A 57,513-nucleotide genomic window follows, 5' to 3' on the forward strand; every position below is an offset into this window, starting at 1 on the left:
TCGGCGGCGACGATCTCGGCTTCGATCGCGGCGACAGGATAGGAGAAGGCGATCGCGCCGAAACGCTGCTTGGTCGATTCCTTCAGGTCCTTGAGCACGCTCTGGTAGCCCGGGTTGTAGGAGATAACGAGGTGGAAATCGGGATGCGCCTTCAGCACCTCGTTCTTCTTTTCCAGCGGCAGGATGCGCCGATCGTCGGTCAGCGAATGGATGACGACGGTGGTGTCCTGGCGCGCCTCGACGATTTCATCGAGATAGCAGATGGCGCCGGAGCGGACGGCGAGCGTCAACGGTCCGTCATGCCAGACAGTGCCGACCGCATCGAGCAGATAGCGGCCGACCAGATCCGACGCAGTCATGTCCTCGTGGCAGGAGACGGTGATCAACGGCCTGCCGAGTTTCCAGGCCATGTGTTCGACGAAGCGCGTCTTGCCGCAGCCGGTCGGCCCTTTCAACATCACCGGCATGCGTGAGCGGTGAGCGGCTTCGAACAGCGCGACCTCATGGGCAACGGGGCGGTAATACGGTTCGCCGGCGATACGGAAGGGGTCGAGCGCGAGATCTTGTTGCGCTCTTGAATCGAGCGCGGCTCCGCTTCTGTCGTGCATTTCGTCTGACCTCATACGTCGTGATCTGTGACGACGTGGCCGCGGGGTCCGGAGAGCCGGCGCCGCGCCAGAGCGGACCCCGTGGCCACTCGACCCGGGGGTCAGCGGTGCGCCGTGACCTTGTTGGGAATGCCCTCGATCGGGCTTTCCGGCGTGCCGACGGTCTGTCGTGTCATTGCTTCCACAACCTCGCGGGTCCCTTCCGGATCGGTGATCCAGTTCTTGTAGAAATTGTACGGGCAGACCGCATGGCCGCGCGCGTCGTCGCCCGAGTTGATCAGGCCGGTGTAGCCACGATGCACCAGCTTGAAGAGGTGGTTCTGCGACTGCATGTTGCGGCGGGCGTCGCGGATCAGCGATGTCGACAGCTGCGCATACTGGATGCCGTTTTCCTCGGTTCCGCATTCGCCCAGCGTCCGGCCATCGAAGCCGATGATCGAGGAATGGCCGAAGTAGGAATAGACGCCGTCGAAGCCGGCCGCGTTGGCCACCGCGACATAGACGTTGTTGGCCCAGGCCATCGACTTCGAGATCAGGATCTGCTGCTCCTTGGCCGGATACATGTAGCCCTGGCAGCGGATGATCAGTTCGGCGCCGCGCATGGCGCAATCGCGCCAGATTTCAGGATAGTTGCCGTCATCGCAGATGATCAGGCTGATCTTGAGCCCTTTCGGTCCCTCCGAGACATAGGTGCAGTCGCCGGGATACCAGCCCTCGATCGGTACCCACGGCATGATCTTCCGGTATTTCTGGACGATCTCGCCCTGGTCATTGATCAGGATCAGCGTGTTGTAGGGCGCTTTGTTGGGATGCTCCTCGTGGCGCTCACCGGTCAGCGAGAAAACGCCCCATACCCGCGCCCTGCGGCAAACGTCGGAGAAGATCTTGGTCTCTTCGCCGGGGATGGCCGAAGCCGTCTCATACATTTCGCGCTGGTCGTACATGATGCCATGCGTCGAATATTCCGGGAAGATCACCAGATCCATGCCGGGCAGGCCCGTCTTCATGCCTTCGACCATCTTGGCGATGTTGTGGGCGTTGGCCAGCACCTCTTCGCGGCTGTGAAGCCTCGGCATCTTGTAGTTGACGACCGCGACTCCGACGGTGTCGTTGCTGCTCGAAATATCGCCGTGGTACATTTCTAGTCCTCCTGTTGAATACTGCTCGCCTCAGACGACGAGGTGCTGGTGGATGAGATCGTCACTGAGCTTGTCGATTGGTCCCCCAACGGCGACGCTGCCGCGATTGAGGATCGCGAAATGCTGTGAGGCACGCCTGGCAAAGCGGAGATTCTGCTCGACCAGGATGATCGTCAGGCCACGCTTGCGGTTGAGATCGATCAGCACATCCTCGATCTGTTCGACGATGTTGGGCTGGATGCCTTCGGTCGGCTCATCGAGCAGCATGATCTTCGGCTCCGACAGCAGCGCGCGGGCGATGGCCAGCTGTTGCTGCTGGCCGCCGGAAAGGTTGCCACCACGACGGTGCATGAACTCCTTGAGGATCGGGAACAGGTCGAGCACCCATTCGGCGATGCGCCCATCGCTGGCCTTGCTGGCGAACGTGCCGATCATCAGATTCTCGCGGACGGTGAAGTTCGGCAGGATGCCACGGCCCTGCGGCACATAGCCGACGCCGGCGCGCGACCGCTCATGCGTCGGCTTGGCGATCAGTTCCTCGCCATCAAGGCGGATGCTGCCGGTCGTCCTGGTCATCAGGCCGAGTATGGTGCGCAGCAGCGTCGTCTTGCCGACGCCGTTGCGGCCGAGCACGCTGAAGAAATCGCCATTGCCGACCCGCATCGTCAGCGACTGCAGGGCGCGGCTGCGACCGTAAAAACCATCGACGTCAGCGAGTTCAAGCATGGCCGATTCCTCCCGATCCGAGATAGGCGTCGCGCACCTCCTTGTTGCGTTCGACCTCCGAGATGGGCCCCTCTGCAAGCAGCCGGCCCTGATGCATGACGGAGATGGTTTCGGCGATGTCGCGCACGAAGCCCATGTCGTGCTCGACCACCACCAGCGTGTGACGGCCGCGAAGCCGGTTGAATAGCTGCGCGGTCTTCATGGTTTCCTGCGCCGTCATGCCCGCTGTCGGCTCGTCCATCAGGATCAGCGTCGGGTCCTGGGCAAGCAGCAGCGCTATCTCCAGCCATTGCGTCTGGCCATGCGAGAGATGCGCGGCCTCTATTTCGAGCTCGTTCTCCAGGCCGACCATTTCGGCGAGCCGATCGATGCCGGATGCGTCGGCGCTGCGCCCGAACGTCAACAGGTTGCGGAAGACGCCGGGCCTGCGCGAATGGCCGATGTGGAGATTGTCGCGGACAGTCAGTTCCCGGAACACGCTCGGGACCTGGAATTTGCGGCCGATGCCGACGCGCGCGATCTGGTGTTCGGGAAGCTTCTGGATCGCCCGCCCCTCGAAGCGGATCTCGCCAGACGTCAACCGCGTCTTGCCGCAGATCAGGTCGAGCGTCGTCGTCTTGCCGGCCCCGTTGGGACCAATGAGGCAACGCAACTCGCCCTTTCTCACCGTCAGATCAAGCTCCGACACGGCACGGAAGCCGCTGAAGCTCACGGTTGCCTTGTCCATCACCAGCAGGTCTTCCTGGCCCGCGCTCATGACAGGCTCTCCGCACGGCGGGCATCGTCGGCTTCGGCCCTTGCGGGCTTCGGAGCGGCGACAGCCGGGACCGCGCGATGGCCGCCGAAACGGTTCGCCAACAATTCCATGCCGCCGGCGATGCCTTTCGGCATGAACAGCACGACGATGACGAACAGCAACCCCATCACCAGGGTCCAGCTGTCGAGGAAGGTTTCCGATTCCGAAAGGGCACCCTGCACGCCGGTGACGATGATCGCGCCCAGCATGGCGCCAAGCAGGCTCTGGCGGCCGCCGACCGCCACCCAGATCACCACCGAAAGACTGAGCGGCACGCCGAGGAATGTCGGCGAAGCGAACTCCATGACGATGGTGTAGAGCATGCCGGCCAGACCGGCGATGCCGGCCGAAACGGAGAAGATGAAGATCTTGTAGAGCGCAACGTCGTAGCCGAAAAAGCGCACCCGGTCCTCCTCGTCACGGATCGCCTGCAGGATCAGGCCGGTCTTGCTCTTGGTGATAGCCAGCGCCAGGAACAGCGCCGCCGTCAGGCAGATGGCGACGAGGTAATAGGTGGCCGAGTCATAGGCATCGAAGGCGAAGCCGGCCACGTCGAACTGGGCGAGGTCGGTGATGCCGTTGAAGCCGCCGGTGAACTGCTGCTGGTCAATGATCAGCAGTTGCACGACCACCATCGCGGCCAGCGTGATGATCGCCGCGTAGACACCCGTGACCCTGCCGCGGAACATGAACCAGCCGAGCAGCGCCGCGCAGCCGGCCGGGATCAGCACGCCGGCCAGCAAGGCAAAGACCAGCGAGTAGAATGGCGTCCAGAACCAAGGCAGTTCCGTGACGTTGTTCCACACCATGAAGTCCGGCAATCCGTCGCTGCCGGTGTGGACGGGGATGGTTTTCAGCTTCAGCACCGCCATGCAATAGGAGCCGATGCCGAACGTCATCGCCTGACCGAGGTTGAGAATGCCGGCTTGCCCCCATGACAGGCACAGCGACACCGCCAGCATGCCGAACACCAGGTAGCGGGCATACTTGTTCAGCAGGAACGCGTCTTGCAGGACTAATGGGATGAGGAAGATGACGAGGCAGACCGCCGCGTACACAGCCACTTGAATGATCGTCTTTCCAGGCAATGTCTTCTTTCCTTGGTTGTCCGGGCGCCCAGCGTCACGATCTGGTGCGAGCGGTGAACAGTCCCTGCGGCCGGAAGCGGATGAGCACGACGATGCAGAGCAGGACGATCGCCTTGGCGATCGTGTCGTTGCTGTAGAAAGCGAGGTAGCCGGTCAGCTCGCCGAGAATGCCTGAGCTCGCCAGCGTTCCTATCAGGCTCTGCGCGCCACCCAGCACGACCACCATGAAGGCATCCACGACATAGGACGTGCCCATTTCGGGCGACACGCTCTTAAGCGGTGAAATCAGAGCCCCGGCAAGACCGGCGACGCCCGCGCCATAGGCGAAGGTCGCGCGATAGATGCGGCCGGAATTGATGCCGAAACTGCTGGCGATGGCCCTGTTCTGGGTGATCGCGCGAAGCTTCAGCCCGAAATGCGTGTAGCGGTAGATGAACCAGGTGACGGCGAACAGGGCGAGCGCCAGGAACAGGATGAAGATCCGATAAGCGGATTCGCTGACCCCGAAAATGCTGATGCTGCCACCGAGTGCCGCCGGCATTTCGACATAGCGAAGCTCGCCGCCGGCGATCAGCCGCACCGCCTGCTGCGCCATGACGCTGATGCCCCACGTCGCCAGGATGGTGTCGAGCGGCCGGTCATAGAGATGGCGGATGACCAGCATCTCGATCAGCCAGCCGAACAGCGCCAGAAGGATGAAGATCGGCACGAGGCTCGCCAGCAGGCCGAGCCCGAAATAGCTCTGCAGTACCCAGGCGCCGTAAGCGCCGAGCATAACGAATTCGCCATGCGCCAGGTTGATGACGCCAGTGACGCCGTAAATGATGGCCAGCCCAAGCGCCACCAGCATCAGGATCGATGCGATGCTGAGACCGGTCACAAGCTGGGAAATGACGACGTCCATCAGGAATGCCTTCAGGTTCGGAAAGAGATGGCGGCGCATTGGCTCGCCGCCATCAGTTGGCTCGGGAGTTCCGCTCAGACCTCTTTCAGGCCTGTCGCGGTGCAGAGCTGGTGCGGGTAGGCCTTGTAGGGTGACGGTTCGAGCGAGTTCGCCGATTGCTTCAAAATCTCGAACTGTCCATCCGCCTTGCACTGGCCGATCTTCGGCCACAGCCAGGTGTGCAGGTTCTCAGGCTCGATCTTGACCTTGCCTTGCGGCGCCAGGATCTCCTGGCCCTTGACCGCTTCGCGGATGGTGTTCGGATCGATGTCGCTGCCGGCAAGTTTTTCGATCGCCTGCTTGAACAGGTAGACCTGGAAATAGGACGGTTCGGAAACGAAGTGGGTGACCTTGTCGGCGCCCCAGCGCTGCCGGTAGGCGTCGACGAATTTATGGTTCTCGGGCGAGTCCCAGACCATGAAGTATGGCGCCGAGGTGAAGTGTCCGGCCGCCGCCGCGCTGCCCATAGCGGCGACCTCGTTTTCCGAGGTCGTCAGACTTGCCATCGGCATCGTTTGCGGATCGAGCCCGGCGGCGTGATATTGCCGGTGCAGCGCCACGACTGAATCGCCGACGACGGTGGAGAAGATGACGTTCGGCTTCTCGGATTTCAGCTTGTTGATGACCGAAGAGAATTCCGAGTGGCCAAGCGGCACATATTCTTCCGCCACCACCTCGGCGCCGAGTTCGGCCAGCAGCTTCTTGCAGTAGTTGTTCTCTTCCTTCGGATAGATGTAGTTCGAACCGATCAGGTACCAGCGCTTGCCGAACTTCTCGACCAGCCACGGTATGAAGTCGTCCTGCTGCTGATTGGGAACGGCACCCGTGTAGATGACGTTCTTGGAGCATTCCCGGCCTTCATAAAGTGTGGGGTACCAATAGAGGTTGTTCTGCTTTTCGAACACCGGCAGCACCGCCTTGCGGCTTGCCGATGTGTAGGAGCCGAACACCGATACGCATTTGTCGCTGAGCACCAGCTTGCGAGCCTTCTCGGCGAAAGTGGCCGGATCGGATGCCGGATCCTCGACCACCGGCACGAGCTTCATGCCGTTGGCGCCGCCGGCGGCGTTGATCTCCTCGATGGCCAGCAGTGTCGCCTTGTTGAGCGATTCCTCGATGATGGCCGTTGTGCCGGTCAGCGAGAACAAGACGCCGACTTTGATCTCGCCACCGGCTGCCCGAGCGAGTGAACTGTTCTTGCTCCAGATGTGTGGAAATCCGGCCAGAGTGGCCGCGCCGAATGCGGCGGTGCCCTTCAAGAAACTACGACGATTATTGATCACCTTCCGTCCTCCCTGAACAAAACAAAAAAGGCCCCGAAGCGAGCTGCGTTCAGCAGTTCGTTTCGAGGCCCTGTCGCCATTATTTTTCGTGGCTTCGCCGCCGCGAGAATTCAGTCAATTCGGCAATAAAAAACCCCACGTCCCGCCAGAGCGAAAATCGTGAGGTTCCATTACCCGGATGTTTGGACGGCATCGTCGCCGCCAACAGAATTCGACGATTAGCTGAGAAGCTCGTGCGAGTCAATTATCGCATTTGCCACCGCGCCGATCGTCACGCGCCGCTCCATCGCCTGGCGCCTGAGATAGTTATAAGCCTCCTCCTCGCTGACATGTTTGACCCTGATCAGCAACGACTTGGCGCGCTCGACGCTGCGCATCGTGCGCAGGCTTTCGTCGAGCTTGTCGATGCGTCCCCGCAAACGCTTTTCGTAGAGATAGTGTCCGCGCGCCAGCGCAAGGCTCGCCTGCACCGAGCGAGCGGTGGTCGGGTAGTGCAGCACGCCATGCGCCGCGCAATTGTGCATCAGCCGCAGATCAAGCGCGCCGCCGCCGCGTTCCACCACGACGAGGGCCGCCGCCGGCTCGCCGGGTATCCAGGGCAACCGCTGCGGCAGGTCGTCGGTCAGCGCGCAGTAGATCGCGTCGAACTGCGCCGGGATCTGCGGCGGCATCGGCCAGATGTGATGTACGCTGCAGCGAAGCCTCTGCAGCTCGCGCACCAATCTCTCCCCGTCATCGTCGCGCTCGACGATGACCGCCACGTTGAGATCGAAATATACCTTCGGCGATGCCTGCCCCGAGGACTGGCCATGCGGCCCCTTCTCTTGCCACTGGCCGGCGCCGCGACTGTCCTGCTCACGACCAGATCTCATCATTTGAGCGTCTCGCTTGTCATTCTTTCGCAAAGCATGCCGGTCACCATACCTGTCTCAACTGAATTCGAGATTGCGGCCATAGCCGATCAGATAAGGGTCGGCCCGTATGCAGGCCGTCGATTCATAGACCAGGTCGAACTGGCCTTGCCGGTTGGCACGGCCGACCCGTGTCCACAGGTCGGCATGACCCCAGATCGGATTGATGGAGACATCGCCCTGCGGCGCTTCGAACTCGGAGCCCATCACCGAGGCGCGCAGTATTTCGGTGTCCATGGAGTTGGTCTGTTCAAACGTCTTGGCGAACACGTTGACCTGGAAATAGGATGCTTCCAGACACATGTTGGTCGGCTCGTCATCGCCATAGCGTTTCTTGTAGCGCCGAACGAACGAGGAATTCCGTTCGTTGCCGATACCCTGGAAATAGGGCGCGGCGGTGATGTGGCCCTCGCCGACATCGTGGCCCATCGCCCTGATCTCCGCTTCCGTCGTGGTCAGGCTGGCGATCGGCATCACCTTGGGATTGAGGCCTAGATCGCTGTAGGCCTGATAGAGAAAAGTCGTGGCATCGCCCACCACGGTCGAGAAGATCACGTCGGGCTGCGCCTTCTTGACGTCGCGCATGACCGGCAGGAATTCGTTGCGAGCGGCGCCCAGCCGCACATAGCTTTCGCCAACGACGCTGCCGCCGCTGTTGCGGATCAGCTCGCGCATGATGCGGTTCGATTCGCGCGGATAGATATAGTCCGAGCCGATGAAGAAGAACCGTGTGCCGTAAAGTTCCATCAGGATGCGGCACAGCTCGACGCTGTTCTGGTTCGGCGTCGCGCCGGTGTAGATGACGTTCGGCGAGAATTCGAACCCTTCATACAGCGTCGGATACCAGAGCAGCCCGTTCAGCCGCTCCACCACCGGCAGCACCGCCTTGCGGCTGCTGGACGTGTAGCAGCCGAAGATCGTGCTGACGCCATCCTCGACCATCAGCTTCTTGGCGTAGCGTCCGAACGCCGGCGCCTCGGATCCCGGATTGTAGACGATCGGTTCGATCGGGCGGCCATTGACCCCACCGGCGTTGTTGATCTCATCGATCGCCGTCAACGTTCCGCGCAGCTGGGTCTCTTCGATAACCGCCATAAACCCGCTGCGCGAAAACAGCACGCCGACGCGCCAAGGTTCGGAGGTAGTATTTGATCTCGTCAATATACGCTCCCATCTGTTGTCCCGGGGTTCCCCAACCCCATGTCCCGGACCGGTCTTCCTTTGGGAAGCGTGGCCCGCGCCTTGCGGAGCGGGCCGGCTTCCGGTAGTCAGCTTGCCAGCAACTCCTTCAGCTTGCCATCGAGGAATTTCACATCGTCCTTGCTGGTGCCCGGGCCACCGGCGAAATGCCCCCATACGGATTCGAACGGAACGAGCCTGGCGTTCGGCATGCTGGCCACCTCGAACTCGCTGTCCTCCGGCGGGAAATAGAGGTCGGTGCGCCCTGGCATGACATAGGCCTTGGCCTTGATGGCCTTCAGGGCTTTCTTGAGGTCGCCCTTGTAGAGATCGTTGTCGCTGATGTTCCCGTTCTGCCAGGTCCACAGCATCGTCAAGAGGTTGTTGGCGTCCTTGGGCAGGAAGAAGCCTTCCCAGAACGACACCAGGAAATCCTCAAGTGAGGAATAACCAAGCGTCTTCAGGTCAAGCTCCTGCCGATAGAAGGCCTGTGAGAAGCCCCAGCCGGCATAGACCCGCGCCATGGCCCGCAAGCCCCTTTCCGGCTTCTTCTCGTACCAGCCATTGTTCCATGCGGCATCGGCGGTAAGTGCCGCCTTGACGCCTTCGAGGAAGACGAAATTGTGCCGCGAGCATTTTGACGATCCGCAAAACGGTGCGATGCGCTCCACCATGTCGGGGTACATCGCGCCCCAGTGGAAGGTCTGCAGAGCACCCATCGACCAGCCGGTCACCAGCCTGATCTGTTCGACACCGAATTTCTCGGTCATCAGCCGGTGCTGGGCCCTGACATTGTCGTAAGCCGTCACCTGCGGAAAGCGGGAGGCGTTGTAAGGCTCCGGCGTGTTGCTCGGCGATGACGAGAGACCGTTGCCGAACATGTTGGGAATGACGATGAAATATCTGGCGGGGTCGAGCGCCATGCCCTTGCCCACTAGCCATTCATTGTCGATGTGCTGCCCGGAATACCATGTCGGATAGACGATGACATTGTCGCGCTTGGCGTTCAGCTTCCCGAACGTCTTGTACGCAACCCCGGCGTCGCGCAGCGTCGCTCCTCGCTGCAGGACAAAGTCACCCAGTGCGAATATTTCATGATCAGCCATTGCTGATGTCCCTTCCCCATTTTCAATCATAGATGGGGAAGGGCCGGGAGTCCCGACCCTTCCCCGGTTTTCTCAGGCAGCCGCCCGTGCCGGCGACGGCAGCAGGCAAAGCAGGGCATAGGCCGCGCCGCCGGCGACCGCCGCGCTGATCGCCGTCGACAGGTGCGGGGCGTAAAACTCCACCACCAGGGCGACCAACGACCCGAAGGTCCAGGCTACGAAAGCCGACGGCCGCCAGTCGCGGTCGATCTCGGCATTCTTGCGGAACACATACTGGTCGACCAGGATGATCGCGCCGATCGGCGGAACAAGAATGCCCAGCAACGAAAGCCACTCGATGAAGAAGGCCCAGACATTGCCGGCGGCCACCACGATGCCGATTGCGCCGAGCAAGACCGCGAACAGCCGCATCCGGCTGCCGAAGATGCGCGACCAGCCCGTTGCCGAATTGTAGAGGCAGTGCGCGCAGACGGAACCGAGATTGCAATAGAGGAAGACGAAGGCCAGAAAGCTGAGGAACGCCATCTGCTTGCCGTTCATGTAGCCGAACATGTTGTCGGCGCCGAACGGGTTGGCGTTGGGCACGGCGAGCGCCGCGGTGGTGATTCCGCCGATCAGCATGGCCAGCAGGTTTGCTAACGGAAAGGCGCTAAAGGTGGCGATCACCGAACTTCTGGTATCTTTTGCCCAGCGATTGAAATCGGCCGACACGGTTCCGGCGTCAATGAACAGGGCAAGGACCACGGTAAGTCCGACCCCCATCGTCATCGTCGCCTGACCATTGTTGCCCGGATAGGCGATGATCGCATCCCATGTCGTCTTCGAAGCCGCGTCGAGCATGACCCAGCCGCCGAGCACGACGAACAGCGGAACCGAAATCAGCCCGATCAGGTGCAGGCCGCGGACGCCGACGAAGGTGATGCCGATGTAGAGCAGCCCGGCGATGATCGTCATCGCCACATAGTTGAGATTGTAGGCCGAACTGATCAGCGCACCGGTGATGCCTGTCTGCACCGCATACCAGCCGAGCAGCAAGGTCGACAGCAGGCCAGAGGCGAACACATAGCCCTTCTTGCCGAAGACGATACTGGCGAGCAGCGCGAAATTGGTGCCGCGGCGGGTACCAAGAACACCAAGCGCGCCGACATAGGCGAACATGATGACGTTGCCGATGATCATTGCCGTCAGCGCGTTTCGGAAGCCCATGCCGAGCACCAGGATCGAGCCTGTCATGGCTCCTGTGATGATCATCGGAAATCCTATCCAGACGGTCGTCACCGAAAAGGTCGTTCGCCTTGCCGACATCGGCACCGGCTCATGTTCGTATTCTTCGCCCAGGGCGTGATCAACACCTCCGAGCGTCTCGACCTCCCTTGATACCTTTGTCATTCCCCTACTCCTTTGAGACAGCTGTCGTGAAAACCGCTGGCCCGTCTGCGCAATTGGCCGGGGATGCATTTTGACCCTGGCGGAGGCTGCAATCTTGCCGTTCGGGCAAGCTCAGCCACACCAGTGCTTCGAGTAACGCAGCACCGTTACCACCGACGTCTTCGTCGGGATTGCACAAACGAAAAAAGCCTCCCTTTGGCTCTGTTGTCAGAGACATAGGGAGGCTTTTTTGCCTTGATTTGCTCAGATGGCTTCGTCGCCACCCAGCCTTGCAAGGAGGCTGCGCGCAAAAGCTAGCCCTGAGTCCGTAGTTAGTCAATATATGACCGAGAGCGATAGACTTGCGGGTTCGTCGCCCCCGATCCTCGGCGATGATCGCAGCGGAGGCGTGTCGGCTTCGGAGAACGCATACTCAGCGTCCATTTCTGGCACGAAGCGGTTGGAACGTGACACGCGTCAAAGTCAACCAGATGAGATCTGGTGCCGACTGACCGCAGAGAACCATGGCATCGTTTGGGGCTTGGGCACGGCTTTTTGAGAAGCGGCGACGGGGGTGTTCGGGCTTTCCAGGCTCGGCGCCTCTTGGGACTTGGCCGGCAATGTCTACCTTTGGGGCGGATCGCTTGCCATCCTGGCTTCAGTCGGCGGGGTTTGGTCTTGGAACGTTGCGGCGCGCAATCTGCCCATTGCTCTTGCAGCACAGCTTATCGTGTCTGAGACCGTCTTTGGTGTGATCTTTGGCTTGGCGGCGCACGGACGTTGGCCTTCGTCGGCGGAAACGTGCGGTATCGTCTCCCTGATTGCCGGCGTCGTTTCGGCAATCCATGTTTCACAAGCCGCCGACCACATAGCGCTGCGCGATACGGAGACTCAGGGTGAATTCAAACAGGGAAATCTTGCTACCGCGCTTAGAGCAGTTCCAGGAAAACTGTGAAACGGTTTTCCGTCCGGAATTGCGTAAAAACAAAGAGATAGAGCGGTTCGGCGATTCTGTGAAATGCTGAACCGCTCTAGCGTAGGATTCCGCCCCCTCCTGCAAACGACCCCCATTCGCCTCGGAGAACTCTCACCGGTTCTGGTGAAGGATGGTTTCGGCGGCAATAAAACCCCAGGTCATGTTTGGGCCGAGGGTCGTGCCGGCGCCCACGGCGCGGGTGCCGATCGGGTTGGCCATGGCAAGCCCGGCGGCATAAAGCCCAGGGATGATCGAACCGTCCGGCCTCAGGACCTGCGCCCGCTCATTGGTACGGGCGCCGCCCTTGGTGCCGAGGATCGAGCGATTGATCGTCATGCCGATATAGGGTGGCTTGTCGATCGGCTTCAGGCGGTTCCGCGGACCGTGCGCCTTGTATTCCTCCCAGCCATTCTCGCCGCGGCGGAAATCCTCATCGCGTCCCTTCGCGCAAAAGCCGTTCCAGCGGGCGATCGTTTCTTCGAGCGCCGCCGCCGGCAGTCCGAGTTTTGCCGCAAGGCCGCCGATCGTGTCGGCCTTCTTGATCCAGTGGCGTTCGTAGGACGCGTACCAGCGGAAGGGCAGCGACGTCTTCACGAAGCGATGATCGCCGACCAGATAGCAGGGCAGATTGACGGGTGCGCCATCCGGTCCGCGCGCATCGATCGCCTCGCCGATATTGAAATCATTCTCGCTGACGAAGCGCCTGGCATCGCGGTTGACCACGATCGAATGCGGTTCGGCCTGGAAGGTCATGGGCAGGCCGTGCGGCTTGCCCTGGTAGCGCGTCGGCAGGCAGGGATAGACGTTCGCCTGATCCATGCGGTCCAGCTCCGCGCCGACGGAAGCCGCAAGCTTCTGGCCATCGCCCTCATTGGTGGGAGGGCTGCCGATACTATCCAGGGCACCGGGGAAATGGCGCGCCCGCATCTCGGCATCCCATTCAAAGCCGCCGGTCGCGATGACCACGCCGCGCCGGGCAAGAAGCTTCGTCCGCCGGCCCTCGCGCTCCACCTCGGCGCCGATCACGCGTGAGTCCGAATCCTGAAGCAGGCTCACGGCGCGGGTTTCCAGCCAGTAGGTGACGCCAGCATCGAGGCACCCCCTGATGAGCCCGGTCATCAGCGCCGTGCCCTGCCCGCCGGAATTCGTCAGCCGCCGCCAAAGCAGCTTCGGCCAGAGCCTGAGGCCGGCGCGGATGGGGTGATGATAGAGGTCGCTGTCGACGATTTCCTGGTAGCTGAAGCTGTGCGGCAAGGTGGAACGGCGCAGGCGCGCCGCGAACTTGCCCAGGATGCGGCGGCTGAGCGGCCTCGGCGAAACCATACGGCCGTAAAGCTTGCCGCCGGGCGCTTCGGCGAAGGGGTCCGGCTCGTTGACAAGGCGGAAGTCGAGAGGCGTGCTGCCGGAGAGGAAACGCAACATGTCGGGGGCGGCCCTGACGAAGGCGCTCCAGAGCGCATCTTCCTTGCGCGCCCAGCCTTCAGGCGCCACGGCGCGCAGATAGGTCAGCGCGTCGTCCCGGCTGTCGGCAACGCCGGCGTCCGCCGCCACATGGTTGGCGGGTATCCAGACCCCCGCGCCCGACATGGCGGAGGTGCCGCCCAACCACCCGCTCTTTTCGATCACCAGCACCTTGAGGCCGCCCTTGGCGGCCCGCAACGCCGCCGAGCAGGCCGCCGAGCCGGAACCGATAACCAGAACGTCGAATTCGCCCATTGGCGTTCCCCCTGCTGTCATCGCCACGACACTATAGGGGCGCGAAATAAAATCTGTCTACTATTGTGTCGACACTTTTTGCGTTATACTCTCCATGAGGTGAGCGGCATGCTCCCGCCCGATCATTTGCAGCCCTTTCGAGGCAGAGCCATGGACCACACCCATCTTCCACCTGCTCCATCCGGCATTCATGTCTCCGGGTCCGAAACGCGTGAAAGCTATTGGCAGCCGGTACCGGCGAACGGCCATATCGACGTGGCGCTGGCGCCGCATATCGTCGGCATGGAGCACCCGTTCGCGCTTGGCACGCAGTCGGTCGCGCCGGGGGGCTATGTGCGCGAGCACACGCATGAGCGCAACGAAGAGGCGATCTATGTGATCGAAGGCCATGGCCGCGCCGTCGTCGACGGCAAGGAATATCCGATACGGTCCGACAGCGTGGTGTTCCTGCCGAAGAATGTCCGGCACATGTTCATCAATGACGGCGAGACGCGGCTTCGCTGGGTCTGGCTGATCGTGCCCAACGGGCTCGAGGACTTCTTTCGTCTCATCGGCAAGCCGCGCAGGTCGGGCGACCGCGTGCCGTCCAACTTCCCGCGCCCGGAAAACGTGCTGGAGATCGAGCGCCAGACGGTCTTCGGCGCCGACCTAGCCGACAAGTTCGACCCCGTGAGCCGTAACTCCTGAAGACGCCGGATGACGACGCTTGGTGTCATCGGCTACGGCGCGATCGCGCGCGAGATCGTCTCGGCTTTTTCAGCGGACGCGATCGATTGGGTGATGCTCCTGCGCGAAGGCGCCAACCCCGAATTGCCGGCCGGGATCAGCGCGGTCACGCGGATTGAGCAATTGATCGACGCGCGGCCGGGAGCGGTGGTCGAGGCGGCAGGCCAGGAGGCGGTGGCCGCTTATGTGCCGGCGCTGCTCGAAGCCGGCATCCCCACTATCATCGCGTCAGTCGGCGCGTTGGCTGATGCGCCGCTTCATGCCCGTATCACCGCCGCCGGCCGCAATGGCGGCGCGCGCGTCGTCCTGCCGGCAGGCGCCCTGGGCGGCCTCGATTATCTCCGTGCCATTGCTGCCCTTCCCGACGCGCGGGTGCGCTACACCTCACGCAAGCCGCCGGTGGCCTGGAAGGCGGAGCTCGCCGCGCTTGGCCTGTCGGCCGAAGACGATGCCGTGACGCTGTTCGAGGGCACGCCCGCGGAAGCGACAACGGCCTACCCGAAAAACCTCAATGCCGCCTTCGCCGTGGCGCTGGCCGTGGGCGCCGACAAGGTCACCGTGCGCGTGATCGCCGATCCAAAGGCGGGCGGCAACAGCCATGAAATCGAGGCCGAGAGCGCCGCCGGCACCGCCTCGTTCAGTTTGGTCAACGCGCCCTCTGCCGGCAATCCGAAGACCTCCGCGCTGACGGCGCTGAGCCTCGTTGCCGCGCTTCGCGATCTGCTCGACATGGACCTGCTCGGCATGGGAGGCCGCCGCTGATGGCCTTCTTCGTCGCCGCCGATGGCTGCCGCATCCATTACGAAACGTTTGGCGCGAGCGGTCCGCGCCTGGTACTCATCCCGGGGCTCGGCGGCGACGGACGATTCTGGGCCGGCGTGGTGCGCCTGCTCGAGGCCGACCATAGCCTGATCGTCACCGATCATCGTGGCGCGGGCACCAGCGACCGCCCGGCAGGCCCCTACTCCATATCCCTGATCGCCAGCGACGTCGCCGGCCTGCTGGCGCAGACGGGCGGGCCCGTGCATGTCGTCGGGCATTCCACCGGCGGCGCCATCGCGCAGGTGCTAGCGCTCGACCATGCCGATCTTGGCCTGAGCTATACGATCAGCAGTTCCTGGGCGCGGGCAGACGCCCGCTTCCGCACGCTCTTCACAGCCCGTGCCGAACTGCTCGAAGCCGGCATGGCCGAGACCTACCAGCGGCTCACCCATGCGCTCTGCCACGAGCCTCCCTACCTCGCCGCGCATTCCGCGCAGCTCGAGGCGGCCGTCGCCGCCGCCTCCCGGACCCTCGCCCCGCTTGGCGTCGCCGCCGCGCGGGTGCGGATGCTGCTAGACCACGATCGTCTCGACGACCTGCCGGGCATCGCCGCTCCGGTCCAGGTGATCGCCGCCATGGGCGACGTGCTGACGCCGCCGTCCCTGTCGCAAGCCATCGCCGCCGCGATACCGGCCGCGCGATACGCATCCGTCGACGGCGCGCATTTCCATCCCCTCGCGAAGCCCGAGGGCATCGCCGCCATCATTCGCCGTTTCATCGCCGAAACCGAGCAGCAGATATCATGACCGCCGACATCGCCCCCGTCCTCATCGATCCGCGTCTCCAGCCGGGTGCAGACCTGCTTGCCGAGGGGCGAACAATGGCGCGCGACTGGCGGCTCGGGAGTTGCCGCTTCCTCACCGAAACCGGAATGCCGTCCGAAGCCGCGTGGAAACGCAAGGCAGCGGCCGAAAAGCGCGTCATGCAACATGCGCATATCGGCTTCCGAAGCGTCGACCGCACCATCGCGGCGATCGGCGAGGTGCATGAGCAATGCCGGAAGGCCGGCGTGACGGTCGATCGCTTCGGCATCACGCTGGACTGGTCGATGGGGTATCCGCAAGCCATGCGCGCCAAGGCCGCGCGCGGCACTGGCATCGTGCTCAACGGTCCGGAAGACTTCGCACGCATCACCAATGCCGCGCCGGCCGCCGCCCATTTCGGCGACTTCATGCTCGGCTTGCCTGGCGCCGTCGAAAACACCCGCGCCGCGATCGCCGCCGGGGCGACGGCCATCGGCAATCTCGGACAGTATTTCACCTTCCGGCTGCCCTATTGGGACGATGACGTGGCGACAACCGAAGCGACCGTCACCGCGCTCGGCCTGATCGCCGCGCAGGATGCGGAAATCCTTGTCCATTCGAATCTCGACGACGGATTCGCGGGGCTTTTCATCGACATGGCCTGCGCGCTCGGCATGGTGCTGGTGGAGAAACACATCGTCGAGACGCTGATCGGCGCGCGGCTTGGCCATTGCTATGGCCATCACTTCAGCGATCCGCTGTCGCGCACCGCCTTTCACGCAGCGCTCGTCCGGGTCACGGACACGCCGGGCACCATGATCTTCGGCAACACCGTCTCCTATCAGTCGACTCCCGCCGGCAATTACGCAAGCCTGGCGAGCTATCTCCTGGCAGACATACTCGCGATGGGGCGCTGGCCGTCGGGCCATGCGATCAATCCGGTGCCGGTGACCGAGAACCAGCGCATTCCCGATGTCGACGAGATCATCGATGCGCAGACCTTTGCCCATCGGCTGACGCTGAATGCGCCCTTCTACGATCCGGTCTTCGACTGGGCAAAGGTGGAGGCGATGGCCGATGTGCTGGTCGAAGGCGGGCGACGCTTTGCCGACGCAACTCTCGCTGGCCTCGCCGAACGCGGGGTCGAAGTGAACGACCCCGCCGCGCTGATGCTGGCCATCCGCCGCATCGGGCCGCGGCGCCTGGAAGCGTTTTTCGGCCCGGGCGCGGTGGGCCAGCGCGGACGCGCGCCGCTGATCCATGCCGAATGGGCGCGCGAGCTCAACCACAAGGCAGCGGCCTGGGTGGCGGCGCAAAAGCAGGTGGAGGCCGCACGGAATCTCACCGTCTGCATCGGCACCACCGACGTGCACGAGCACGGCAAATATCTCGTCGAGCAGGCGCTCGAGGGCCTGGGTGTCGCCATTGCCGATGCCGGTGTCGCCGTCGATCCGGAGGTGCTCGTCGCTCGCGCCGCCGAAACCGGCGCGGACGCCATCGCGGTCAGCACCTACAATGGCGTGGCGCTTCGCTACGCGCAGGCGCTGAAAGCCGCGATGGCGGCGCGAGGGCTTGCCTTGCCGGTGCTGATCGGCGGGCGGCTGAACGAGGTGCCGAAGGACTCCAATTCGGGCCTGCCGGTTGATGTTACCAAGGATATCGCCGACCTCGGCTGCCTGCCCTGCGCAGACCTCGACGAGATGCTCGCCGCCCTGCGTTCCATCCCGCCCGCTGCCTGATGCCGTGAAGGACGTGCCGGCGCGATGCGATGGAGCTCGCTCTCACCAGGCGGTCATACCGCCGTCCACCGTCAGGATCGAGCCGGTCGCGAAGGAAGATTCACTGCTCGCGAGCCACAATATCGCATTGGCGATCTCGATCGGCTGCGCGATGCGGTTCATGGGCGAACGGGCATTCAGGGCCGCGACAAACCCCTTGGGGTCCGGATGCGTCTCCAGCATGCTGTCGAAATAGCTCGACCAGGTCACGCCCGGCGCCACCGCGTTGACGCGGATGTTCTCGCCCGCATGGTCGAGCGCCATGGCCCGCGTCAGCGCCGCGACGCCGCCTTTCGAGGCGACATAGGCGGCTCGGTCGGCAAGGCCGACATTGGCGACGTTCGAGGCAGTGTTCACGATCACCCCGCCGCCACCGGCAGCCATGACGGGAATGGCATGCTTGGAGCAGAGGAAGACGCCCTTCAGGTTCACCGCCATCAGCGCATCCCAATCCCCTGCCGCGGTGTCGACGACCGAACCGCGAATGCCGTAGCCGGCATTGTTGACCAGCACGTCTATGCGCCCGAACGCCTCTTGAGCGCGGCGCACCATCGCCGCGACGGAGGCCTCGTCGGAGACATCCGCCTCCGTCGCCAAGGCGCCGGTCCTGGCCGCCACTTCGCTGGCCCGCGCGCCGTCGCGGTCGACGGCGAGAATGTAGGCACCCTCCCTGGCGAAGAGTTCGGTGACGGCGGCGCCAATGCCGGCGCCCGCTCCCGTGACGATTGCCGCCTTGTCCTTCAGCCGCATGGCCGGTCCCCTTTTCCAAACTTGTTTTCACCCTATCTTGCAGAAGCGCTTGCAAAGTGTCGACACTTTTGTATTTAATTTCGGCACGAAATCGGGGATAGCCGTGAAGAACACTCCTTCGGTCGAACAACAGCTGGAAATCTATCGCCGGATGCTGCTGGTGCGGCATTTGGAAGAGAGGCTTGGAGCGCTTCACAAGGAAGGGCGCACACGCGGCCCGATCCACCGGTGCGACGGCCAGGAGGCTGTCGGCGTCGCCGCCACGGCCGCGTTGGAGACGGGCGACAAGGTGGCCACTACGCACCGCGGCCACGCCGTCTATATCGGCAAGGGCATGGCCATGCGTCCCGTGGTGGCCGAGATATTCGGCAGGGCCACGGGCGCCTGCGGCGGGCGCGCCGGCCATATGCTGGTCGCCGATGCCGAAAAGGGCGTGATCGGCGGCAATGCCATCGTCGGTGCCGGCATTCCCGCCGCCACCGGCATGGCGCTGTCGATGCAGATCCTCGGCACCGGCAATGTCGCCATGTGCATTTTCGGTGACGGCGCCGCCCAGACCGGTATCTGCCACGAGGCGATGAACATGGCCGGACTTTGGAAACTGCCGGTCGTCTTCGTGCTCGAGCACAACCAGTTCGGGCTGACCGTTCCTTCAGACGTCCAGTCGCCAGTCGCGGATCTGTCGATCCGCGCAGCCGGCTATGCCATGCCGGCCGAGATCGTCGACGGCAACGACGCGGTCGCCGTCTACCGCGCCGTGTCGGCCATGGTGGAGCGGGCGAGGCGCGGCGAAGGTCCCGGCATGGTCGAATGCAAGACCTATCGCGTCGAAGGCTTCTCCACCTCCGACATGGGCGGCTACCAGAAACCGGAGGACATCGCGGCCTGGAAGGCGCGCGACCCCTTGCTCGTCTCGCGCAAGGCGCTGTCGGGCAAGGTCGACGAGGCGCGGCTCGCCGCGATCGAGGCCGCGGCCAAGGCCGAGACGGACGAAGCCTTCGAGGCCGCGCTTTCCGACCCGATGCCGGAATTTGCGGTCGACGAAGCCTGCAATCCCTACAGCGAGGCGCACTGACATGGCGATGATGCGATATGCCGAAGCGCTCAACGCCGCGCTGCGCGAGGAAATGCAGGCCGACCCTTCCGTCTTCCTTTTCGGCGAGGACATCGGCCGCTATGGCGGCGTGTTCAAGGTGACGAAGGGGCTGATGGAGGAATTCGGTGAAAAGCGGGTGCGCGACACGCCGATCTCCGAACAGGCGCTGACCGCCATGGCGGTGACCGCCGCCATGACCGGCACCCGGCCGGTGCTGGAGATCATGTATGCGGATTTCATGCCGTTGACGCTTGATGCGCTGGTCAACCAGGCCTCGATCTACAACTACGTCTGGAACGGTCAGGTGAAAATGCCCTTCGTGCTGCGCACCCAGGGCGGCGGCGGCGCCGGTGCCGGCGCGCAGCACTCCAAGGCGCTCGATTCCATGGTCGCCCATATTCCCGGCATCAAGGTCGTCGCGCCTTCGACGCCCGCCGACGCCAAGGGCATGCTGAAGGCGGCGATCCGCGACAGCCAGCCTGTTGTCTTCCTCGAGCACAAGCTGCTCTACAACACGCGCGGCGAAGTGCCTGAAGGCGACGTGACGGTGCCGCTTGGCAAGGCGGCGATCCTGCGCGAGGGCAGCGACATCTCGATCTTCGCCACCTCCAAGATGGTGGTCGAGGCGTCGAAGGCGGCCGATCTTCTCGCCATGGACGGCGTTTCGGCCGAGATCGTCGATCTCCGGTCGCTGCGCCCGCTCGACATCGATGCCATCGTCGCCTCGATCGCGAAGACGCACCACGCCGTCGTGGTCAACGAGGGCTGGCGTTTCTGCGGCTACGCCGCCGAACTTTCGGCGACGATCATGGACCATGCTTTTGACGAATTGGACGCGCCGGTCGCGCGCGTCACGCTGCCGGACATGCCGATCCCCTATTCCGAACCGCTCGAAACGGCGATGCTGCCGAGTGCCGAGAAGATCCGCGCCGCCGCGCTGAAGACCCTGAAGTGACGGAGGCGGCAGATGGCAACCCATCCGATCAGCATCGACAGCGCCGGCGGCGAGTATATGGAAGCCGTTCTGGTGGTTGCCTGGGCGGCCAAACCGGGCGATCCGGTCAAGGCCGGCGATCTCATCGTCACCGTCGAGACGGCCAAGGCGGCGACCGAAATAGAGGCTGATCGCGACGGCTGGCTGGCGGACATCTTCTTCACCGAGGGGCAGGAAGCGCCGGTGGGCGCCGTGCTTGGCACTATCGCGGACGAGAAGCCGGCGGCAGGCCAGGCGGCTCCAGTCGCGACAATAGCGGCCGCCGATCCGCTCGCGGCCGCCAATGCCTCTTCCTTCGTCCGCCAGTCCGGCGCCCGCGCGATCGCAAGCCCGCTTGCCCGCCGGCTTGCCGCCGCCGCGGGGCTCGACCTTTCGACCGTCGCGGGAAGCGGTCCCAGAGGGCGAATCAAGAAGCGCGACATCGATGCCGCCCTCGCCGCCCGTTCGGACGCGCCCGGCGGCATCCTGACGGCGCAGGCCGCTTGCCCGGCGTCGCTCGCTGCCGCGCCGGCGACAGCACGGCAAACGGTGCCGACGCTCCTGATCCATGGCTTCGGGGCCGACCGCTCCGTTTGGCGGCAGGTCGTGCCTTTGCTCGAACCAGGTATCGCGACGATCAGCCTCGACCTGCCCGGCCACGGCGCGGAAGCCGCAAGACCGGCGAAGGACATCGAGGAAATCGCCTTCACCCTTTCCGACCGCCTGGAAGAGATGGGCGTGCAGGACGCCCATCTCGTCGGCCACTCCCTGGGCGGGGCGGCGGCTCTTGCGCTCGCCCGGCTTGGCCGTCTCACGGTGCGCTCCGTGACCCTTTTCGCCCCGGGCGGGCTCGGCCCCGAGATCAATGCAGGCTTCATCGCCGGGCTTGCCCGGGCGACCAGCGTCCAGGCGCTGGAGCGCTGGTTGGCAGTCATGGTCGGCGACCCGGCAGCCCTGCCCGCCGGCTATGCGCAAGCAGCGCTCAGGCAGATCGACAGGACCGGCAATCGCGGCGCGCTGGCCGCGATGGCCGAGACCCTGTTTCCCGACGGAACGCAAGGCTTCGACCTGACGACGGCGCTTGCGGAACTTGGCGTCCCGACGCGGCTCGTCTGGGGCAAGCTCGACCGTGTCATTCCGGCCGCTCACGCGGCCCGCGCGCCGGCCTTCGCCGCCGTTCATCTCCTCGATGGCATCGGCCATGTGCCGCAGATCGAAGCGCCGGCGCTGACGGCCAGGCTCATCGCGGAGACGGTGCGCAGCTGCGGCTGAGCCGGATCGGCAGACCAGACACGATTTCAGCGGCGCAAGCATAGCCGGACCAGATACCAGAAGGAGTGACCGGGATGATCTTCGACCATCGGACCTACACCGCCCGCCCCAACAAGCTGTCGCATTTCCTCAAGCTCTACGAGGATGTCGGCTTGCCCATGCAGCGGCATTATCTGGGCGAGCCTTTCGGCTTCTTCCAGACCCATATCGGCGATCTCTCCCGCACCGTGCATCTTTGGAAATACGCGAGCCTTGCCGACCGGGAGGAGCGGCGCGACCGCATGGAAGCCGATCCGGAATGGCAGGCCTATCGCCGCAAGGTCATCGAGACCGACTATCTCCTCGACATGCGCAACCAGATCCTGAAGCCTGTCTCCTTCTTCAACCCCGGGAAATAAGATGGATCTGAATTTCTCGGCCGAAGGGCAAAGCTGGCCGATACGGCTCACCGGCGATGCCGAGCGCACCCGCCGGGCACTGCTGTCTGCTCTACCCATGCGCCTGCAACTCCACACGCCCAAGATCGCCGGCAGCCACATCTACTGGCATGCGCCCTTCGTGGAGGATCCGGAAGGCGCAACGCATGTGCTTGCCGCGACCGCCGGCGCCTTCATCTACTGGCCGGTGCGGCAGTTCCTCGAAATCACCTTCGCGCCGCTGCAGGCAGAGAATGCCGAGATCACCGTGCTCGGCCATCTCGACGCGCCGGTGGAGGGCATCGCCGAACTCGCTGCGACGCTGAGGCGAGACCAGGGCCGCCGCATCCTCGAAGGCACGCTCTCCGAGGTGGACGGTGGTGTCTCGGCTGCGCCGGCGCCATCGCTACTGCCGCAGGATATCGTCGCCGCACGCAAGGCGCTCTGGGCCGCTTGTCCGTCCGACATCAGCCGGGTGACATCCTCGCGCGCCATCATGCATCCGGCAGGACCCGTCTTCACCGCGGAATCGGAAGCCCGGGTGCTGCATGAATTCCTGTGGTGGATCCGCGCCGAGCGTGGCGAAACGGACGAAGCGATGCGGCGCCACACCGCCGCGCTGGCGCTCGACAAGGCTGCGACGCGCCTTCGCGATTTCTGCCATATGGAGGAAACGCCGGCGCTGCTTTTCCGGCTCAAGGCGGCCATGGGCGACGCACATCCCTTCGATGCCCTGATCGACGAGGCGATCCTGGTCGCCGGACGGATCGGCGCCTGGCTCGACCTGCTCATCCCCTGGAACGACCTCAACGAGGCCTTCCGCGCCGCGCTCGATGGAAAGAGGGCCTGACGATGGAAAGGCTGACGGTCGGCATTGTCGGCTTCGGTGTGATCGGGCAGCGCTGGACGGCCTGCTTCGCCCATGCCGGACATGACGTGCGCGTCTACGATCCGATGGAGCGGCGCGAGGCAACCTTCCAGGACGTGCTGCCCGCGCTGATGGCCGATCTCGACGCGTTGAAAGGCCGCTCGCCCGCGCCGGGCACGATCCAGCTTTTCCAGACGCTGGCCGAAACGCTGGACGGCGTCGATTTCGTGCAGGAAAACGGCCCGGAGGATTTGCGGCTCAAGCGCCGGCTGCTCGCCGAGATCGAAGACCATGTCCGCGATGACGTCATCATCGCCTCTTCTTCGTCGGCGCTACTCGTCTCCGACATGCAGGCCGAGTGCCGCTTGCCTCACCGCATCGTGCTCGGTCACCCCTTCAACCCGGCGCATCTGATGCCGCTGGTCGAGATCGTCGGCGGCAAGGCGAGCGATCCGCAGGTGATCGCCCGGGCACGCGCCATCTACGAGGCCATCGGCAAAAAGCCGGTGACGCTCAACCAGGAAGTGACCGGCCATATCGCCTTGCGCCTTATGGGCGCGATGTGGCGCGAGGCGATCGCGCTGGTGCGCGACGGCGTCGCTTCGGTCGAGGATGTCGACCGGGCCTTCATGTATGGACCGGGTCCGAAATGGACGCTGCAAGGCTCGTTCATCTCCAACAGCCTCAATGCCGACGGCATCGAGGACTTCCTGGGCAAATATGGCCCCACCTATCAGGCGATCTGGGACACGCTCCTCGATGCCAGGCTCGATGGCGAGACGATCCGCGCGATCTCGGCCTCGACGACTGCAGCGGTGGGCGGCCGCGGTCAGGAGGAACTTAAGGCGGCGCGGGAGGCCGGCCTCGTCGGCATCCTCAGGACAGTTGCCGAGCGCGGCGCGCTCTAATTATCGCAGCTTGGGAGAACGGCCATGGAGTATCGCACCGCCCTCGTCACCGGTGCCTCGAAAGGCATAGGTGCCGCGATCGTCGAAAGCCTTGTCGCGGAAGGGTTGACCGTCCACGCGCTGGCGCGAAACAACGATGCGCTGCTTGATCTGCAGCAGCGGCTCGGGCCGCGGGTCAGGCCGCTGGTCGCCGATGTCCGCGACACGGAAGCGATCGCCGCTGCGCTCGGGGCGGCGGAAATCGACGTTCTGGTCAACAATGCCGGCGGCCTGGCGACGGTGCGCCCACTGCACGAACAGGGCGCTGAGGAAACAGCCGAGGTGGTGGCGCTCAACCTCACGGCGCCGCTGCAGCTCATCCGTCTTCTCCTGCCGGGCATGATCGCGCGCAAGCGCGGCCACATCTTCAACCTGACCAGCACCGCGGCCAGCGCCGTCTTTCCCGGCACGACGGCCTATGGCGCGGCCAAGGCCGGGCTGTCGCAAGCGGGCCGCATCCTGCGCTTCGACCTTGCAGGCACCGGCGTGCGGCTGACCGAGCTCGCTCCCGGGCGCGTGGAGACGGATTTCTACTTGAAGGCTTTCGACGGCGACCGCGAAGGCCTGCGCAAACGCATGTATTCCGAGCAGCGGCCGCTGCGCCCGGCCGACATTGCCGCCGTGCTCGTTTCGGCACTGCGCCTGCCGGATCACGTCGACATCGCCGAACTCATCGTCGCCCCCAGCGAACAGGCCGCCGGCGGCCAGGTCTATCCACCCGCGCCGCAGCGGTAGGGGCAGCGGCCGAGACGCCGCAATCAGTCCAGCACCTGCCCAGTCAATTTGTCGAGCACCGCCGCGCAAGCCTCCTCCCAGGCGGCGGGCACGCCGCGCGCCGACAGAACCTGCAGGCCCCGCTCGGTGATGCCTCCCGGCGTCACCAGCTGTTCGAGCAATAGATCGATCGGCTCGGGCTTTTCGGCGATCAATTTTCCCGCCGCCACGAAGGTCATGGCCGTCAGCCGGCGGGCGATGGCCGGGTCGAGGCCCTCGGCGCTCGACCATTCGGCCGCCTTGCGGATCAGATCCTGCGCCCAGCCGTAGACCGCGGCGCTGACGGTCGCCACTTCGAAGTCCCTTTCGCTGGCCAAAGCGATCGCCGGGCCGAGCCGTCCGAGAACCGCCTGAGCCTCTTTGATGTCTGGGAAATAGGCCGTCGGGCTGGCGCCAATCTCGGCCGCGGTGAACGGCATGGCACGCACGACCCGCGCCGGCGAGACGCCGAGCCGCGACAGCGGCACGCCGGCGCAAACCGAAATCAAAATCTGCCCCTTGCGCCAGGGCAGGTCCTGGACGACCTGCGGCGCCAGCGCCGGCCGCACCGCGAGGATAACGATGTCGGTTCGCTCGACGAGATCGTGGTTGTCCGCCGCGAGCCGGAAGCCATGCCGGGCGCGAAGTGCCGCCGCCTTGCCGCGCGGCGACAAAAGGATGTTTTCCGGGCCAAGCCCGGAGCGCTGGAATCCGGCCAGCATCGAGGCTGCCAGATGACCGACGCCAAGAACCCCTAGGATCATCGCGGTTCCCTCGGCTCGAAGCTGTCGCTTGCCATTCGCATGGGTTTGGGGAAGAAAGGCGCATCGCAAAGTGTCGACATGCACCGCATGCAAGTCAGATGGGAGCCCTCATGACCGAACGCGCCGAGAGTACCGACAACGATCCGCTCCTCGCCGGCGAAGTCGACATGCGTCGCACCGCCGACAGCAGCGAGCGGGCCTACAACACCATCCGCAAGCTCCTCGTCGAATTCACGCTCAAGCCGGGCGAGCGCATCAACGAGGTTCAGCTTTCGCGCAGCCTGGGCGTTTCGCGCACGCCGATACGCGAGGCGCTGAACCGCCTCGCCTCCGAAGGCTTCGTCTCGCTCACGCCCAATCGCGGCTTCTTCGTCAGGAGCCTCAGCACCGAGGGACTGCTCGACCTCTACGAACTGCGCTCGATCATCGAATGCGCCGCTTTCAAGCTGATGTGCGAGCGCGCGGAGGACAGCGAGATCGACCGCCTGCGGCAGTATTGGGAGGCGATCGTCGACGGCTATCGCGACCAAGCGCCCGACATCATCTTGGCCGAGGACGAAGGCTTCCACCTGCTGATCGCCGAACTCTCCGGAAATCCGGAACTCGTCGGCCAGCTCTCCTCCATCAATGCCCGAATCCGCTTCATCCGCCGTATCCAGATCGAGCATCCCTCGCATGACAAGGCTCAGGTCACCTCCCACTCGGCGATCGTCGCCGCCGCCGTCAAGCGAGATGCCGAGAACGGCATGAAACTGTTGCGCGAGCATATCGAAATGACCGTCTCCGCCACGCAGCAGGCGCTCAAGGACGCGCTGCTCAAGGTTTTCGCGCCGGGAAACGGCGCGGATCTGAAGCGCCGGCGAAGGGCCCGCGACACATAATCCGTATCTGAGCACAAAATTGAACGCAATAGTGTAGACACTTTCTTGACGACGATCCCTTTGTCTGCTTCGATGGCGATCAAGGAGAAGAAGACCAGAACGGCCGCTCCCGTCGTGACCAGTAGCCAAGGGGAACCATCATGAGGAAATTCACTGCCACGCTCCTTTTGGGAGCATCGTTGTTCGCTGCGCCGGCCATGGCCGAGCAGGCCACCATCGGTCTTTCTGCTCCGCTCTCCGGCCCGCAGGCCTATTTCGGCACCACGTGGCACAACGGCTTCAAGCTCTATGTCGACAAGCTGAACGCCGACGGCGGGGTCAACGGCGTGACGATCGCCTACGAGCAGGAAGACGACAAGGCGGATCCGCGCGAAGGAACGCTGGTGGCGCAGAAATTCTGCGACAACGACCAGGTGGTCCTCGGCCTCGTCAACTTCAATTCCGGCGTCGCCCAGTCGACCCTGCCGATCTATGAGGATTGCACGCTGCCGACGATGACCTTCGGGTCCAATCCTTCGCTGACCAAGCAGGGTTACAAATTCATGGTGCGCCCGGTCGCCAACGACCTGGCTGGCGCGCTGCTGCCGGCCGAATATGCGCTCGGCAAGCTCGGCGCCAAGACCGCGCTCGTCGTCAACGACAAGCAGGTCTTCGGGCAAGGCATTTCCGAAATCTTCGCCAAGAACTTCGAGGCCGGCGGCGGCAAGGTTCTCGATACCATCGCGGTCGCGCCGACCGACGTCGATTTCACCGCCGTGCTGGCGCAGATCAAGCCCAAGAAGCCGGACGTGATCTATCTCGGCGCCGTCATGCCGCAGCTCGCGCTGTTCGCCAAGCAGATGCACGAGCAGGGCATCAGTGCCACGCTGATCGTTCCCGATGGCGGCTACACGCCGGACCTCATCAAGCAGGCCGGTGAGGCCAACGTCCAGGGCACGCTGGTCGCGATCCAGGTGCCGCCGATGGACGCTTCTCCCGAGATCGCCGAGTTTGCCAAGCTCTACAAGGCCAAATATGGCGAGGACGCCGGCCCCTACTCGATCTACGGCTATGTCCAGGGCCAGATCCTCGAGCAGGTGCTCAAGACGACCAAGGGCCTTAAGCGCGAGGACATCAACGCCGCGTTGCACGCGGTCAAGGTCAAGACCGCGGTGGGCGAGCTGGAATTCGACGAAACCGGCGAACTTAAAGTCGCCCCCTCCTACCTCTACAAGGTCGAAGGCTCGGACTTCAAACTCGTCGGCCAGAAGTAACGATTGCGCGCCGGAGCCGCTTGCCCTTGGCGGGCGGCTCCTTTTTTATTTGCGGCCGTGCCCGGCAGAAAGCGCTGCGGCCACGTTGATCGTTCCCCTCCGCGGCTGGCCTGTCGGGCGGAACCTATTGCACAGGGACGCCAGCCCATGCTGGGAAACCTCATTCAACAGACGGTCAATGCCCTGACGATCGGCGCCGTCTACGCGCTGATCGCGCTCGGCTACACCATGGTCTACGGCGTGCTGCGCATGATCAATTCGCCCATGGCGAGATGTTCATGCTTGGGGCCTACGTCGCCTTTCTACTGCTCAGCATGCTCGTCGGCGATGTCGGCGCGACGGGCGCGATCGCTCTCACGGCGGCGTTTGTCATCGCCATCTTCCTGGTCGGCGTCATCGGCGTCGGCATCGAAAGGGTCGCCTACAAGCCATTGCGAAATTCCACGCGTCTGGCGCCGATGCTCTCCTCGCTCGGCGTGTCGCTCTCGCTGGTCACGGGCATCCAGATCCTTGCCGGTCCGCAGCCTGTCGCCTTTCCGAGTTTCTTTCCCGCCGTCCGCTACGAGGTGCTGGGCGGCACGGTCAGTTCGGTGCAGATCGGCATCCTGATCGCCGCCTTCGCGCTGATGTTCGGCCTGCATTTCCTCGTCAACCGCAGCCGCATCGGCATCATCGTGCGCGCCGTCTCGGAAAGCCGCCCGACAGCCCAGCTTCTGGGTATCAACGTCAACGGCGCGATCTCGATGGTGTTCTTCGTCGGGCCGCTGCTCGGCGCGGCGGGCGGCATCCTCTACGCCAGCTATTATGGCATCATGACGCCGACCATGGGCGCCGTCATCGGCCTGAAAGCCTTCACCGCAGCGATCCTCGGCGGCATCGGCTCCATTCCCGGCGCTATGCTCGGCGCCTTCATCCTCGCCTTCGTCGAGGTTGGCGGAACGGCGCTGCTGCCCGTCGTCACCCATGGCGTGCTCGGCACCGAATACCGCGACGTGCTGTCCTTCGCGATCCTCATACTCGTGCTTCTGGTCCGTCCCGCCGGCATTCTGGGCGAGGCCGTTTCCGAGGAAAGCATCGTGTACAAGAGGGAGTTCTGATGTCCGTCGCCGAGACCCTCACCACCGCCAAGCCGCGTTCGGGACGGGCCATTTCGTTCCTCTTCTTCGCCATCGCGATCGCGCTGATCGTAGCGACCCCCTTCCTGCCCAACTACTATGTCCGCGTCATCAACAGCCTGCTGATCTATATCCTGCTCGGGATCGGCCTGAACATCGTGATCGGCTATGCGGGACTGCTCGATCTCGGCTTCGTCGCCTTCTACGCGGTCGGCGCATACAGCTACGCGCTGCTTGCCAGCCCGCAGCTCGACCTGCACTGGCCGTTCCTCATCATCCTCCTGGTCGCCGCATGCCTTGGCGCGGTCACCGGCATATTGCTCGGCATACCGGTGCTGAGGCTGCGCGGCGACTACCTCGCCATAGTCACGCTCGGCTTCGGCGAGATCATCCGCATCATCATCAACAATCTCGACTGGCTCACCGGCGGGCCGAAGGGCATTCCCCGCCTCGACAAGGCCTCGATCCTCGGCATTCAGGTCGCCCGTCCGATCGATTTCTTCTGGCTGCTGCTCGTCACCGTGCTCGTGGTCGGCACACTGGTCTGGCGGCTGGAGCGCTCCATCCTCGGCAAGGCCTGGGCGGCCATCCGCGAGGACCAGGACGCCGCGCGCGGCATCGGCATCAACACCACCAACGCCAAGCTGGCGGCCTTCGCCACGTCGGCGACGATCGGCTCGATCGCCGGCGCGATCTTCGCCGCCTCCCAGCGCTTCGTCAGCCCGGAGAGCTTCACGCTGCAGGAATCCGTGCTGATCGTGCTGATGATCGTGATCGGCGGCATCGGCAACATTTTAGGCATCGTCGCGGGCGCTGCGATCCTGATGCTCTTGCCGGAAGTGCTGCGCGAGTTCGCCGAATGGCGCATCCTCTTCCTCGGGCTCTTGATGATCTTCCTGATCATCGTGCGCCCGGCGGGAATCGTGCCGCGCAGCTTCGGGCCGGACAAGCTCATCCGGAGGCTTTTCGGCAAATGACGCTCGCCTTCGACAGATTGCGAAAGCAATACGGCCAGGTCGTCGCCATCGACGACGTGACGGCCTCCTTCGCCCCGGGGCTGATCCACGGCGTGATCGGGCCGAACGGCGCCGGCAAGTCGACGCTCATCAACATGACCGCCGGCTCCTACAGCGTCTCCTCGGGATCGATCGCGCTCGACGGCAAACGCCTCGACATGCTTAAGAAATACGAGATCGCCAATTCCGGCGTGGCCCGCACTTACCAGAATATCCGCCTCTTCGATCAGATGACGGTGCTCGAAAACCTCGAAGTGTGCTTCTACCCGGCCGATGTCGGCGGCACATGGAAGGAAGTGATGTGGCCGCCCTACGCCTCGGCCAGGCGCGAAAGACGGCGCGAGAAATGCATGGAGATCCTGCGTTTCTTCGATCTGCAGGGCTACGCGGAGGCGGAGGCCGGCAGCCTGCCTTATGGCCGGCAGCGCATGCTGGAGATCGCCCGCGCGCTCGTCCCGAATCCGCGCGTGCTGCTGCTCGACGAGCCGGCAGCCGGCCTCAATCATCACGAGACGGCGGAACTGACCGCAAGGCTCGCCGCCCTGCGCCTGCCCGACCGGATCACCATCATCGTCGAGCATGACATGGATCTGGTCATGTCGCTCTGCGACAACATCATCGTCATGCATCACGGCAAGCTGCTGTTCCAGGGCACGCCCGCCGAGGTGCAGGCGAGCCCCGACGTCCAACTCGCCTATCTGGGAACCGCCAATGACATCGACGACATCCGGGCCGCTGCTCAGGATCGCCGGGCTCAGCTCGGGATACGGACGCGTCGGCGTTCTTGAAGGCGTCGACATAGAAGTCGATCCGCATGAGATCGTCGTCGTGCTGGGCCCGAACGGCGCGGGCAAGACGACGCTGCTCAATTCCATCTCCGGCGTCGCGCGGGCGAGCGCGGGCGCGATCACCTTCGAGGGACGCGACATCACCGGCATGCGTCCGGAGCAGGTCGTGCGCCTCGGCATCACCCATTGCCCTGAAGGCCGTCAGATCTTCCAGCGCCTGACGGTGGAGGAGAACCTGGTCGCCGCTCATATCGGCCGCGCCGGCAAGAGCTTTGAGGCGCTTCGCGCCGAGGCGTTCGATCTCTTCCCGGTGCTCAAGGAGCGCCGCAACAGCATAGCGAGCCGGATGTCCGGCGGGCAGCAACAGATGCTGGCGATCGGCCGCGCGCTGATGGCCGAGCCGAAGCTGTTGATGCTCGACGAACCGTCCCTCGGCCTCGCCCCGAAGATCGTGCACCAGATCTTCCGCATCATCCTCGACCTGTCGCGCAACGGCATCTCGATCCTGCTCGTCGAGCAGAACGTCCAGCTCGCGCTCGAATGCGGCGACTACGCCTATCTCCTGAACACGGGCAAGGTGAAGCTGCACGGCCCGGCCCAGGAGATGGCCGAGCACTCCGCATTGAGCGAGCATTATCTCGGCGGCGCCAGCGAGGCGGTCCTTCATGTTTGAGGTCGACTGGAAGACGCCGCATCTGTGGCGCAAGACCGCGCGCTCGCGCGAAACGGCGCCGGCGCTCCAAGGCGATCTGAAAACGGATGTGCTGGTCGTCGGCGGCGGCTTCACCGGCATGGCCGCGGCACTCGGCGCGCGCGACAGCGGCGTCGACGTCATATTGCTGGAGGGCAACGAGATCGGCTCCGCGGCCTCCGGCCGCAACAACGGCCTCGTCATCTCGCATCACGCGAAGGCATCGCCTTCGGAATTCGAGGCCGCCTACGGCAAGACCGTCGGCGCCCGCTACAACCGCATGGTGGCGGACGGGGCCGGCGTCGCCTTCGGCCTGATGCAACGCTTCAACATCGATGCCCATCAGGTGCAGGAAGGCTGGATCCAGCCAGCCCACACGGAGGCGACTCTCGCCCGCGCCCGGCAGTTCCATGACGAATGGAAAGCCTTCGGCGCAAATGTCTCCTGGCTCGACCGCGCGGAAGCCAGCACGCGCATCGGCAGCCCCTATCTCGGCGGCTGGATGGTCCACAATTCGGGCCACATCAATCCGTTCGCCATGACCATCGGCCTGGCGGCCGCGCTGGAACGCGAAGGCGTGACCATCCACGAGAACTCGCGCGCGGAGCGGATCGAGCGCCTGGAAGGCGGCTGGCGCGTCTTCACGGCGACGGGAAGTGTCACGGCGCCGGAGGTGGTTCTGGCGACCAACGCGCTGACCGGCGACATCTGGCCGGGGCTCAAGAAGACGCTCGTGCCCTTCAAGGTGTTCCAGGCGGCGACAAATCCCCTGCCCGAGGCATTGCGCGCCAAAATCCTTGTCGGCAATCCGGCCGTGTCCGACATGCGCAGCGACCTGCGCTACTTCCACTATGACCGTGACAACCGGCTGGTCAGCGGCGGCACGCATACGTTCTGGCTGAACGAGGCCGACCGCGGCCGCGCCAAGGTCTCGCGGATGCTCGGCAAGGCATTTCGGGCTTTCGGCGGCGAGCCGGAGATGGTCGAATACTGGCACGGCACCTTTGCGGTGGTGCCTGACCGCAGGCCTCGCCTCTACCGGTTGGGACCCGGTCTCGTCTTCGGCGGCGTCTATTCGGGCCGCGGGGTGGCGCTTTCCATGTCGCTCGGCCAGGAGATCGGCCGCTGGGCGGCAGGCCGCCGCAGCGACGGGCAGATGCCGCTGCCGGTCACCGACATGAAACCGGTTCCGTTCCATCCGATCACGGTGCAGATCGCCAACCGCATGCACGCCTGGAACCGTCTTCAGGACCGTCGCTCGTAAGAAGCGTTTCTCACAAAACGATAGGGCAATGAGTACGCTCAACGGCCAAGGCCCGCTTCCCTTTTGGCCAAGGAAGCGAGCCTTCATTTTTCGGGTCGCGCAGCCGCTGGAATTGCCCCAGCGCGGCTCAGCCTCTGATGCGTTCCCCTTTGGGGTCATACCAGCTCTTGAGCTGCGCCCGAGCCGGATAGCGTTTCCAGGCGATCTCCACTTCCAGCGGCATCGAGGCGAGGTAGGCGTCGGTGACGCCGTCGGCGCACTCGACATAGGCCATGCCGAGCGACGCGCTGAGGCGGTGCCCGTAGGCGCCCGAAGTGACCGAGCCGATGATGCGCCCGTCGCGCCAGACCGGCTCGTGGTGATAGAGCAGCGGCGCGGACTCGTCCTCCAGCCGCAGTTGCACCAGCCGGCGGCGTATCGGGCCGGCTTCCTTCTGGCGCAGCAGCGCCCCGCGCCCGATGAAGCCGCCCGGCTTGTCGAAGGCGACCGAGAAGCCGAGCCCGCCCTGCAGCGGCGAGTCCTCCTCGCCGATGTCGTGGCCCCAGTGGCGATAGCCCTTCTCCATGCGCAGCGAGTTGATGGCGAAATAGCCGCCATGACGCAGCCCGAAGGCGGCGCCCGCCTCGACCAGCCGGTCGAAGACATGGGCGGCGAATTCCGCCGGCATGTAGAGTTCCCACCCCAGTTCCCCGACGAAGGTCAGCCGGCTGGCGCGCACGCGGGCGTAACCGAGGTCGATCTCGCGGCTGGTGCCGAACGGAAAGCCGGCGTCGGAGAAATCGTCGGGCGAAACCGCCTTGAGCAGGTCGCGCGCCTTCGGTCCCATCAAGGCCAGCATCGGCAGGCCCGATGTGATGTCGCGCACGAAGACATGGGCGCCCTCGGGGATATGCCGCGTCAGCCACGTGAGATCGCGCCGCTGCGATATCGCGATCGTCACCACCATGAAGGTGCTTTCTGAAAGCCGCGTCACGGTCACGTCGGCCTCGATGCCACCGAGCTCATTCAGCCATTGCGTGTAGACGACGCGGCCGACCGGCGCATCGATATCGTTGGCGCAGATACGGTTCAGCACCTTCAGCGCGTCGCGTCCCTCGACCTCGTATTTGACGAAGCAGGAATGGTCGAACAGCGTGACGTTCGTTGCCGTGTTGCGGCATTCGGCGCCGGTGAGGTCGAACCAGTTCTGCCTTCCGTAGGAATATTCGATCTCAGGCTTCATGCCCGCTCCGGCGAAGAAGCCTGGCCGTTCGAAACCGGCAGCCTCGGTCATGAAGGCGCCTTCGGCGAGCAGCCGGTCGTGGAAGGGGCTGCGCCTGATGCCGCGCGCCGTAGCGAACTGGCGGTAGGGCCAATGCATGTCGAAGAGCAGGCCGAGCGTCTCGGTGGTGCGGTCGTAAAGATAGCTCTTGTTGGACTGGAAGGAGATGGTGCGGCGCACGTCGACATCGGCGAGGTCGACCGGCGGGCGGCCGTCGCGGATCCATTCCGACAGTGCCTTGCCGACGCCGCCCGACGATAGGATACCGATCGAGTTGAAGCCGCAGGCGCAGTACAGCCCGGCCACCTCCGACGTTTCGCCGATCAGGTAGCGGTCGTCGGGCGTGAAGCTTTCGGGGCCGTTGAAGAACAGCTTGATGCCGGCCTCGGCCAGCAACGGCACGCGCTTGGTCGCCATCTCCAGGATCGGTTCGAAATGCTCGAAATCCTCCGGCAGGGAATCGAAGCAGAAATCCTCGGGAATGCCCTTGTGGCCCCACGGCTTGGCGTTTGGCTCGAAGCAGCCGAGCAGCAGCTTGCCGGCGTCTTCCTTGTAGTAGGCGCACTCGTCGCCCATGAACAGCACAGGCAGGTTGCGCGGCAGCTCGGGGATCGTCTCGGTGACGATGTAGAAATGCTCGGCCGCGTGCAACGGCAGCGTCACGCCGGCGGTAGCGGCGAGATCGCGCGACCACATGCCGCCGCAGATCACCACTCGCGAGGCGCGGATCTCGCCCTTGTCGGTCAACACGCCGATGGCGCGGCCGTTCTCGACCAGGATCTTGTTCACTTTCGTATTCTCGAGGATCCTGCCGCCGCGCATGCGAGCGCCCCTGGCGTAGGCCATGGTGACGTCGGCCGGATTGACCTGGCCGTCATGCGGAAACCAGAAACCGCCGACGATGCCGTCGAGGTCGATCGGCGACCAGCGCTCCTTGATCTCGCCGGGGCTGACCTTTTCGACCGGCAGCCCGAAATTGCGCCCCATCGACGCGCCCCGCGCCAGTTCTTCCAGCCGCGCCTCGGTGCGGGCAACGCGCAACGAGCCGCGCCGCATGAAGCCGGTGGCCTGCCCTGTCTCTTCCTCGAGGCTGGCGAACAGCTCGCCGGTGTATTTGGCTAGCTCCGTCATCTGGCGCGTGGCACGCAGTTGCGTGACCAGGCCTGCGGCATGCCATGTCGTGCCGCAGGTGAGCTGCTTGCGCTCGCACAGCACCACGTCGGTGATGCCGAGCTTGGTGAGGTGGTAGGCGATGGAACAGCCGGCTACGCCGCCGCCGACGATCACCACGTCGGCGTGGTCGGGAAAATGATTGGAGGCTGTGTCCGTCACCTTCTGGCTCCTCGATGTCAGGATTTTTGTGGTCGCGGCGCCGCCGCGTCAGCCATGCGGCGCGCCGGCGGCATGGTCGCCGGGCTTCGCCCAGGCAAAGCGCCGCTCGAAGCGCTTCTGCAGCGCCATCAGCGCGTAGACCGTGGCCAGATAGTAGATGGAGGCGACGGCGTAGTACTCCGCATAGCGGAACGACGAGGCGACGCTCTGTTGAGTCACCGCCATCAGTTCGGTCAGCGAGATGACCGAGGCGAGCGACGTGGTCTTCAAGAGGCTGATGAACTCGTTGACCGTCGGCGGCAGCGCGACGCGCAGCGCCTGCGGCACGGCGATCAGGAAGAACACCTGCGGCTTGCGCAGGCCGAGTGCCGCGCCCGCCTGGTATTGTCCGCCGTCCACGGCGCTGAGCGCAGCGCGGTTGATCTCCACCTGGTAGGCCGCCTCGTTCAGCGTCAGCGCCACGAAGGCGGCGATGAAGGGCGAGAACCAGGGCTCGCGGAAGACTGGCGATATCTGCGGCAGGCCATTCCAGACGAAGAGCAGCAGAAGCAGCGCAGGCAAGGCGCGGAACAGGCCGACATAGGCGGTCGCGGCCCAGCGCAGCCAGGCGCGCTTGCCGTCGAGCGCCAGCGCCAGCGGCAGCGACAGCAGGATCGCCGCCGCATGGGCTAGGATTGTCAGCGCCAGCGCGATCAGCGCGGCCTGGAAGAAGGTCGCGGAAAAGAGCGCCGACCAGAACAGATCCGTGTTGAAGCTCACCGCGGCCTCGTCCGCTGACTATTCGCCGACGCCCGTTACCGTCGAGGGCGGCAGCTTCCACTGCTCCGCGATGGTCTTCATCGTACCGTCGGCCATCAGCGCCTTGACCGCGTCGGCCACGGCCGCCTGGTCGGCGGCGTCCTTGCGGAAATAGGCCGCGTACTGGTCGGCGGCGCCGGCCGAATAGAGGATCTTCAGTTCGCCCGGCTGCTGCAGGTCGCGATAGGCGAATTCGGTGTCCTGGCTGATCGTGCCGACGGCGCGCCCGACCATCACCTGCTGGATGGCGTCGGTCTGCTTGGGATAGGTCTGCAGGACGATCTTGTCGCGGCCCGCCTTGGCGAGGTCGTCGTTCACCTTGTTCAGAAGGTCGATGTAGGAGGTGCCGCTCTGCACGGCGACGACCTTGCCGGAGAAGTCCTCATAGCTCTTGTAGGCGGTGCCGTCATCGGCCTTGCCGATCATGACGACGCCGGTCTTCAGGTAGGGAACGCCGCTGAACTTCTCCAGCCGCTCGGGCTTGAGCAGGGCGCCGCTGATGACGATGTCGCAGCGCTTGGATTCGAGGCCCGGCAACAATCCGTTGAAGTCCATCGCGGTGATGTTGGCGTCGACCTTCCAGTGCGCGGCGAGCGCCTTGACGACATCGACGTCGATGCCGACGGGCGGCTGGCCCGGCGTCTTGACGAACTCCATCGGCGGGAAGGTCGGGTCGACGCAGGCCTGCAGCTTGCCGCCGGCGATGAAGCCCGGCCCCTCGGCCATGGCGGGCGTGGCGACGAGAAGTGCGAGAAGGCAGATCAGTTTTCTGGACATGGTTCACCTCTGGGTTCGGGCTCTTGGCGGCCTTGCATCAGGCTTGCTTAAAGTTCTTACATAGTCAACATAATTCGCTATAAACGAACATCCTCAAGCGCGCCCTTGCCGGCTATAGCTGTGGCATAGTGCTTGGAAACATCCCGAATCAGAGGAGGCGTTCGTGCCAGATTCACCATCCAGCCGGCGTCCCGCCCCCAATATCGGCAGGCTGCTGCGCGCGCGACGGCGTGACCTCGACATGACGCTGGACGAGGTGGCAGGCGCCGCCGACCTGACGAAGAGCTTCCTGAGCGACATCGAGCGCGACAAGACCTCGCCGTCGGTTGCCTCGCTGGTGCGCCTGTGCGAGGTGCTGGCGCTGCCGGTGGGCGACCTGTTCACGCCGGCGCGCTCGGGCGTCGTGCGCGCCAACGACCGACCGCCCATCCGCTTCGGCGGCACCGGGGTTTGCGACTATCTTATCTCGCCGGCGGAGGCGAAGCGGCTGCAAGTAATCTTCTCCGAGATCGAGCCCGGCGGCACCGGCGGCGAGAAGCTCTACACGCTGGCCTGCGAGGAGGAGTTCGTCTTCGTGCTGGAAGGCGCGATCCGCATCGTGGTGGAGGACACCACCCACGAGCTCGGCACGGGAGACTCGATCGCCTTCGATCCGCGCCGTGCCCACACCTTCGCCAACGCTTCCGCCACCGAGCCGGCCAAGGCGCTGTTCGTGCTGACGCCGCCGCCGCGTTGACGGCGGCGTGCGGCATGGCATGGCGCCGGGCCGCCTCACGCCGGCCTGTGTTCCGGCTTGTCGGTCCGCATGCGGTCCGCCATCAGGCAGATCATCTCGAAGGCCACGACCATGGCGTTCATCGCGGTGATCTGGTTGGGGCTGTCCTTGGTCGGCATCAGGCAGACGATGTCGCCGCCGACGATGTTGAGCCCGCGCAGGCTCTGCAGGATGCGCACCGCGTCGCCGATCCTGAGCCCCGGATAGCCCGGTTCGATGTTGGATACGCCTGGGGCGTCGGCGGGATCGAGCACGTCGAGGTCGAAGGTGACGTAGACCGGCGCGTCGCCGACGCGGTCGCGCACCTGGCTCGCCACCCTCTCCCAGCCGTCGCGCTCGATCTCGTCCATGCCGATGACGCGGTAGCCCAGTTCTTCGCTGGTGTTGCGCGAACCCGGCGTGCCGACATTCGGGCGGATGCCGATCTGCGAGGAGCGCGTCGGATCGACATTGCCTTCGATGGCGGTGTAGCTGCTCCAGTGCGCCGCCGAGCGGCGGTTGCCCAGCCAATGCGGCAGGTGATGGTAGCTGTCGGTGTGGGAATCGAAATGCACCAGCGCCACCGGCTTGCCGTCCGTCATCGGCGAACCCGGCCCGGCTACCGCCTTGAGCAGCGGCCCGGTGATGGAGTGATCACCGCCGATCGACACCACGCGGGTGCCGGCCGCGGCGAAGCGCTTCGCATAGAGCTCGATATGGCGAACGCTGGTGTCGTTCACCATCGCTTCCGGCAGCGGCACGTCACCGGCGTCGACGATCTTGCAGACATCCCACGGCACGAAACCGAAACGGCCATGACCGCGCCGGTAGAGCGCCGAGACATGACGCACGGCGCGGGGTCCCAGATGCTGGTCGCGCTCGGTCGAGCCATTGCCCGAGGAGTGCGGAACGCCGAGCACGGCGATCTCGCTGCCCCCCGGTTCCTCGTCCCAGGGCGCGCGGAAGAAAGTGGGGATGCCCCACCAGTACCAGCGCTCCATCTCCTTGCGCGCGGCGGCCCAGTCCACGGTTTCGGCTTCGGTCAGACTCATCATTGGTTCCGTATTTACGAATATTGTTCTCCAGCAGCGTACCAATGATCGGTGAAACGTCAAGCGGCGGGGCGGCCGAGCTCGAAAACCCGACCATCGAGAGCGCTGTCGACCGCGATGCTGCTTCGCTAGGCTTTCGCATCGCCCGCCGCGTAGTCGAGCTGCAGGGCACATGCGCGACCTGCCTCGCCATTGGCAGACCCGCCGCGTCCCATCATCACCCCTAGACGAAACCGAACAGCCTACGCACGCGGCCGATTGAAAGCCGCCAGTCGAATGCCGGCATCAACCAAAGCACCAAGGAGACACGAACATGCAGCACACTTACCGCTTGATCCGCATCCTCAGCGAAAATTATCGCGCTGTGCCGCGTCGCTAGGCTTGGAAGCACATCGGCGAGTTAGGAAGATCTTCAAACTCCCACTGACTCGGAACCCTGCCCGTATTCTCTGAGTTTACGTGCAAGGCGAATTGCCATGGAAGACAAACAGCCCGCCCAAAATTCAGGAAGGACATTCGTCACCGTTCTGGCGATCTGCCTGCTGATCATAGGCCTGTTTTATATTGGCTTCAGATATCCGCAACGCGACCAAGGAACACTGATTGTGCCCGGCGCATTGCAGCCGAACGGGCCGTGAGCGAGCCTAAGCCCGCGGCTAGGGGAGCGTCTCGAATCGCTGACCTCAGCAAATGGGATGCTGCGTCGACTCGGACTTCCACTGTTTTATCCACGAACGGACGCTGCTCAGCCGCGCCCCTCCCTCATTCTTCAGCGCAATATCGGCACCGTCCGCTCCGCGCGAAAAATTCAATGGTAGTTTCTATCTTCTGTCTGCCGACGCTCTATCTCCCGATAGAGCAGAATGATCATCACCATCTCGGCGCTACCGACGGGCGAGGTACGGGGAACGGTTTCCAGCAGCCGTTCGAGCGTGGAGCCGTCCATGCCCGAGAGATGCGCTTTGATGGCCTCAATGCTGTCGCCAAGCGCAGCAAGTAATTGTGCCGCTATTTGCATCTAACCCATTGTCCAAGCCGGTGACGGACGCGACACCACGATATAGTCGCGACCGAAAACGAAGGTCTCAGAATCGATCAAAATCGAACGAAATACCTTCGGCGGTGTCAGGGCCATAGTGCCCCTGTTCAATTTCGCATTTCTCTACCTGAACGGAAGCACGCTTTTCCTGAGTCTGGCTAACCTTGATTGAAATACGCCAGACGAAAGGTGCAGATTGAGACGATTCGCGCAGAAATGTGCAGTCGATGCAGCTGCATGAGACACTGCCCCGGACAAACGCCGCCCTCCGCCTTCGGTGAGCCTGTCACGACGGCGCCGCGGCTATGCCGGCCTTGGCCGCGGAATAGGCGGCCTCGCCTTCATTGGACACGTAAGGTCGGGTCACCGGACGGATCGGCCGGGTTCCTGCGTCTCGCCGTGGCATGTTTCGGTAGAGAGCGAATGGGCCGGTACAGCCGGCCCATTCCCAATCAATCCTCCGCAACGGGTGCCGGGATCTCATCCGGCAGGGTTTGCCGTCCGACCCGGTCGGCAACGAGCATCGAAAGCATCATCTCGACAAGGCCGTTGGCAGCCCCCTTCTCGCCACCGGCAGAGCCGATCTGGATCTGCGGCACGAGCGGCAGCCTGCCATTCTCGATCGCCTCGGCGAAGCGCATGAGAACCTGCGAGTTGAGCTGATAGTCCGGGCCGCCGAAGGCCGCGACCTTCTTCTCGGTGGCCTCGGCCTCCGCCAGACCGATAGCGCGCACCTTCTCGGCCTCCGCAAAACCAGTCGCCTTGATGCGTTCGGCATCGGCAAGCGCGACAGCCTTGATCATGTCGGCCTCGCCCTGGCCGGCGAGGCGCACCTTCTCGGCCTCTGCCTTGGCAGTGACCTGAATGGTTTCCGCCTCCTGGCGGGTGCGGGCGAGTTGCGCCTTGCCCTCGTTCTCACTGATCTCGATGGTAAGGGCCGACGTCGTGATCTTGGCTTGCTGTTCGGCGAGCGCCTCTTTCTCACGCAACGTGCGTTCCTGAGTGGCCGCCCTCTCCTGCAATTTATAGGTCTCGACCTTTTCGACTGCGATCTGGCGCTCGCGCAGCTGGATCAGTATCTGCTCGATGCTGTTCTGGCCATTGGCAGCACGGGGCGTGCCAATCAACACTTCCTGCAGCTCGAGGCTGTAGGAATTGAATTTTTCGCGCATCTCCTCGCCCGATTTGCGCTGGATATCGCTACGCTCCTGCAGAAGCTGGATCAGCGTCTTTGTCTGGGCGATATTCTTGAAGTAAGCAGAAACCATCGGATCGAGCGTTTGTTCGACCAGCCGCTTGATGTCACCGAAACGCTGCACCACGAGCGGCGCCTTCATATAGTCGATATGCACGACGACGGAGAGCGGCAGCACAGGCTCGAACGCATCCTTGGTGATCAAAGACACCTCCGACAGGTTCTCATCCAGCCTGTGTTCGCCAAACTGCTCCTTCGTCCATTTGAGCACAAAGTTGGTGGTCGGCACGGTGATGATATTGCCGGCATAGGTGTTGAACGCATACTTGCCTGGCAGCAGCGGCGTCGACCAGACACCGCGTGAGCCGACTTCGACCAACTCGCCGTGACGGTATGCCTGACCGGATAGGTCCGTGCCGTGGCGGCCGTTATAAGAGACGACGACACCCACAGTGCCGACGTCGATGACTGTCTTTCCGGCCAGTTCGACGGTCGCGAAAATGCGGTTGAGGAAGTAGCTGCCGTCGGCCAGCACCTGCAACTGCCGGCCACGGTAGCCACCGGCATTGAGAAACTTCTCCGGGTCCTGGAAATTGTTGTGAAAGTTCGGGTCGTTCGGATCGTTGGCCACGGTCGGCGCGATGATCTCGCCGTCCGGCAGGGCCGGACCGTCATGGATGGTGACGATACCGATCATGTCCTCGGCATTGTGGATGACGACCGGCTCAAAGCCGCCCCGCTCCGAGATCATGCTCGACATATTGGCAAAAAGGCTTTGTTCCGAAGCGCTCAGATTGACGGCATAGGTCGACTGGGCGGTGAGCACGATGAATTGTGCGAGATTGATGGCATAGGTGCCTTCACGCAAAATCTTGCGCTGCGGTCCTTTCTGTCCGCCTTTTTCGAGAAAGCCGCGCACATCCTGGAAATCATCGGCCTCTGTGTTGGAAGCAAGTGTCTGCGTCGGAGGCAGCGGCTTGCCATCACGGGCAAAGACGTAGCCGATCTGGCCCTGCGGTATGGTAACGAGATTGGCGCGATGCATCGAATATTGGAACGGCATGAAGAAATGCAGGCCGCCGCGCACAACTTCCGGCTGGTAGCCTGCCTCACGATTCAGCGCAATGAAGCCATCCCTGACGGAGCCGCGAAAGCTCCATAGTTTTTCCAAGATGCCGAGCCTGTCATTCGGGATGTAGCGAACCATGCCGCTCCGCCAGAACAGGATCGCCAGCACGATAACCGGCACGGCGATCTCGATCGCCGTCCATTTCATCGGGCCGAGATATTCTAGGGCTTCCATCTCTTGTTTCCTATGGGCGCTCGGGTTCGTTCACCCGACGGCCACCCGGCTGGTGTTGGTCATTTAAGCGGGGAGATTGCGCACCGACGCGCTCGACGCACTAGGCGCGTGTCGAACGTTTGGGCTGCTCGTTGTATCGGAAAATGACCGCGCTTCCCGAGTCCCCCATGAGGGAGCGTGGCCGACAGCGATGTTACATCGGTTTTGCCTTGATAGACATAACGACAAACAACGTAGGGATCGCGCCTCCAGGTTTAAAGATATTCCGTGCGAAAATCGTATAAATCACAGAAACGGCATCTCGCGGTACACTACGGGCTCACTCCAGATGAATACCGCGAGAAAAGTCAGAATACCCGATGGTTGCGCCGAACTACAGAGGCTCAAAGATCTTCGCTCGCGAAGGCGGCGGAGCCCGGACCCAAACCGTAGCCGAACCCTCCGCCAAAGAGCTCATGCCAAGCACAAATCTAGGTTAAGGCAAGATTTGGGAGCGCCTGACCTCGGGCCCTCTGGTTATTTTGACGCTTTAGACTGAACGCCACCCAGAAGAGTGCCTCCTAGATAGTCTCACGATGTAGCGCCCTCCCGCTACCGTCTCCTTACATTTTTGGCTTTCGCGCTCAGGATTATCCCTTGCGTTCCTGCAGGATGTTGCCGCCGTCCACGACCAGAACGGCGCCGTTGACGTAGCTCGCCGCGTCGGATGCCAGGAACAGCACAGTGGCCGCCACTTCCGCGGGGCTGCCGGCGCGGCCAAGCGGCGTGTTGCGCGCGGCGACCAGCTCCTCGGGCGTCGAAGCGCCCGTCGCGATCCAGCCAGGCGCCACGGCGTTGACGGTGACGCCGCTGCGGCCGACCTCAAGGGCGAGCGCATGCGTCAGCCCGATCATGCCGGCCTTGGCCGCCGAATAGGCGGCCTCGCCTTCATTGGACACGTAAGGCCCCGTCACCGAGGCCATGTTGACGACGCGCCCATGGCCTCGCCGCACCATGCCGGCCAGAAATCCGCGCGTGCTCAAAAAGGCGGTTTTCAGGCTGACGTCGATGCCGCGGTCCCATTCGATTTCGCTGAGGTCGAGAAACCGCCGCTGCAATGCCGGCTGGGCGACGGTGCCCATCCCGGCATTGTTGACGAGGATGTCGATTTCGCCGGCGTCGGAGCATAGGCGCTCGACATCGCCCGAAAGCGTCAGGTCGGCCACCACAGCGCGGACGTCCAGCCCATCCGCCCGCAATTCCTCCGCTCGCTGCTCGACCCGTGCGGAAGAAGCGGTGAGGGTGACCGAAAGACCGGCCTCGCCCAGCGCCCGCGCGATCGCCATGCCGATGCCGTCAGCGGCGCCCGCGCCGGTCACCAGAGCCTTGCGGGATTTGCGAAACACGATCATTTGCTCTCCAGAGTGCGGATGCCGGCATGCCGGCGCGGGCAATCATAACCGCGATGAAACCGATCCCACGCGGGTTCAATAGCCGGCGCTGACGCCGAAATCGATCGAAAGCGCGGCCCCGGTGATCGGCGCCGCGCCCGGTTGGCAAAGGTAGTGAATGAAGGACGCAATCTCCTCCACCTGGATGAACCTTGCTTTGTCCCCTTGCGGATAGTGCCCCAGGAGCCGGCGCTTGTAGCCGTCGGGATCGTCCGCCCCATAGGTCTTGGCCTGATATTCGATCATCGGCGTTGCCGTGTCGCCGGGACAGACTGCGTTGACCCTGATGCCTTGCGGCGCGAGTTCCAGGGCGAGAGCCTTGGTCAAAAGCACCAGCCCGCCCTTCGAGGCGCAATAGACGGCCGCCCCATTGTTGCCGACGATGCCGGCGTCGGAGGCGATGTTGACGATCACGCCTTGCGCCGTCGACAGATGCGGGATGGCCGCCGAGATCAGGAAGAACGCGCCCTTGAGGTTGACGTCCAGCACCAGGTTCCACTGGTCCTCCTCGACCTCGTTCGCTGGCCCCTCGAGCCAGACCCCTGCGGCGTTGACGAGAATGTCGATCGCGCCGCCCCAGTCCCTGGCCTTGCCCACCACGCCGCGGCAGGCGGCGACTGAGCGGATGTCGAGCGGCAAGCCGATAGCGTCGGCCCCGGTCGCGGCAATCCGCGCCACGGCGGCGTCGAGCTTGGGGCCGGCAAGATCGGCGAGCGCGATCCGCTCGCCGTCGGCGGCGAAACGCAGCCCGGTCGCCAAACCCATTCCCCCGGCGCCGCCGGCGATGAGGACCGTCCTTCCAGCCATTCGACAACCTCCGCGAAACGCAGCCCGACAAAGGCAACCACGTCATTGAGCCATGTCGCATGGACCAGCGAGGCAAAACAATGATCTCAGCGCGCGATCAGCCCAGCTCGAGCGTCGTGACGCCGAAAACCGTCGAGGGGGCGTCGCCGGGCTTGCCGCCCTTGTACATGCGTGTCGTCGTGAAGCCCGCAACCATGCCGGCGGCCTGAAGCATGGCGGTGAATTGAACCTGGCCGGCCGGCACGTCGATATGCAATTCCTCGCCGGCGGTTGCGTCCGAGAGGTCCGCCACCATTGCCAGGGCGAGCTGCGTCCTGTCGGCGAACAGCGGCCCGACCTTGAAACCCTCCCGGCACCGGCGCGCCACGGCATAACCGGCGATACGGTCGGATCCGGCTGAGAGCAGCGCAATCCTGGGCTGCCGCAGCCACTCGCCAAGGAAGACCTCGCGCGGCGCCGGGAAGCACTGGCGGTCGTAGGCAAATATCCCGGCCACGTCGGCGGCCGTCACCGGCCTTATCTTGCCGCCCCCAGACAAGCCGACGGGGCGGCCGCTGTGGCGGACGGTCTCATAGGCTGGCACGAAGCCCATGCGCCGGTAGTTGGCCCGCTGCTCGGCCACCCCGTCGAGACCGATGATGCGGTTGCCGAGGCGCGCCATGCCCGCGTTCCAGACCGCCTTGCCGTGACCTTCGCCACGCCGGTCGGGCCGACAAATATAGAGGCCGATGAAGCCGAAGCCCGAGCCGTATGCGACGGCCGAAATGCCCGCCACCATCTCGCTGCCGACGAAGGCGCCGATGAATCCATCCGGATCGGCCGCTCGAAACGCCGTGGCATCGTCCATCCCCGGATTCCAGCCCTCCCTCGCCGCCCAGTCGACAAGCGTCTCCACTTCGCTGGCGGTCAGGGTCCTGATTGATCTCGGCATCGTTTCACTCTGTGGCAAAGGCCGCACCATGCTCGGCCATCGATCGCCACGATAGGCCGCCATCCGCGGGCTGCAAAGGCCGCGCCGAGTATCGATATCGGCGCACTATCGACCAGCGCCGGGCTGCCCGGCCAATGCCGGCGCGCAAATGTCGGCGACCGTTCCGACGGCACGGCAGAATGTGGCATCATCGAAGCGTGGATCCTCGACGATCGCCTGCGGGTCGGCGCCAGGAGCGGCCCCTGAGAAGACGACCGGCAGCGGAGCGCCGTTGCCTCGGGCTGCAAAATTATGGCCTACCGTGCTTGCGACCTCGGTTGTCGGCACGACCCCGCTCGCCTGTACCACCAGATTCGCACCGACATAGCTCAGATCGTAGTTCGCCGAGGCACTCAGGCTGCCTTGCTCGATGGCATAGCTGCCAGGGCCGCTTGCGGTGGTCGCTTCGGTCGAAAGCGCTCCGGTGAGCGTATCGCCGGCGGCAAGGCCCAGCCCGCCGATGCTGTAGGTAAGCGGGGGATTGGCAGCACCTTGCGGCCGGCTCTTGGCATCGGCCGTGACGATAATGGCCCGCTTGGCGATGCTGAAATCGGCGCCGACGAAGGTGATGTCGTAGTTGGAATTTGCGGCACCCGTCAGCATACCCTGGCCGATGACGTAGCTACCGGCGTTCTCACCCGTTTCGCGATCGAGATCGCCGACCAGCGCAACGCCGCTACCGAGGTCGCTATAGGTGTAGCTGTAGGACGACGGGTCGGCGTTGCCGTAGATCTTGCCCTGGCCGGCCGTCGCCGCCACCGTCACGGCCCGTTTGCCGATGGTGAAGTTGTCGTCCTCGAACGTGATGTCATAGTTCGAATTGTTGGCATCGGTCAGTGTGCCCCGCCCGATCGCATAATCGCCGACATTTTCGCCGGCTGCCCGATCGAGCGTGCCGAAAAGCACCACCCCGCTGCCGAGGCTGCTGTAAGTGTAGCCGTAGGACGACGGATCGCTATCGCCATAGGTCTTGCCCTGCCCGGCATTCACCGTCACCGTCACGGCCCGCTTGCCAATGGTGAAGTTGTCGCCCTCGAACGTAATGTCGTAATTCGAATTGTTGGCGTCGGTCAGCATGCCCTGATCGATGGCGTAATTGCCGGCATTCTCGCCCGCCATACGGTCGAGCGCGCCGACCAAAGCGACGCCGTTGCCGAGGCTGCTGTAGGTGTAGCCGTAGGACGACGGATCGCTATCGCCATAGGTCTTGCCCTGCCCGGCATTCACCGTCACCGTCACGGCCCGCTTGGCGATATCGAAGTCGGCGCCACCTTCAAAAGTGATGTCGTAGTTCGAGTTGTTGGCGTTGGTCAGCGTGCCTTGGCCGACGGCATAGTTGCCGACATTCTCACCGGAAGCCCGATCGAGCGAGCCGACAAGCGCCTCGCCGCTGCCAAGGTCGGAAACCGAATAGGTCAGGGTCGGATCGGTATCACCATAGGCCTTGCCCTGATCGGCATTGACCGTGACGGTGATGCCCCGCTTGCCGATGGTGAAATCTGCGCCGACGAATGTTATGTCGTAGTTCGAATTGTTGGCATTGGTCATCGTGCCTTGGTCGATGGTGTAGCTGCCGACGTCCTCGCCGGCTTCCCGGCCGAGCGAGCCCGCCAGCGCCACGCCGCTGCCGAGGTCCGAAACCGAATAGGTTAATGCAGGATCCGCATCGCCATAAATCTTGTGCTGATCGGCATCGGCCGTGACCGTGACCGTGCGCTTCGCGACGGTGAACAACCCGGCACTGTCGAAGGCGAGCCCATAGCCGTTCAGGACAGTGATATCGCCAGCGCCGACGGTAATCGTGTAAGTCCCAGCTCCGAGCTGCTGAGTGGCAAGCGGATTGGGGGTGGAGAGCGACGGCGCGCCGGTGAAAGTGTCGCCGGCGCTGTCGCCGAGATAGGCATTGGCCGCCCCTGCCCGATAGCCCGACACCGTGTAGGTCAATGTCGGCATGGCGGTATCGCCGTAGGTCTTCGAAGTATTTTGGGAGGTAAACTTCAGCGTCGGCTGGTAGGCAAAGACATAGCGATTGCCGCTCGCGCTTACCGTAGCGCCGGCCGCCGTATTCCAGATCGCCGTGTTGTTGCTGTTGAGATTGCCGAACGTGTTGCCTGTCGGCGCGGCCGCGTAGACCAGCCAGCGTCCGCTGGTCGCGGTCACGGCATCGCTGCCGCGGCTGTTGATGAACTTGCCGCCTGCCGCCAGCACCGGATCGGTACCGCTGACCTTGGCTGCCGCGGCGATCGTCAGGTCGCCGGACGTCTGAAGCTGGACCTGACCCGTCGTACTGGCGCCGGTCGTCGTCACGCCGCGCGCGCTTCCGGCGCTGCCGATGACGAGGCCGCCGAGATTCGCCAGGTTGACCGATCCGGCATTGACGGCGACCGTGCCGACCTGGTTGCCGGCATTGGTCAGGTTGAAAGCGCCCGTGCCGCCAAGCCATAGCGAGCCTGCGCTCAGGCTACTCGTCTGCGTGACCGTGCCGTTCGACGACAGCGCCAGAGTGCCGCTGCCGGTCGACACCGTCTGATCGAGCGCGAATGTCGTCGACGCCGTCTCGATCTGCCAATTGGCAAAGGACAGACTGCCGACATAGGTCGATCCGACGGTCGTCGCTGCAATGTCTTGCAGCGCCGAAAGCGACGTGACCGAGCTGTCGACCTCATCGAGGCGCCAGTTGCCATAGACATTGAGGTTGGCGACATTGCCGCCCGACAGACCCGTCCGGAGCGTCACCGCGTTCTGCGCCCCGGCGGCATCGGGGCCGCCGTCCTGTACGGTATAGACGAGCACGCTGCTGCCGATCGTGCCGTTCGGCGTCGCGATGTAATAGTAGCCGTTGACGCCGGTGGACACCGTGCCGAGGTCGACGCCATTGGCGACCGCCGTGACGAGCCCTGGGTTCTTCACATAGATCGGCTGACGCGTACCTGACGACAGCGGGGTGACGCCGCTATCCTTGTAGGCGATGCCGGAGATCGCCTGCACCCCGTTCGGATAGAAGCTTTTCAGATAAGGGTAGAGGCCGCCCGAACCGCCGCCGAAGGCGGCGCTCAAACCGTTGACGCCGCCGTTCTGGAAGTCGGCGGTGGTAAGACCGATCACGCTGCCCGCGTTGCTGCCGCTGCCAAAGGCGTTGCTCAAGCCCGACGTCGTCATGTCAAAGGCGCCATTGGTGACGGCGCCTATATTGTAGCCGACCAGCCCACCGATCGTTGTCTCGCCATAGGTCCCGCTGGCCGGGCCGGTTGAATAGGCGTCGCTGATCAATCCCATATTCAGGCCGACAAGCCCACCGACAAACCTCGACCCGAGGACCCAGCCATACGAATAAGATTGGCTGATTGTCCCGCCGGTGCCGTTGGAGCCGACAAGCCCGCCAACGCTATTGAAGTCGCGCGCGTTGACGCCGACCGTGGAGAAGGATTGGGTGATCGAGCCATCATTCTGGCCGACCAATCCGCCTGTTATACCGGCGCCATGGATCTGCCCGCTCGCCCACACGCCGGAGATCGAGCCTTTGTTCCAACCGGCGATGGCGCCTGTGAAGCGGGACGCCATGACGGAGGCATCGACAAGCCCGACATTGCGCACCACGCCGCCACCGCCGATATAGCCGAACAGGCCGGCATAGTTTGCCCCGCCCGGTGTCGAGCGCAGGTAGTCGATGGTGTTGCCAAGGCCGTCGAACGTGCCGTTGAAGCCGTTGCCGCCGTTCAGGATGTTGGTGTTGCCGTCGGTGCCGAGCGGGATGAAGGCCTTGACGCCGTTCCAGTTGTAGGTGTCGCTGGCATCGATGGTGTTGGCGAGCGCATAGCGCCCGCTGAGATCACTGTTGATCGCCTGTAGCCCGTTGATGTCGTAGATCAGCGTGTAGCTCTGACTGTTGACCGACAGCGCCTGCGCGCCCGGCGTGCCGGTGAAAGTGGCCGACGCGCCGAGCGCATAGGAGATCGTGTCGCCGGAGCCGCCATCATTGGTGACCAGCGCCAGGCCACCGACGCCGCCGATCGTGGCATTCGCATTGAAGACGATCGAGTGATAGGCGTCGAGCGTCAGCGTGTTGGCGCTCCACGCGATAGGCACGGCAATTGTGATGTCGCCGGCCTGCGAACCGCCACTGCCCGTCGAGATGGTGACGTTGGCGCTCGCGAGCAGGTTCTGCAGCGTCGTGACGTTGATGACGCTGTCATTGGTGTTGGCGCTCATGCTGCCGCCGGTGTTGCCGGCGGCATTGGAGATGGTGACGTTGTAGGGATCGAGCAGCAGGTCGCCCGTGTCGCCGAAGCGTGCGCGCAGATCCGCCGAGCCGGTGAAGTCGAGGCGCTGCTTGCCGGAGACTTCGACGAAGCCGCCATTGCCGCTGATATCGCCGCCACGCGCCGAGATCTTGCCGGCGAAATTCGTCCGCTCGTCCGACCAGACGATGATCGTGCCGCCGTCGCCATTGCCGGTCGCATCGGCGCTGATCGTCGTGTCCTTGTCGATCTCGGTCGTTTCGGCATGCTGCAGCGTGCCGGAGCCCTGCTTGTCGCCGCCGATCCTGACCGCGCCGCCGCCATCCTTGCCCGAGGCATCGACAACAGCGCCCTTGAGCTTCAGCTTGCGGCCGGTGATGGTCACCTTGCCGCCCTTGCCGCCGGCCTTGGCCGAAGCGCCGAGCGTACCGGACACTTCGACCGAGCCGTCGCTGCCGCCAAGCACGATCTCGCCGGACTGCCCGGAGACGGTGCGCGCCTCGACCAGCCCCGACATGTTGACGGCCTGCCGCGCCGCTTCCTTGGCGGCAGCGGCCTTGATCTCGACGCGGCCGCCATTGGCGCTGATCACGCCCGAATTGGAGACCAACGCACCCGTGCCGTCCGCCTTGGTCGGCACCGCCACCTGGAGAAAGCCATCGCCGGAAAGATCGAGCGTCGCCTCCTCGCCGGAGCCCAGCCCGACCTTGCCGAGCGGCACGCTGATGGTGCCGGAATTGTCGACACTGCCGCCGATCAAGGCCGCATAGCCGCCCGGGCCGATCGAGACGGAGCCTTCGTTCGAAACGGCGGCGGAAGCGCCCTTGCCCTTGAACGTGAGCCTTCCGGCCTTGAAGTCCTCGTCGTCGATGTCGAGTGAGGAGCCGACGAAGCCGGCGGCGCTCACCTTGCCGGTCTTGGAGATGGCGATGCCGTTCGGGTTGACCAGGAACACCTGGCCATTGGCGTTGAGCTGGCCGGCAATGGTCGACTTGGTGTTGCCGGTGACGCGGTTGAGCATCACCGAGGACGATGTCGGCTGGTCGATGTCGACGCGTGCGCCGGCGCCGATGGAAAAGCTCTGCCAGTTGACGATGGCCGAATTGGTCGACTGCTTGATCGCAAGCTGCGAGGCAGACGGCTGGGAGATGGTCACGCCGCCCGACGCGACGCTGCCGCCCGTCGGCAGTTCCTGCGCCCTGGCCGAGGTGAAGCCGACAAGCGCCGTCGAGGCGAGCAGCAGCGCCGTCAGCGGCAGGTTCGCGGTGCGAAGAAGGGGAAATGTGTCGCGCATGGTAGGACCTAGAACTGGATGGCGCCGCTCAGCGAGAAGCGATCGCTGATGGGCTGATGATCGTCACGGTGCTGACGGCCCCATTCGAGGGTCAGGCTGGTGTTGGTGGGGTCGATTGCCAAGGCCATGCCGAGCTTGACGCCGAGCCCGTACGAGGCCCCGACGATGCTGGCGCTCTCGAGCGCCGTCGGCATTTCCAGTCTGACTTCGCCGACAGCTCCGAAGATGTAAGGCGAGAACTGGACCACGCCGCCCGTGAAGGGCACGTACCAGGGCGAGGACAGTTCGCCGCGAACCACGTAGCCGGAATCGCCCTGCAGCGCGCCGGCATCGAAGCTCGACAGGCCGGTCGCGCCGGTAAGGCCGATCTGCTCTGACTGCAGCAGCGGCTTGCCGAAGGAGGTCTGCGCGCGGGCGAACAGGTCGAGCCCGACATGCTTGGCAAGCGTCTGGCTGTAGCTGGCCGAGATTTCGAGTTTCTGGAACGTCGCGTCGGCGCCCTGGCGCGACAGCGGCAGGAGCGGCGTGGCGTCGGCTGCCATACGCGCGCCGAGGCCATCGATGCCGAACGATGCCGTGACATTGCCGACGAACACGCCGCCGAGCGGCGTGAACCAGGTGGCGTCGGTGCCGAACCGGATGATGCGCAGCCGGTCCTCGGCGATGGGCAGCGAGACCGGCGTGACGGCATTGAGATAATCGTTCTGCGCGTCGAAGGACAATTGGCTGCTTACCGTCAGCGCTCGGCTGCGGATCCAGGGATAGCGCAGCCGCGCCGAATAGCGCTCGAATTCGCTGCCGAAGCCCAATGAACCGGGCTCGGCGTCCGGATTGGCGCGCGTGCGGCTGGCCTCAAGATTGAGCGTCAGCCCGTCATAGCCGATCGGGACGACGATGCCGGCGGCGGAGTTGCGGTTGCGCGGATGGTCGCTGAACAGGCCCTGGTCGCCGCCATCGGGATATCCACCGGCCCGGAGGTAGACGAGCTCGCCGAGACCGAGCAATGAATTGAAATCGACGCCGACGCCGGTCGACCAGCGCTGCAGCGAAGGCGACAGCGAATTGTCGACGGTGAGCTGCCCGCCGATCGGCCGGTATTTGCCGTCGATGACCAGCACGCTGGCGCCCTTGGTCGAGCCCGCCTTCAGCGTCGAGCGCAGCCTGGCGCCCGGCGTGTCGCCGGCCAGCAGCAGCTTGCGTTCGATCGCGGACAGCTTGATGCCTTTTTTCCCGACCAGCGGCGCCAGCGTCGCGTCGACCCTGCCCCTTATCCGTTCCGGCAGATTGCCAGTGTCGATCTTTTCGAGGAAACCATCGACGACGATCAGCCGCAACGTCGCGCCGTTGGTCAGTTTCTGCGCCGGCAGCACCACCCGCACCAGCACATAGCCGGAGCGCGCGTATTCGGCTTCCAACTGGCGCGCCGCGACGAAGATTTCGGCCGCCGTGACCGTGCGGCGGGAAAGCCCGGCGGTGATCTCGCGCGTTGCATCCGTCATATCGGCAAGGCCGCCCTCGATATGCACCCCGGCAAGCCTGACCTTCAGCTTCTCCGCGCCGGCGGGTGCCTCCAGCCCCTTGCTTTCGGGAATGGAGACACCTGCCGTGTCCGGCCCGGGTGGTGGCCGAAAGGTGGGCGGGGTGATCTGGCTTGCGGTCTGCGCGAAGGCACCGGATGAAAGCCAGAGGCAAGCACAAGCGGCGACAACCACCAGCCTGATGCCGCTATGGCCACACCATCCGGCCGCGCCGGGCCGGGCACCGTGTCGGAGGTTGCGGTTTTCGTCGGCATGGAAGCCGGTTCCGCCCATATGGCTCACGCGGTCACTCTTGATCCGGGACGGAAATCGGGCGCAAAGCGTTGCCACCGCCGATGCCGCGCATCGGGCGCCCAGACCCTGTCCTAGTTTTTTTCCGGGAAAGCGCTCCCCGCAGCCCCGATGGCGCGGAACCTATGCTCGCCTGGCGGGACTCGTCAATTCAACGCAGGGCTGCGGGTCCGACTATTATTGGGACGGGTTCCCGAACCGGTGCAAAGAGTTAGCCGGGAACACACAGCCCAATCGGCGGTTGTTCCAATGGGCAACTGGACACAATCGGCGAAGACTGGGAATCTTCATTTGTCGTTGCTTGGAATCGCATGGAGTGCCGCAGGAAATGCCGCTGAGTGCCGCAGAGATCGCCCGTCATCCGGCAGCGCTTAGCAATGTCCAGGAACAGGCCAAGGCGCTCATCCATATTTATGAAACGAGCCCGCGGCTGGCGGCGGTGTTTGCCACCCAGCAGCGCTGGCTGCTCGCTCATGTCGGCCTGGCTCTGCATTTCCGGCGCGATCCCAACGACCGCCGCACCGAAATGACGATGGCGCGTTTCATCGAGGTCGTGCGCCGCAATTCGGTGGCCAGCCGCAACACCGCCGAAGCCTTCGTCAAGGAGATGCTGCACTACAACATCGCCGAATATATTTCGGCCAGCGGCGACGGACGCGCCCACCCCATGCGGGTCACGGCGGGCACCATCGCCACCTTCACCGGCTGGATTTACGCGCATCTGAGGACACTCGACCGCATAGACGGCGGAACCCGGCTGGCAGCCTTCCTCGACCAGCCCGAAATGCTGCCTGTCTTGCAGCCGTTGATCGCCGACGGATTGCTGGCCAGCAACGGCGTGCGGGAGCCTGGACAAACTTTCTCGTTGTTTATCTGGCTAAATAACGGCGGTATCGTCATGGACTGGCTGATGTCCGGCATCGATCCCGAAGACGTCCATCTCGACACGATCCCGACCGGCGTCATATCGGTCAGCGAGTTCGCGCGCTGGCTGAAACTCTCACGCACCCATCTGGCGCGCAAGCTCCATGATGCCGAGGCGCTCGGCAGCATCGGCTGGGTCGGCCAGCGCGGCCATTCCGTGATGTGGGTTTCGCGGCAGTTCTTCGACGAGTACATGGCCGTCCAGGCAGCCAAGCTCGCCGTCGTCGACGAAGCCTTCGAAGCCTGTCACTCGGCTCTGAAGGATCGCTGACCGTCAAACTCCGCGCTGCGGCGCGCAAAACCGGCGCCCACGCTGGCGGGTGCCGGCCAAAACTGCTATCCGCAACTTGCGAGACTACAGCATCTTTGGGTGGAAGCTGGGAGGGTGCGTGACCTACGAGGACATTGCCGGTCACCCGGCACTGCATGCTTGTGTGCGCGCACAGGCCATGGCGATGCAGCAGGCCTATGAAAGAAACCCGCGGGCATCCTCGGTCTTTGCCACCCAGCAACGCTGGCTGATGGCCCATATCGGCCTTGCCCTGCATTTCCGCAGGGATCCCAGCGACTACCGGAAAGAAATGACGGCGGCGCGTTTTGTCGACGTCACCGTTCAGCACGCGGTGGCAAGCCGGAACACTGCACATGCCTTCATCAAGGAAATGCAGCACTATAATTTCATCGAGGTCGGGCCGGCGGGCGATGACGGCCGCATTCGCCCCTTGCGACTGCCCGCCATGACCTTGGAGCCGTTGATCGGCTGGATTCATATGCATCTGAGCACGCTTGACGCGCTTGACGGCGCGAAGCGGCTGGAAACATTTCAGGCAAGGCCGCAAATGCTGGCCAAGTTGCAGCCGCTGATCGCGGACGGCCTGATTTCCTCGGTGCCGGTGCGCGAGCCGCAACAAACCTTTTCGCTGTTCACCTGGCTCAACAATGGCGGCGTCGTCATGGACTGGCTGATCGCCAGCGTCGACCCGCAAGATGCGGGCCAGGAGCGCATCCCCACCGGCGTGCTGTCGATCGGTGATTTCGCCAAATGGCTGAAGCTGTCGCGCACCCATCTTGCGCGCAAACTTCGCGACGCCGAGACGCTCGGCAGCGTCGGCTGGCTCGGGCAGCGCGGCCATTCCGTCATGTGGATATCGAAGGAATTCTACGGCGAATACATCACCGCGCAGGCGGTCAAGCTCGCCATCATCGACGCGGCTTTCGCCGCCTGCACGACACAGGCGACGGACTGACCGCTTTCCGTTTTCTAATGCATGTCGCCCAGAAGTGTGCAGCGGTTCTGGGACAACGACATGCATCAAAACAAGACCTAAAAGCGCGTCGCCTGAATCCATTTCAGCGCTACGCGCTTTAGAGCGGCAATTCCGGACGGAAAACCGCGACGCACTTTTCCTGGAATTGCTCTATCCGGCCTTCAGGATCGCGGAAAAACGCGGATCGAAGGCCCGGCTGATCGGCTCGGCCGCGGCGCCCACGGCGATCGCCCATGGATCCGTGATGCCGAGTTGCAGGCGCGGCAATCGCCTCCCGGGGCGGTCGGCGATCGACGGCAGCAGCGGATGTATGGCCTGCAGCAAGCGGCCCGCCAACGCCTCGGGTGCGCCGCTGGTGAGGATGACAGTCTGCGGATCGAAGATCGTTTCGATCAGATGCACGCTCCAGCGCAGATCGTGCGCGGCGCCCTCGATCCAGCCCATCACCTTCGCATCCTCGGCGGCGGCCAGAGCGCCTATTTTTTCATAAAGATGCTCATCGGCCGGGTTGAGGCCGAGATGCTGGTACAGCGAGGCGAGCGAGGCACGGTGCTCGAGCGGCGTAGCTCCAGGCCCGGCCGGCGACAGCAGTGCCCTGCCGATCTCGCCGGCGTTGCCGTTGCCGCCATTGTAGAGTTCGCCATTGAGGATCAGCCCGGCAGCGATGCCGTAGCCGACATAAAGGCAGACTGCATGATCGACACCGTGCGCGGCGCCGACGATGCGCTCAGCCGTGGCGCAGGCGGCGGCGTCATTCTGCAGCCCGACACTCAATCCGGTCCCGGCCGTAAGCGTCTCCAGCAACGGGAACTGCTGCCAGGCCGGCATCATCCATTTGTCGTCGGACTCTTTAAGACCGAACGGGCCCGGCATGGCGACGCCAAGCCCGACCAGCCGCCGTTCGGACTGGGCGGAGATGTCCGTCAGTTCGCGTCTCGTATGCGCGATGAGACCCAGGATGGTCTGGACGCCCGGCGACGGCTCGTCGAGGGGCAGGCCGGCCTCGGCACGCGCCACCACGTTGCCGACAAGGTCGACGACCACCACCCGTGTCAGATGCCGGTCGATCTGCAGCCCGATGGCGAAGGCTCCCTCGGGAACCAGCCGGTAGGGCGTGAAGGGCTGCCCCCTGCCCTTGCGCACCGCATCCAGCGCGACAACCAGTCCATCGCGCTCGAGATCCTCGATGATGTTGGAAACCGCCTGCTTGGTAAGCTGTGTAGCCCGCGCCAGGTCGGCGCGCGAAAGCGCGCCGTTGAGCCGCAGCGCCTCGATCATGACGCGGCGGTTATGCGCGCTGGTGCCTTCCTGGTTGGTGCCGCTTTTGGCACGGATCGGGCTGATGTCGTGCACCGTCGTTTCCCCTCTTGACTCCATTAAAGGATTGATCGACTAATTAAGTCAAGCGAATTGACTTAATAGGCGAGACCCTCGCGGCTCTACAAAAAGACGGCAAAGCTTTCGGGCTCAGCCGCACGCCGTTGGGGACGGATCCGGTCAGACGCGATGCGAATTCGAGGAAGCGGCACGGCCTTGGCCGCCCACTCGCAGCTGTCGAAAATGGGAGAAAGACAAATGCTGAAATCGATCGGTAAGACACTTCTGGGCGCAGTGTTCGTCGGCGGACTGTTCGTCCCTCACGCCTTCGCCGAAACCACCTTGAACGCGCTCTTCATGGCGCAGGCCGCCTATAGCGAAGCCGACGTGCGCTCGATGACGGAGGCCTTCACCAAGGCCAATCCGGACATCAAGGTCAATCTCGAATTCGTCCCCTATGAAGGCCTGCACGACAAGACCGTGCTCGCTCAAGGATCGGGCGGCGGCTATGACGTGGTGCTGTTCGACGTCATCTGGCCGGCCGAATATGCGACCAACAAGGTGCTGGTCGACGTATCGTCGAAAATCACCGACGACATGAAGAAGGGCGTGCTGCCGGGCGCCTGGACCACCGTCCAGTACGACGGCAAGTACTACGGCATGCCGTGGATCCTCGACACCAAATACCTGTTCTACAACAAGGAAATCCTGGAAAAGGCCGGCATCAAGGCGCCGCCGAAGACCTGGGAAGAACTTGGCCAGCAGGCCAAGATCATCCAGGACAAGGGCCTTCTGAAGACGCCGGTCGCCTGGAGCTGGTCGCAGGCCGAAGCCGCCGTCTGCGACTACACCACGCTGGTCAGCGCCTATGGCGGCGACTTCCTCAAGGACGGCAAGCCCGACTTCCAGAACGGCGGCGGCCTCTCGGCGCTGAAATACATGGTCGACAGCTACAAGTCGGGCCTCACCAATCCGAATTCCAAGGAATTTTTGGAGGAAGACGTCCGCAAGGTGTTCGAGAACGGCGATGCCGCCTTCGCGCTGAACTGGACCTACATGTACAACATGGCCAACGATCCGAAGGACTCCAAGGTCGCGGGCAAGGTCGGCGTCGTGCCGGCGCCGGGCGTTGCGGGCACCAGCGAGGTCTCGGCCGTCAACGGCTCAATG

General features: G+C 64.1%; 50 protein-coding genes and 1 pseudogene (2 of these 51 cut by a window edge). 25 read left to right on the plus strand and 26 right to left on the minus strand.

The window, feature by feature from the left end:
* The 11 genes from WDX12_RS02250 to WDX12_RS02300 all read right to left on the minus strand — a co-directional run.
* On the minus strand, nucleotides 1-608 hold the 5' portion of the coding sequence (locus WDX12_RS02250) for a CbbQ/NirQ/NorQ/GpvN family protein (RefSeq protein WP_434723779.1). The gene continues 238 nt to the left of window position 1, outside the view; the window shows 608 of its 846 coding nt (coding positions 1-608); the start codon lies at nucleotides 606-608; its stop codon lies beyond the left edge, outside the window.
* 101 nt (nucleotides 609-709) lie between these two features.
* Complete coding sequence (locus WDX12_RS02255; RefSeq protein WP_320293280.1) at nucleotides 710-1,747, minus strand: aliphatic amidase; 1,038 nt, start codon at nucleotides 1,745-1,747, stop codon at nucleotides 710-712.
* Between the two features lie 30 nt (nucleotides 1,748-1,777).
* Nucleotides 1,778-2,473 carry an urea ABC transporter ATP-binding subunit UrtE gene (gene urtE / locus WDX12_RS02260; protein ID WP_320293279.1) on the minus strand — a complete coding sequence of 232 codons (696 nt, stop codon included), beginning with the start codon at nucleotides 2,471-2,473 and terminating at the stop codon, nucleotides 1,778-1,780.
* Entirely contained in the window at nucleotides 2,466-3,230 is a 765-nt protein-coding gene (gene urtD / locus WDX12_RS02265; RefSeq protein WP_434723780.1) for an urea ABC transporter ATP-binding protein UrtD, read from the minus strand. Before urtD ends, urtE begins: the two co-directional genes overlap by 8 nt.
* Nucleotides 3,227-4,333, minus strand: coding sequence for an urea ABC transporter permease subunit UrtC (gene urtC / locus WDX12_RS02270; protein ID WP_434723781.1), 1,107 nt, complete (start codon nucleotides 4,331-4,333; stop codon nucleotides 3,227-3,229). Before urtC ends, urtD begins: the two co-directional genes overlap by 4 nt.
* Before the next feature lie 58 nt (nucleotides 4,334-4,391).
* Nucleotides 4,392-5,300, minus strand: a complete 909-nt coding sequence (gene urtB / locus WDX12_RS02275) for an urea ABC transporter permease subunit UrtB (RefSeq protein WP_320293276.1) — start codon at nucleotides 5,298-5,300, stop codon at nucleotides 4,392-4,394.
* A gap of 35 nt (nucleotides 5,301-5,335) precedes the next feature.
* On the minus strand, nucleotides 5,336-6,583 hold the full coding sequence (locus WDX12_RS02280) for a transporter substrate-binding protein (RefSeq protein WP_434723782.1): 1,248 nt from the start codon (nucleotides 6,581-6,583) through the stop codon (nucleotides 5,336-5,338).
* A 218-nt stretch (nucleotides 6,584-6,801) separates the two neighbouring features.
* Nucleotides 6,802-7,458 carry an ANTAR domain-containing response regulator gene (locus WDX12_RS02285; RefSeq protein ID WP_320293274.1) on the minus strand — a complete coding sequence of 219 codons (657 nt, stop codon included), beginning with the start codon at nucleotides 7,456-7,458 and terminating at the stop codon, nucleotides 6,802-6,804.
* Between the two features lie 54 nt (nucleotides 7,459-7,512).
* Entirely contained in the window at nucleotides 7,513-8,589 is a 1,077-nt protein-coding gene (locus WDX12_RS02290; RefSeq protein ID WP_434723783.1) for a transporter substrate-binding domain-containing protein, read from the minus strand.
* A gap of 173 nt (nucleotides 8,590-8,762) precedes the next feature.
* The gene (locus tag WDX12_RS02295) at nucleotides 8,763-9,779 is read right to left on the minus strand and encodes an alpha/beta fold hydrolase (protein WP_434723784.1); all 1,017 of its coding nucleotides are present in this window, start codon (nucleotides 9,777-9,779) and stop codon (nucleotides 8,763-8,765) included.
* Nucleotides 9,780-9,851: 72 nt separating this feature from the next.
* Nucleotides 9,852-11,168, minus strand: a complete 1,317-nt coding sequence (locus WDX12_RS02300) for a purine-cytosine permease family protein (RefSeq protein ID WP_320293271.1) — start codon at nucleotides 11,166-11,168, stop codon at nucleotides 9,852-9,854.
* Nucleotides 11,169-11,721: 553 nt separating this feature from the next.
* Here WDX12_RS02300 and WDX12_RS02305 point away from each other — a divergent pair.
* On the plus strand, nucleotides 11,722-12,102 hold the full coding sequence (locus WDX12_RS02305) for a hypothetical protein (RefSeq protein WP_434723785.1): 381 nt from the start codon (nucleotides 11,722-11,724) through the stop codon (nucleotides 12,100-12,102).
* A 132-nt stretch (nucleotides 12,103-12,234) separates the two neighbouring features.
* On the opposite strand, the gene WDX12_RS02310 is transcribed toward WDX12_RS02305, so the two are convergent.
* Nucleotides 12,235-13,839 carry an FAD-dependent oxidoreductase gene (locus WDX12_RS02310; protein ID WP_434723786.1) on the minus strand — a complete coding sequence of 535 codons (1,605 nt, stop codon included), beginning with the start codon at nucleotides 13,837-13,839 and terminating at the stop codon, nucleotides 12,235-12,237.
* 150 nt (nucleotides 13,840-13,989) lie between these two features.
* Here WDX12_RS02310 and WDX12_RS02315 point away from each other — a divergent pair, with 150 nt between their 5' ends.
* From WDX12_RS02315 to WDX12_RS02330, 4 genes are read left to right on the plus strand one after another with little or no spacing between them, the layout of a single operon-like run.
* Nucleotides 13,990-14,526 carry a cupin domain-containing protein gene (locus tag WDX12_RS02315; protein ID WP_320293268.1) on the plus strand — a complete coding sequence of 179 codons (537 nt, stop codon included), beginning with the start codon at nucleotides 13,990-13,992 and terminating at the stop codon, nucleotides 14,524-14,526.
* Nucleotides 14,527-14,535: 9 nt separating this feature from the next.
* Complete coding sequence (locus WDX12_RS02320) at nucleotides 14,536-15,327, plus strand: aspartate dehydrogenase (protein ID WP_434723787.1); 792 nt, start codon at nucleotides 14,536-14,538, stop codon at nucleotides 15,325-15,327.
* A complete protein-coding gene (locus WDX12_RS02325) occupies nucleotides 15,327-16,133 on the plus strand; it encodes an alpha/beta fold hydrolase (protein WP_434723788.1) in 807 nt (268 codons plus the stop codon). The genes WDX12_RS02320 and WDX12_RS02325 overlap by 1 nt, the downstream gene beginning before the upstream one ends.
* Nucleotides 16,130-17,869, plus strand: coding sequence for a cobalamin-dependent protein (locus WDX12_RS02330; protein WP_434723789.1), 1,740 nt, complete (start codon nucleotides 16,130-16,132; stop codon nucleotides 17,867-17,869). The genes WDX12_RS02325 and WDX12_RS02330 overlap by 4 nt, the downstream gene beginning before the upstream one ends.
* A gap of 42 nt (nucleotides 17,870-17,911) precedes the next feature.
* Here the strand turns inward: WDX12_RS02330 and WDX12_RS02335 are convergent, their stop codons facing one another.
* Complete coding sequence (locus WDX12_RS02335) at nucleotides 17,912-18,658, minus strand: SDR family oxidoreductase (protein ID WP_434723790.1); 747 nt, start codon at nucleotides 18,656-18,658, stop codon at nucleotides 17,912-17,914.
* Between the two features lie 103 nt (nucleotides 18,659-18,761).
* Between WDX12_RS02335 and WDX12_RS02340 the strand changes: the two genes are divergently transcribed.
* The 7 genes from WDX12_RS02340 (at nucleotide 18,762) to WDX12_RS02370 (ending at nucleotide 24,965) form a co-directional block, all read left to right on the plus strand.
* Entirely contained in the window at nucleotides 18,762-19,733 is a 972-nt protein-coding gene (locus tag WDX12_RS02340) for a thiamine pyrophosphate-dependent dehydrogenase E1 component subunit alpha (protein ID WP_320293263.1), read from the plus strand.
* A gap of 1 nt (nucleotide 19,734) precedes the next feature.
* Nucleotides 19,735-20,709 (plus strand): alpha-ketoacid dehydrogenase subunit beta, encoded by a 975-nt coding sequence (locus WDX12_RS02345; protein WP_434723791.1) that lies wholly within the window; start codon nucleotides 19,735-19,737, stop codon nucleotides 20,707-20,709.
* Between the two features lie 12 nt (nucleotides 20,710-20,721).
* On the plus strand, nucleotides 20,722-21,999 hold the full coding sequence (locus tag WDX12_RS02350) for an acetoin dehydrogenase dihydrolipoyllysine-residue acetyltransferase subunit (protein ID WP_434723792.1): 1,278 nt from the start codon (nucleotides 20,722-20,724) through the stop codon (nucleotides 21,997-21,999).
* 74 nt (nucleotides 22,000-22,073) lie between these two features.
* The gene (locus WDX12_RS02355) at nucleotides 22,074-22,397 is read left to right on the plus strand and encodes an NIPSNAP family protein (protein WP_434723793.1); all 324 of its coding nucleotides are present in this window, start codon (nucleotides 22,074-22,076) and stop codon (nucleotides 22,395-22,397) included.
* Nucleotide 22,398: 1 nt separating this feature from the next.
* Nucleotides 22,399-23,265, plus strand: coding sequence for a hypothetical protein (locus WDX12_RS02360; protein WP_434723794.1), 867 nt, complete (start codon nucleotides 22,399-22,401; stop codon nucleotides 23,263-23,265).
* A 2-nt stretch (nucleotides 23,266-23,267) separates the two neighbouring features.
* Nucleotides 23,268-24,191 (plus strand): 3-hydroxyacyl-CoA dehydrogenase NAD-binding domain-containing protein, encoded by a 924-nt coding sequence (locus WDX12_RS02365; RefSeq protein WP_434723795.1) that lies wholly within the window; start codon nucleotides 23,268-23,270, stop codon nucleotides 24,189-24,191.
* 24 nt (nucleotides 24,192-24,215) lie between these two features.
* Nucleotides 24,216-24,965, plus strand: coding sequence for an SDR family oxidoreductase (locus tag WDX12_RS02370; protein WP_320293257.1), 750 nt, complete (start codon nucleotides 24,216-24,218; stop codon nucleotides 24,963-24,965).
* Between the two features lie 23 nt (nucleotides 24,966-24,988).
* Here WDX12_RS02370 and WDX12_RS02375 read toward each other — a convergent pair whose 3' ends face one another.
* A complete protein-coding gene (locus WDX12_RS02375; protein ID WP_434723796.1) occupies nucleotides 24,989-25,747 on the minus strand; it encodes a pyrroline-5-carboxylate reductase family protein in 759 nt (252 codons plus the stop codon).
* 110 nt (nucleotides 25,748-25,857) lie between these two features.
* Between WDX12_RS02375 and WDX12_RS02380 the strand changes: the two genes are divergently transcribed.
* The 7 genes from WDX12_RS02380 (at nucleotide 25,858) to WDX12_RS02410 (ending at nucleotide 32,755) form a co-directional block, all read left to right on the plus strand.
* Nucleotides 25,858-26,628 (plus strand): GntR family transcriptional regulator, encoded by a 771-nt coding sequence (locus WDX12_RS02380; RefSeq protein WP_320293255.1) that lies wholly within the window; start codon nucleotides 25,858-25,860, stop codon nucleotides 26,626-26,628.
* A gap of 140 nt (nucleotides 26,629-26,768) precedes the next feature.
* A complete protein-coding gene (locus WDX12_RS02385; RefSeq protein ID WP_320293254.1) occupies nucleotides 26,769-27,881 on the plus strand; it encodes a branched-chain amino acid ABC transporter substrate-binding protein in 1,113 nt (370 codons plus the stop codon).
* 278 nt (nucleotides 27,882-28,159) lie between these two features.
* Complete coding sequence (locus tag WDX12_RS02390; protein WP_434723797.1) at nucleotides 28,160-28,978, plus strand: branched-chain amino acid ABC transporter permease; 819 nt, start codon at nucleotides 28,160-28,162, stop codon at nucleotides 28,976-28,978.
* Entirely contained in the window at nucleotides 28,978-29,973 is a 996-nt protein-coding gene (locus WDX12_RS02395) for a branched-chain amino acid ABC transporter permease (RefSeq protein WP_320293252.1), read from the plus strand. Before WDX12_RS02390 ends, WDX12_RS02395 begins: the two co-directional genes overlap by 1 nt.
* Entirely contained in the window at nucleotides 29,970-30,800 is an 831-nt protein-coding gene (locus WDX12_RS02400; protein WP_434723798.1) for an ABC transporter ATP-binding protein, read from the plus strand. The genes WDX12_RS02395 and WDX12_RS02400 overlap by 4 nt, the downstream gene beginning before the upstream one ends.
* A complete protein-coding gene (locus WDX12_RS02405) occupies nucleotides 30,724-31,473 on the plus strand; it encodes an ABC transporter ATP-binding protein (protein WP_320293250.1) in 750 nt (249 codons plus the stop codon). The genes WDX12_RS02400 and WDX12_RS02405 overlap by 77 nt, the downstream gene beginning before the upstream one ends.
* Nucleotides 31,466-32,755: an NAD(P)/FAD-dependent oxidoreductase gene (locus WDX12_RS02410; protein ID WP_434723799.1), complete on the plus strand. Its 1,290-nt coding sequence runs from the start codon at nucleotides 31,466-31,468 to the stop codon at nucleotides 32,753-32,755. The genes WDX12_RS02405 and WDX12_RS02410 overlap by 8 nt, the downstream gene beginning before the upstream one ends.
* Before the next feature lie 127 nt (nucleotides 32,756-32,882).
* Here the strand turns inward: WDX12_RS02410 and WDX12_RS02415 are convergent, their stop codons facing one another.
* The 3 genes from WDX12_RS02415 to WDX12_RS02425 are packed head-to-tail and all read right to left on the minus strand — an operon-like array spanning nucleotide 32,883 to nucleotide 36,923.
* Nucleotides 32,883-35,348, minus strand: coding sequence for a GcvT family protein (locus WDX12_RS02415; RefSeq protein ID WP_434723800.1), 2,466 nt, complete (start codon nucleotides 35,346-35,348; stop codon nucleotides 32,883-32,885).
* A gap of 48 nt (nucleotides 35,349-35,396) precedes the next feature.
* Complete coding sequence (locus tag WDX12_RS02420) at nucleotides 35,397-36,107, minus strand: amino acid ABC transporter permease (protein WP_434723801.1); 711 nt, start codon at nucleotides 36,105-36,107, stop codon at nucleotides 35,397-35,399.
* A gap of 18 nt (nucleotides 36,108-36,125) precedes the next feature.
* Nucleotides 36,126-36,923, minus strand: a complete 798-nt coding sequence (locus tag WDX12_RS02425; protein ID WP_320293246.1) for a transporter substrate-binding domain-containing protein — start codon at nucleotides 36,921-36,923, stop codon at nucleotides 36,126-36,128.
* Between the two features lie 163 nt (nucleotides 36,924-37,086).
* Here WDX12_RS02425 and WDX12_RS02430 point away from each other — a divergent pair, with 163 nt between their 5' ends.
* Nucleotides 37,087-37,659 (plus strand): helix-turn-helix domain-containing protein, encoded by a 573-nt coding sequence (locus WDX12_RS02430; protein WP_434723802.1) that lies wholly within the window; start codon nucleotides 37,087-37,089, stop codon nucleotides 37,657-37,659.
* Nucleotides 37,660-37,694: 35 nt separating this feature from the next.
* Here the strand turns inward: WDX12_RS02430 and WDX12_RS02435 are convergent, their stop codons facing one another.
* Nucleotides 37,695-38,729, minus strand: a complete 1,035-nt coding sequence (locus WDX12_RS02435) for an arginase family protein (protein WP_434723803.1) — start codon at nucleotides 38,727-38,729, stop codon at nucleotides 37,695-37,697.
* Nucleotides 38,730-39,205: 476 nt separating this feature from the next.
* On the opposite strand from WDX12_RS02435, the gene WDX12_RS02440 reads away from it, so the two are divergent.
* Nucleotides 39,206-39,367 carry a hypothetical protein gene (locus WDX12_RS02440; RefSeq protein ID WP_434723804.1) on the plus strand — a complete coding sequence of 54 codons (162 nt, stop codon included), beginning with the start codon at nucleotides 39,206-39,208 and terminating at the stop codon, nucleotides 39,365-39,367.
* A gap of 170 nt (nucleotides 39,368-39,537) precedes the next feature.
* Here WDX12_RS02440 and WDX12_RS02445 read toward each other — a convergent pair whose 3' ends face one another.
* Entirely contained in the window at nucleotides 39,538-39,747 is a 210-nt protein-coding gene (locus WDX12_RS02445; protein ID WP_320293783.1) for a hypothetical protein, read from the minus strand.
* 473 nt (nucleotides 39,748-40,220) lie between these two features.
* The gene (locus WDX12_RS02450; RefSeq protein WP_434723805.1) at nucleotides 40,221-42,266 is read right to left on the minus strand and encodes an SPFH domain-containing protein; all 2,046 of its coding nucleotides are present in this window, start codon (nucleotides 42,264-42,266) and stop codon (nucleotides 40,221-40,223) included.
* A 273-nt stretch (nucleotides 42,267-42,539) separates the two neighbouring features.
* On the opposite strand from WDX12_RS02450, the pseudogene WDX12_RS02455 reads away from it, so the two are divergent.
* Nucleotides 42,540-42,698, plus strand: a pseudogene (locus WDX12_RS02455) (MucR family transcriptional regulator); the annotation flags it as partial.
* Between the two features lie 197 nt (nucleotides 42,699-42,895).
* Here WDX12_RS02455 and WDX12_RS02460 read toward each other — a convergent pair.
* The 5 genes from WDX12_RS02460 to WDX12_RS02480 all read right to left on the minus strand — a co-directional run bounded on the left by WDX12_RS02460 (nucleotide 42,896) and on the right by WDX12_RS02480 (nucleotide 52,816).
* Complete coding sequence (locus WDX12_RS02460; RefSeq protein WP_434723806.1) at nucleotides 42,896-43,657, minus strand: SDR family oxidoreductase; 762 nt, start codon at nucleotides 43,655-43,657, stop codon at nucleotides 42,896-42,898.
* A gap of 75 nt (nucleotides 43,658-43,732) precedes the next feature.
* The gene (locus WDX12_RS02465; RefSeq protein ID WP_320293241.1) at nucleotides 43,733-44,503 is read right to left on the minus strand and encodes an SDR family NAD(P)-dependent oxidoreductase; all 771 of its coding nucleotides are present in this window, start codon (nucleotides 44,501-44,503) and stop codon (nucleotides 43,733-43,735) included.
* 97 nt (nucleotides 44,504-44,600) lie between these two features.
* A complete protein-coding gene (locus WDX12_RS02470; RefSeq protein ID WP_434723807.1) occupies nucleotides 44,601-45,434 on the minus strand; it encodes a GNAT family N-acetyltransferase in 834 nt (277 codons plus the stop codon).
* 105 nt (nucleotides 45,435-45,539) lie between these two features.
* Nucleotides 45,540-51,005: an MBG domain-containing protein gene (locus WDX12_RS02475; protein ID WP_434723808.1), complete on the minus strand. Its 5,466-nt coding sequence runs from the start codon at nucleotides 51,003-51,005 to the stop codon at nucleotides 45,540-45,542.
* Nucleotides 51,006-51,013: 8 nt separating this feature from the next.
* Nucleotides 51,014-52,816 carry a ShlB/FhaC/HecB family hemolysin secretion/activation protein gene (locus WDX12_RS02480; protein WP_434725762.1) on the minus strand — a complete coding sequence of 601 codons (1,803 nt, stop codon included), beginning with the start codon at nucleotides 52,814-52,816 and terminating at the stop codon, nucleotides 51,014-51,016.
* Nucleotides 52,817-53,162: 346 nt separating this feature from the next.
* Here WDX12_RS02480 and WDX12_RS02485 point away from each other — a divergent pair, with 346 nt between their 5' ends.
* Both WDX12_RS02485 and WDX12_RS02490 read left to right on the plus strand, forming a co-directional pair.
* On the plus strand, nucleotides 53,163-54,029 hold the full coding sequence (locus WDX12_RS02485) for a hypothetical protein (protein WP_434723809.1): 867 nt from the start codon (nucleotides 53,163-53,165) through the stop codon (nucleotides 54,027-54,029).
* A 178-nt stretch (nucleotides 54,030-54,207) separates the two neighbouring features.
* Nucleotides 54,208-55,005, plus strand: a complete 798-nt coding sequence (locus WDX12_RS02490; RefSeq protein WP_434725763.1) for a hypothetical protein — start codon at nucleotides 54,208-54,210, stop codon at nucleotides 55,003-55,005.
* Between the two features lie 171 nt (nucleotides 55,006-55,176).
* Here WDX12_RS02490 and WDX12_RS02495 read toward each other — a convergent pair whose 3' ends face one another.
* Nucleotides 55,177-56,379: an ROK family protein gene (locus tag WDX12_RS02495; protein ID WP_434723810.1), complete on the minus strand. Its 1,203-nt coding sequence runs from the start codon at nucleotides 56,377-56,379 to the stop codon at nucleotides 55,177-55,179.
* 222 nt (nucleotides 56,380-56,601) lie between these two features.
* Between WDX12_RS02495 and WDX12_RS02500 the strand changes: the two genes are divergently transcribed.
* Nucleotides 56,602-57,513: the 5' portion of an extracellular solute-binding protein gene (locus WDX12_RS02500; RefSeq protein ID WP_434723811.1), read on the plus strand. The gene runs 327 nt beyond the window's last position; 912 of the gene's 1,239 nt are visible here — the first part of the coding sequence; its start codon is at nucleotides 56,602-56,604; its stop codon lies off the right edge, out of view.

Source organism: Mesorhizobium sp. RIZ17 (genome assembly GCF_051127865.1).
Lineage (GTDB): Bacteria > Pseudomonadota > Alphaproteobacteria > Rhizobiales > Rhizobiaceae > Mesorhizobium > Mesorhizobium humile.

Coding starts and splice junctions, on each gene's coding strand:
- WDX12_RS02255 (WP_320293280.1), bottom strand. CDS start 1,747: ATGTACCACGGCGATATTTCGAGCAGCAACGACACCGTCGGAGTCGCG.
- urtE (WP_320293279.1), bottom strand. CDS start 2,473: ATGCTTGAACTCGCTGACGTCGATGGTTTTTACGGTCGCAGCCGCGCC.
- urtD (WP_434723780.1), bottom strand. CDS start 3,230: ATGAGCGCGGGCCAGGAAGACCTGCTGGTGATGGACAAGGCAACCGTG.
- urtB (WP_320293276.1), bottom strand. CDS start 5,300: ATGCGCCGCCATCTCTTTCCGAACCTGAAGGCATTCCTGATGGACGTC.
- WDX12_RS02285 (WP_320293274.1), bottom strand. CDS start 7,458: ATGATGAGATCTGGTCGTGAGCAGGACAGTCGCGGCGCCGGCCAGTGG.
- WDX12_RS02290 (WP_434723783.1), bottom strand. CDS start 8,589: ATGGCGGTTATCGAAGAGACCCAGCTGCGCGGAACGTTGACGGCGATC.
- WDX12_RS02295 (WP_434723784.1), bottom strand. CDS start 9,779: ATGGCTGATCATGAAATATTCGCACTGGGTGACTTTGTCCTGCAGCGA.
- WDX12_RS02300 (WP_320293271.1), bottom strand. CDS start 11,168: ATGACAAAGGTATCAAGGGAGGTCGAGACGCTCGGAGGTGTTGATCAC.
- WDX12_RS02310 (WP_434723786.1), bottom strand. CDS start 13,839: ATGGGCGAATTCGACGTTCTGGTTATCGGTTCCGGCTCGGCGGCCTGC.
- WDX12_RS02315 (WP_320293268.1), top strand. CDS start 13,990: ATGGACCACACCCATCTTCCACCTGCTCCATCCGGCATTCATGTCTCC.
- WDX12_RS02320 (WP_434723787.1), top strand. CDS start 14,536: ATGACGACGCTTGGTGTCATCGGCTACGGCGCGATCGCGCGCGAGATC.
- WDX12_RS02325 (WP_434723788.1), top strand. CDS start 15,327: ATGGCCTTCTTCGTCGCCGCCGATGGCTGCCGCATCCATTACGAAACG.
- WDX12_RS02330 (WP_434723789.1), top strand. CDS start 16,130: ATGACCGCCGACATCGCCCCCGTCCTCATCGATCCGCGTCTCCAGCCG.
- WDX12_RS02335 (WP_434723790.1), bottom strand. CDS start 18,658: ATGCGGCTGAAGGACAAGGCGGCAATCGTCACGGGAGCGGGCGCCGGC.
- WDX12_RS02345 (WP_434723791.1), top strand. CDS start 19,735: ATGGCGATGATGCGATATGCCGAAGCGCTCAACGCCGCGCTGCGCGAG.
- WDX12_RS02350 (WP_434723792.1), top strand. CDS start 20,722: ATGGCAACCCATCCGATCAGCATCGACAGCGCCGGCGGCGAGTATATG.
- WDX12_RS02355 (WP_434723793.1), top strand. CDS start 22,074: ATGATCTTCGACCATCGGACCTACACCGCCCGCCCCAACAAGCTGTCG.
- WDX12_RS02360 (WP_434723794.1), top strand. CDS start 22,399: ATGGATCTGAATTTCTCGGCCGAAGGGCAAAGCTGGCCGATACGGCTC.
- WDX12_RS02365 (WP_434723795.1), top strand. CDS start 23,268: ATGGAAAGGCTGACGGTCGGCATTGTCGGCTTCGGTGTGATCGGGCAG.
- WDX12_RS02370 (WP_320293257.1), top strand. CDS start 24,216: ATGGAGTATCGCACCGCCCTCGTCACCGGTGCCTCGAAAGGCATAGGT.
- WDX12_RS02375 (WP_434723796.1), bottom strand. CDS start 25,747: ATGATCCTAGGGGTTCTTGGCGTCGGTCATCTGGCAGCCTCGATGCTG.
- WDX12_RS02380 (WP_320293255.1), top strand. CDS start 25,858: ATGACCGAACGCGCCGAGAGTACCGACAACGATCCGCTCCTCGCCGGC.
- WDX12_RS02385 (WP_320293254.1), top strand. CDS start 26,769: ATGAGGAAATTCACTGCCACGCTCCTTTTGGGAGCATCGTTGTTCGCT.
- WDX12_RS02390 (WP_434723797.1), top strand. CDS start 28,160: ATGCTTGGGGCCTACGTCGCCTTTCTACTGCTCAGCATGCTCGTCGGC.
- WDX12_RS02395 (WP_320293252.1), top strand. CDS start 28,978: ATGTCCGTCGCCGAGACCCTCACCACCGCCAAGCCGCGTTCGGGACGG.
- WDX12_RS02400 (WP_434723798.1), top strand. CDS start 29,970: ATGACGCTCGCCTTCGACAGATTGCGAAAGCAATACGGCCAGGTCGTC.
- WDX12_RS02405 (WP_320293250.1), top strand. CDS start 30,724: ATGACATCGACGACATCCGGGCCGCTGCTCAGGATCGCCGGGCTCAGC.
- WDX12_RS02410 (WP_434723799.1), top strand. CDS start 31,466: ATGTTTGAGGTCGACTGGAAGACGCCGCATCTGTGGCGCAAGACCGCG.
- WDX12_RS02425 (WP_320293246.1), bottom strand. CDS start 36,923: ATGTCCAGAAAACTGATCTGCCTTCTCGCACTTCTCGTCGCCACGCCC.
- WDX12_RS02435 (WP_434723803.1), bottom strand. CDS start 38,729: ATGAGTCTGACCGAAGCCGAAACCGTGGACTGGGCCGCCGCGCGCAAG.
- WDX12_RS02440 (WP_434723804.1), top strand. CDS start 39,206: ATGGAAGACAAACAGCCCGCCCAAAATTCAGGAAGGACATTCGTCACC.
- WDX12_RS02445 (WP_320293783.1), bottom strand. CDS start 39,747: ATGCAAATAGCGGCACAATTACTTGCTGCGCTTGGCGACAGCATTGAG.
- WDX12_RS02450 (WP_434723805.1), bottom strand. CDS start 42,266: ATGGAAGCCCTAGAATATCTCGGCCCGATGAAATGGACGGCGATCGAG.
- WDX12_RS02460 (WP_434723806.1), bottom strand. CDS start 43,657: ATGATCGTGTTTCGCAAATCCCGCAAGGCTCTGGTGACCGGCGCGGGC.
- WDX12_RS02465 (WP_320293241.1), bottom strand. CDS start 44,503: ATGGCTGGAAGGACGGTCCTCATCGCCGGCGGCGCCGGGGGAATGGGT.
- WDX12_RS02470 (WP_434723807.1), bottom strand. CDS start 45,434: ATGCCGAGATCAATCAGGACCCTGACCGCCAGCGAAGTGGAGACGCTT.
- WDX12_RS02475 (WP_434723808.1), bottom strand. CDS start 51,005: ATGCGCGACACATTTCCCCTTCTTCGCACCGCGAACCTGCCGCTGACG.
- WDX12_RS02480 (WP_434725762.1), bottom strand. CDS start 52,816: ATGGGCGGAACCGGCTTCCATGCCGACGAAAACCGCAACCTCCGACAC.
- WDX12_RS02485 (WP_434723809.1), top strand. CDS start 53,163: ATGCCGCTGAGTGCCGCAGAGATCGCCCGTCATCCGGCAGCGCTTAGC.
- WDX12_RS02490 (WP_434725763.1), top strand. CDS start 54,208: ATGGCGATGCAGCAGGCCTATGAAAGAAACCCGCGGGCATCCTCGGTC.